This window comes from Elusimicrobiota bacterium (assembly GCA_016218575.1).
GTDB lineage: Bacteria > Elusimicrobiota > Elusimicrobia > UBA1565 > UBA9628 > JACRDN01.
Window position 1 is genome coordinate 1 of record JACRDN010000001.1, and the last position, 57,671, is coordinate 57,671.

Below are 57,671 nucleotides of genomic sequence, written 5' to 3' on the forward strand. Positions count from 1 at the left end.
AGGCCCGAGCTTGAGGCGAGTTCGAGGCGCGACGAGGGAGCATAGCGGTAGCTATGTGACCGAGGAGCAACGAAGAAATCGGCCAAGCTCGGGCTTCCCCGAAGGGGCCGAGCGCTTTTGGGCTGCGACCGCGTCGCTCGTGGCTCAAATACCGCTGCGGGTGTGGTCGCTCCTTGCTCCTTGTCTCGCTCCAAAAGCGCTCGGCCAAATTGATCATATTATTACTTGACAGGGCCTTATCTCTCCCCCCACATGAGCTTGCGGCGCAAAACCTCGTAGTAGGAGCGCTTGGGGTTGAGCAGGAGCTTGAAGGGCTTCTCGTAGCGCGTGATTCGGACCTCATCTCCCACTTTGAGGGCGCAGCCCATCTGGCCGTCCAGAGAGAGCAGGACGCGCGGCGCCTCGTGGGCGCGCCGGGTGGTCAGGCGAATGACCAAGGGATCGGCCGCCGGAATGATGAGGGGCCTCTGGGTCAAGGTGTGGGGGCAAATGGGCGCAATCAGGAGAACCTCGAGGCGCGGGTCCACGATGGGGCCCGACGCGGCCAAGGCGTAGGCCGTGGAGCCCGTGGGGGTCGAAACGATGAGCCCGTCGCCGAAATAATCGGCCACGAAGCGGTCGTTGGAGCGGGTGCGAAGCGAAATGGCCCGAGCCTGGTCGCCGCAACGAATCACGCAGTCGTTCAAGGCGATGTACGGCCCGAATATCTTCTTGCCGTCGCGCAGGGCCTCGACCGCGATCATCCAGCGCTCCTCCAGAACGAAGCGGCCCTTGAGAATGGCATCGCAATGCCGGCGAAACTCCGAGGCGTCCGTGCTCGAGAGAAAACCCAGCCCCCCGGAATTGATGCCCAAAAGAGGTATGGAGTGGGGAGCCAGGATGCGGGCGGCGCGAAGCATGGTCCCGTCGCCTCCCAAGGCCACCGCGATGTCGGCCAAGCGCAGCCTTTCGCGGGGCGCGGCGGACTCCTGGATGACCCAAACCTTGACCTTGCGCTCCTTGAGGAGCTTCTGGACGACCTGCATCATCCGGACCGCCTCGGGCTTGGTCTGATTGTAGAAAAGCACCGCGGTCTTTATCGGCTGTTTATGGAAACGCGCCTGCAATTTGTGCTGTCCTCCCATCCGTGGCGACCTCTAAGGCATGACGCTTCAAATAAGGAGGGATTATACTATATTCGGCAAACCCCCTTCTCACGCGGGGCGGGTCAAACCCGAGGCAAATCCGCTTCTCGCAGGCCTCGAAGGCATCCGGGCGCGACTCATCGACGCGTTCGATCTGGAGATCCCGGAACAAGCGAAAAAATCCCTTGGGAAGCCTCGCTTCTTTCCTCAACACCACCAGGCGCTCGACACGGCGGATGCCGTAGGCGCGGCAGGCCGCCAGGACCGGCCCGGCCGGAGCCTGGGACAGCACCAGCCAATGCCGGCGCCCTTCCCAGGTGAGAAGCGCGGCCTGGGCCCGCGGCAGGCTCAAGTAGACCGCGCGCAAGGCCGGAGCCTTGAGCCGGCGCCAAGCCTGCGTCGCGGCGGCGGCCGCCAGACCCGCGCAGACCAGGGCCAGAGCGACCTTCCTGCGCGGCAGGACAAGAAACCCGCAAACCACGAGATAATAGGCCAGAATCGCGGGCCGGCTCATAGGCGAAAGGTCCACGGCCGCCCAAGGCCAGGAAGAAAACCAGAAGCAAGCGGCGATGAAAGCGCGCAGCATTCCATCTGTCGCCCAAATCAAGCCCTGGATGCCTGGCCCGGCGAAGAGGAAGGAAAACCCCCACAGCGAGAAGCCCGCGGCCATGAGGATCGCGGACGAAGGGATCAAAGCCAGGTTGGCCAAGGCCCCGACCAGAGAGCCCCGGCCGAAAGTGTTGCAAAAAATCGGCCAGAGCATGAGCTGGACGATGATGGTGATCGAGAAGACTCCTCGACGGGACGGCGGGGCCAGGAAAATCCCGGCCATGGCCGCGTAAGTCATCTGGAAGCCCGCTGAGAACAGGGCCCGCGGGTCGGCCAGGAGAATGGCCCAGGCCGAAAGCACCGTCGCCTGGAACGCCCCGGATTCGCGGTCCCAGATCATGCCCGCCCACAGGAACAAAAACCCGAGGTAGGCCCTAACGTAAGGAGGCTCGAGCCCCACCATGAGAAGATAAAAGCCGCCCGCCAAGGCGCAGAGGAGAAACCGAACGGCCAGCGCCAAGGAAAAGGGCGCCAGGAGCGCCGCTACGCCCGCCAGCACCAAGGCCACCTTGGCCCCGGAAGGCACCAGCAAATGCATGACCCCCGCGTCCTGGAAGGCGCGGTTGAGCTCCCGCGGCAGGGGGCCCTTATAGCCGAGGCATATCCCGGCCAGGACCCGGGCCCGCTCCTCTGGGAAACAGGCCTCGAAGCGGTCCTGCATGGAGCGCCGCGCCGCCTCAGCGGCGCGGAAAGGCCGCCAATACCAGGCGACGGGGCGGGGCTCGACCCAAAAATCCCGAGCCTCCATGATCCAGGCCACGCCCCGGTCCGACAGGAAGGATTTCTCATCGAACTCCCCCGGGTTGCGCGGGCTCCGCGGCCAGCGCAGACGGCCGCGGATGAAAACAGGCTGGCCGGGCCTCAGGTTCCGCCAGGCGGAATTTTCAGGCAAGTAAGCCAAAACTCTTTGCGGGAAAGGAACTTCCGTCCCAAGGGCCGGGCTAGCAGCCCGGCCCTTGATCAGCACTTTCACCCCGCGATGATCTTCCCTGACTGCGGAAATGACCGTGCCCGAAAGCGCGACCCCGGGAGTCCGGCGCAGGCTCGAAAGCTCGGCCGCGGGCGAGGTCTCGAAGAAACCGCGGGTTTTGAGCCAAGAAAGAAGGGCCGCGTAGAAAATCAGGGCGAGGAAAAGGGGGCGGCGCAAATAGGACAAGGGCATATCTAATATACGAGCGAGGGCCTGTTTTTGCTCCCTGCCTATTTATCCTATACTCATGTCATGGGGCGGGAAATCTTGGCCGTGGGGCTCATGTCGGGCACCTCGGCCGATGGGGTCACCGCAGCTTTGGTCCGCTTCTCCGGCCGCTCGGTCCAGGTCCTGCGCTGCCGCACCTTCCCCTATGCCCCCGCGCTCAAGGCCCGGGTGCTGACGGCCGCCGGTCTCAAGACCCCGGAGCTCTCCCGCCTCAACATGGAGCTCGGAGAGGCCTTCGCCCGCGCAGCGCTCATCATCAGCCGCGACGCGGGCCCCGTGGCCGTGATCGGCTCGCACGGCCAGACCGTGTGGCACGGGCCCAAGATGTCTCCTCCAAACACCTTGCAATTGGGCGAGCCCTCCGTCATCGCCGAGCGCCTAGGCATTTACGTCGTGGCTGACTTTAGGCCCCGCGACATGGCGGCGGGGGGAGAGGGGGCTCCCCTCATCCCGGCTTTCGACGAGTTCCTCTTCGCCGCCGGCCCCCTGCGCGCCCTGCAGAACATCGGGGGCATCGGCAACGTCTCCTTTGCGGGCGAAGGCCGGCTCTGGTCCGCCTTCGACACGGGCCCGGGCAACGGCCTCATGGATTTGGCCGCCCGCCTCGTTTCCGGCGGGCGGCTGGCCATGGACTCCGATGGAAAGCTCGCGGCCCAGGGAAGGCCGGACCTCAAAAAAGTGGAGGTTTTGCTCACCCACCCTTATTTCCGGGAAGCTCCCCCGAAGTCCCTGGACAAGGATTTCTTCGGCCTGGACTTCCTGCGCCGGCGCCTGGGCCCGCTGTCTTACCGGCGCCTTCCCGACATCATGGCCTCCCTGTCCCTGTTCACCGCCCGCTCCATCGCCCAGTCCTACCGCCTCTTCTCACCGCGGGGCCGGAAGATTGCCGAGGTCGTGGTGAGCGGGGGCGGGGCCAAGAACCCCGGGCTTATGAGGAACCTGCGCCTGGCCCTGAGCCCCCTCCCGGTCGTCGTCTCCGACCGCTACGGCCTGCCGGTGATGGCCAAGGAGGCGGCCGGGTTTGCCTGGATGGCCGTCAGGGCGATCCAAGGGAAGGTCAACCACTGCCCGGCCGCGACCGGGGCAAGGGGAAAACGAATACTAGGAAAGATCACTCCCGCCCTAGCGCTCTTAGCGGCTCTAGGGCTGCAGAGCTGTGTGGGCTACCCCCGCCCCTTCCTCGCGCGCAAGTCCGGCATCGCGGCCGTGGAGCCGGGGAAACCCCTGGCCCTCAAGGCCGCCATCGTCAAGTCCTGCGAGACCTTGCAGGGCGAGACCGAAACGGTCAAGAAATCAAAGGATGTCTCAACGGATGAGAAAGGGCGCTACTCCTTTTGGATCACGGGGCTTTCCTGGAACTGGACGAATTTCATCACCTTGTCGCGCTGCCGCTCTCGAGTTCAGCTCTACGTCTGCCGGCCTTTCTGCAAGGAGGTGGACGAGGTGGACCTCTCCATCCTCGGCAAGTAGCCTAAAAGGTGCCCTTGAGGCCCACGCTGTAGCGATCCACCTTGTAGTTGAACTGGGCCGTGAACAGGGAATGCCTTTGGACGTGGGAATAACTGGAGGTGAGGAAAAGCCGGGTCAACAGCGGGTATTGCGCGCCCACCTCGGCCTGGTAGAGGTCGTCGCGGCGATTTCCGAAAAGCCCCGAGGCCACCGAGGCGGGCTGGGTGAACTGGTCCACCTCTAAGGAGCCAGCTCCGAAGATGGACAGCCGCCGGTAGCGCCTATTCAAGCTCAGGCTCGCCCTGGTGCCGACGCTGCTGGCCCCGAACACCGCCACGTTGAAGCGCCGGTTCAATGAGAAGGAGGCGCTGGTCCTGCGGCTCATCTGGTAGTCCAAAGAGACCCCCGCCACCCACGTGCGCACGAGCTGCGTGCCGCCGGTCGAATTCTGCTCGCGGTAGTTGTAGCCTCCCTGGACCCGGCCGTTGATCTTCGGGGTGAGAACCCCGGAGATCCCGAGACCCAGGGCATGCCCCTTGGCGTCGGCAGGACGGCCGGCCGTGAAATGGGTGAGCTCCCGATGGTAATCCACGTAGACCTTGGTCCGGGGCTGGATCTTGACCCCGACGCTGCCGCCGAGGTTCAAGTCGTAATGGTTGAGAAGCGCGCCGCTGGCGGCTCCCACGAATTTATCGAGGCTGTGGCGCACATCGAGGGTGTACGCCAGCCCACGGCTTCTTTCCACCGCCAGTTCCAGGGACAAGGTGTTCTCCCAGCGCTGCTCCTGGTTGGTGAGCTCATTTGTCGGAGGCAAGGCCGTGTTCACGTATGCGTCCGAAATGTTGAGTGAAATATCGTGGCGCGGCTGGTAGCGGTAGCCGAGGCTCATGTTTTGCGAGGCGAAGCTCTTGCGGGTGATGCGGCCGTTATAATAAGTGCCTCCCAGGCCATAGGAGAAGGACAGGAGGTTCCAGCGCCCTAGGGGATAGCTCAGGGCAAACCCCAGGTCCCCCGTCGTGGTCCAGGAATCCATAGCACCGCCAGGCGTCAGGAAGACGTTGGTATCGTAAACCTGGGTCAAGCCGTAGCTCGTACTCAGCTTGAAGGGCCAGCGGCGGCCCTTCTGCCGCTTGCGGATCTCGACCAAGGTGGGCGGCGGGGCGGGCGGGGGCGGGCCCTCCAGGTCGGGGAAGGCGATCTCCTCGCCCGCCGCGTGATAAGTGACCACGTCGGGCTCCCAGAAGACCTTCGCGGCGCCGGTGATCACGGCGAGGACCGGCTTCTCCCCCACGAACGCGTAGGAGAGGGCGGTCCCGGCCTTGGCCTTTATGATCACAAGCCCGCTGCGCAAGGTCGCCTCTCCCGAGAACACCCGGAGCTGGGTGCCTGGGCTGATCGCGAAGGTCCCGGCGCCGGCGTCCACCGTGAGGTCATGACCGGACCAGCGCACACCGACCTCCCCGGTGACCCGGACAAGCTCCAAGACCGGCTCGCGCGAAGCCCAAGCGGGCGCGGCGCCAAGCAAAATCAGGAGGAACCAAGCCTGGGGCTTCATTTCCCCCGCTCAGCGCGACGAGGGCGTTTCATGGGAGGCGTGGGGCGTGAAGGTAGGGATGAGCTCGCGCAGGCGGCGCACGAGCTTGTCCGAGGCGCCGCCGGCGCATAGCTCCTCCAATTGCCTCATGGAGGACGCGAACTCCGCGAGGCCCAAGTTCTCGGAGCGCAGGATCATGATGTCGGGATGCTCCGACCCCGCGTAGCCGCTCGAATCCTCCAGCAGCTCCTCCTCGATTTTCTCGCCCTGCTTGAGGCCGGTGATCTCGATGTCCATGTCCTTGCCAAGCTCGAATCCGGACAAAGTGACGAGGTTCCTCGCCATGTCCATGATGCGCACGGGAGTCCCCATCTTGAGCACGAATATCTCCCCCCCGCGCGCCATCGCGGCGGCCTGGAGGATGAGCTGCACCGCCTCCTCCACCGTCATGAAAAAGCGCCTGGCCTCGGGGTGGGTGACGGTAAGCGGCCCCCCGCGGGAGATCTGCTCCTGGAATATATTGAGCACCGAGCCCGAGCTTCCCAGGACGTTGCCGAACCTCACGGAGTTAAAGCGCGTCTTTCCCTTCTTGAGGGCGAGGCTGTGGACCACGAGCTCGGCCGCGCGCTTGGTGGCCCCCATGATGCTCGAGGGCCGCACGGCCTTGTCGGTGGAGACCAGGACGAAGGCCTCGGCTTGATGGCGCTGGGCGGCGGCGGCCACGTAATAGGTCCCGAGCACGTTGTTGCCGACACCCTCCCCCACGTTGAACTCGAGCTGGTGCACGTGCTTGTGGGCCGCGGCGTGCAGGACCACCTGGGGCTTGTGCCGGGAAAACACCTGCTCGAGAAGCTTCTGGTCTCGGATGCTGCCCAGGATGGGAACGATCTCGGCGGAGCACTTCTTCTTGAGATCGCTCTCGGCGTAGAAAAGCCCCGTGGCGTTGATCTCCATGAGGAGTATCTTGGCCGGGGAGTATTGCGCCACCTGGCGGCAGAGCTCGGCCCCTATCGTCCCCCCGGAGCCGGTCACGAGGATGGTCTTGCCGTCGAGGAAGCGGGAAATCTTCGCCGAGTCGAGCTTGGCCACGCTGCGGTTGAGAAGATCGGCGGGCCTCACCCGCCTCAAGGCCAAGGAGGGGCCGGCGGGGCTCAGCATCTCCTCGAGGCTTGGGGCGATCTTGAGGTCCGGCCGGCGGCGCAGGCCCTGGAGTACATCGACCACGGAGCGCGCGATGTCTCCCCTCTGGGAGGTGATCGCTATGACGATCTCGTCTATATGGTAACGTTTGAGGAGATTCGGGATCAGCTTGAGCGCGCCCAAGACCGGATAGCCGTGTATGTTGAGCCCCCATTTAGCCGCGTCATCGTCCACGAAGCCCACCACCCGGTAGCGCAGCTCCGGCGTCTTGAGCATCTGCCGGAGCAGGCTCTCGCCCAAATCCCCGGCCCCAACGATCAGGACCTGCCGGTAGGGGCCGGAATAGAAGCGCGGCAGATTGAGGAAGGTCTTGCCCCAGCGGATCGCGAAGCGCAGCCCCCCCACCCCCATATAGGCGAGCAGGGGGTGCAGGATCAGGACCGAGCGCGGAAACTGCCCCTGGAGAACGAAAAGAATCAAGGCGCCGCTGCAAAGGGCCGAGAACGCGACCGCCTTGGTGATGTTGATGAGGTCCGAGAAGCTCGAGAAATAGTATATCCCGCGGTAAAGGGAGAAGAGCTTGAACCCCAGGAGATAGGCTCCCAGGACGAAGGGAGCGGTCCGGACCATGATGGCCCAGTTCTCGGGGTCGATGTTGAAATCGAAGCGCAGGAGGAAGGCGCACCAATACCCGCCCAGCACGATGAGAGCGTCCATGAAGAACACGCTCATGCGCTTGGGATTGGAGGTGATTTTCATCAGCGGGGAGTGCCCGAATTATAGCATAGGGATGATCTTTTTTAAGGAGAAGCGGCTCTCGAGGGCTAGGGCTTGGCCTGGCCTCAAGTAATAGCCTTTGCGGTAGAGCGTGAGTTCCTGCTTGACATCCCGGAAGCGCGAAAAAAGAGGCCTCCAAGCCCCCCCGAGCGCGGCCTGGGGCGCGCGCAGGTAGGAGTCCTCGCTCTTATTCTCAACCAAGACATAGTCGCGGCCGCGGTAGCGCCAACACCTCGCCTGAATGCCCTCGGGCCAAGGGAACGGGCTTACCTCTAGGACACGTCCCTCATGAGGAATGGGCCCCAGGCGGCGCGTGAGCTCCGCGGCTCCGGAGGGCTGGGCCTCGGGGGACTCCCCGGCGCGCGCCAGAATCTTGGCCAGACGAGCCTCCTGGCGCCGGAATACCAAGCTGAGGGGCTCCGCCTCAAGAGCCATGCGGGCCTGGGCGAGCGCTTGCCTCAGGTATTGCCTGCGCCTCGCCTTATCCTGTCGGGACAAATCCATGTAGGCCGCGGACAGGCGCAGGCGGTAATCCGGGCGAGGGTCCCAGCACAATGCCCGTTCCAAGAGAGCCGGGCGCGCGACCAGGGGCGCGGCCTGGGCCTCGAGCGCGTGGAGGGCCGCCAGGCCGGGAAGAGCGGCGAGGGCTCCACCTCCTAGGCCAATACCACAGAGAAAAAACTTCCAGAGCAACGCCCCTCCGCTCGCCGGCGGCCGTACACGGCCGCCGGCTTCCGGGCTCATGCAAGTTTCCGCGGCACCCATGAATCCCAGGAGAATCAGGAAAAGGGCTACGTTGGCGGGAATGGCCAGGCTGAAATCCAACAGCCCGTGAATGAGGCAGGCGGCGACAGCGGCCAGGGCCGCTCCCAACAGACAGCGCATCTCCATCGAGGCGCAGAATATCCAGCGACGCAGCATGAAACGCAAGAACGAGGACAATCCCGCTATGTAAAGCCCGAAGCCGATCGCTCCGGCCTCGATGAGGAGTTCGAGCCAATCGCTGTGGACATGAGCGGCGAGGCCCGCAACCCCGGGACTTTGGTAAAGGGGGAACGTCGCTCGGAAAGCCCCGAGCCCGGTCCCGAAAAAGGGATAGTCCATGAATAGCTCGAGCCCGCCCCGGTAAAGGGAGAACCGGGTCAGGACCGAGAAGTCCCAGGTCCCGGCTCTCACGCCGATCCAGGCCTTGGAAAAATAGGCCAGCCCCAGGAAACCGCAGGCCGCGACGCCAAGCGCCAGCCGTGAAGCCCGGCGCAGGCTTTCCCGCTCGATGAATTCCATGGATAAATAAGAGGCCAGACCCAACGCCGCGAGAAGAGAGATCGGGGCGCCGCGCGATCCCGTGGCGATGATCGCGGCTCCGATCAGGGAGAGAAGGCCCACGATCAGGGCCTTGTCGGCGGCTTCTCTGGCTCGCGCGCCGGGAAAGGGTGTTCGCCCCGGGGCTGCGATCCGCGCGGCCAAGAGCCCGCAGCCCATCAAGGCTGAGATCACGAGCATCCAGCCGGCGTGGTCGCGGTTGTAATACGGCCCGAAGGGCTTGTAGTCCTCGCTTACGGGACGCCAGCCGTAAATGGCGGAATTGCCATGGGACTGCTGCCACAAGCCGAGGCCGGACACCAGGGCCCCGGAGAGAAACAGGGCCCAGGCGAGTCCGCGCAGGCTCCTGCGGCTCTCGAAGGCCCGGGGCACGCTCCAGAGAATCGCCGCCCCCGCGGCCCATAGGACCAGGCTCTCGCGCGTGCCGTGGGCATAGGCCGTGAAGAGGAAGCTCGTCCGCGGGTCCACGGGAGAGCGGGCCTGGATCAGCTGCAGCCAGCCGAGCGCGCCAAACAGCAGGAAGGCGGGCAGGAAGGAGCGGTCAAGAAATCCCCGCCGCCCGCGCGGGCCGGAGAGGGCGCAAAAAAAAAGGCCCAGAAACGCCAGGATTTCGAGGAGGGCCAGGGGCAGGGGCTCGACGCAACCGAAAGCCAGGGGCCCGAGGAAGACGGCCGACAGCAGGCAGGCCCTCGACAGGAGGAGTGCGGTCCCCGGGATCATGCGGCCTTGTTTTCTTGGGGCTGGGTCTTGTAGTGGCGGTAGTAGTGATAGTTCCCGTAATAGCCGGTCTTGCGGGAAACCCCGTTGATCACGACGCCGAGGATCTTGGGAACACTTCCCTTCAGGATGTTGCAGGCCTTTCCGGCCAGACTCAAGTTCACGCTGCCAAAGCACGCCACGAACACCGCGGCGTCGGCCTCGCGGCCCCACAGCAGGGCGTCCGAAACCGGGAAAATCGGAGTGCCGTCTATGATGATGCGGTCGTAATAGGCCTGGGCCCACCCCATCAAGGCCTTGATCCCCGGGGTGCTCAGAAGCTCGAGGGGATTGGGGGGTATCTGGCCGCAGACCAGGACGTCCAAGTCGGGATTGTCCGTCTTCTGGACCAGCTCCGAGAGCTCGGCGGCATCCTTGCCGTGGGCCAGGAAATGCGTCAGCCCCCTCTCCGTGGAAAGACCGAAGGGCTTGTGCAGGTAGGGCCGCCTCATGTCCCCCTCGATGAGGAGGACCTTCTCCCCCACCAAGGTGAAGACGAACGCCAGATTGATCGCCAGGAATGACTTCCCCTCGCTTTGGTGGGTGCTCGTGATGAGGAGTCTCTTCATCTGCTGCCCGGCGGCCGCGAAGCCGATCATGGTCCTGATGTTCTTGATGGAGTCCGAGATGAAGGAATCCCGTGAGATCAGGAGCTGGCGGTAATCGTCGCCGGTGTCGCCCCGGAAGGCCGCGGATTTGGGCACGAAGCCGAGGAACGCCTGGCGCAGGACCTTCTCGACGTCCTCCTGGGAGTAAATGTTCCGGTCCATGTAGTCGAGCCCCAGCACCATGACGCAGCCGATGATGAGGCCCGCGAGGATGGCGCTCGTCATCATCTTCTTCTTGTTGGGCTTATACGGAGACTGCGGAACCTCGGCCAAGTCTATGATGCGGACGTTGTTGCTGATCATAAATCCCGAGAACTCGGCCTTCATGGACTCCACGTTCTTGCCGACTTCCTCCTCGATGCGCGCCTGGGTGGCCCTCATCTGAGACTTCAAGGCCACGATGTCGGGGTGCTGGGATGTGTAGCGCTGGGACAGCTCCTGGAGCCGGAACTTCAAGCCGTCGTAGTTGGAGTAAAGCTGCTGGACCACGGGGCTTTTGACCACCATGGGCAAGGTTTCGAGGCTTTTGGATTCCTCGCCGAAGCGCCCGAAGAAATTCTGGAGCATCTGCTTGGATATGAAGAGCTTGTCCTCCATGTTCTGCTTGACGTAGATCCCGGCGATGGCGTTGCTCACGCGCGCGGCCAGTTGGGGATCGTCGGAATCCACGGTGAGGTTGATCAGGCGCGTGGCCCGGATCGGGGTCACGGTCACAGCGCCTATAAGCTTGTCAAGGCCGTTGGGCTCGGCAAACTGCGGCGTGTTCATGAGGCCCAGGCTGTCGTAGGCCTTCTTGAGGAGGCTGCGGCTCTTGAGGAGCTTGAACTGGGTCTGATAATAGTCTTCGCCCGCGGTCTCGGATTTGACCGCCTCGTTGTAGCTGCGGGGGCTCACTTCCTTATCTATCAGGATGAGAGCCGTGGCCTGGTAGACCGGGATCATCTTCGAGGACTTCATCCCCATCCAGAAGCCCGACAGAAGGGCCGCGCAGAGCATGATCCAGGAGCGGCGCATCAGAAGGCTCGCGTAGTAGCTTATGTCGAAGCCCCCGGACCCGTCGGCCTCCTGGGAAGCGCTCGCCCCATCCTCGGTGATCATCTAGAAAAGCCTCTCGGGGACGTAAACGATGTCGTTGGGCTGGAGAATGATGTCCTTGCTTTGCTCCCCCTTCTTCATCACGGCGGCCATGTCCACGATGAAGGTATGATCGCTCCTGTCGACCTTGCGGATAACCCGGGTCCTGTTCAAGGCGGCGTACGGGGTGAATCCCCCGGCCATGGTGACCAGTTCCAGGATGGAAAGCGAGACTTCCGCCGAGAGAAGGTACGGGCCGGGCCTCTGCACCTCCCCCAAAATGTAAACCTGGCGGTTGGCGTACTCCTTGATGACGATGAACACTTCGGGATTCTTGAGGAATTTTCGGAGCTTGCGGCGCAGCATCCTCTCGGCCACGGAGGTATCCAAGCCCCCGATCTTGAGCCGGCCCAGGAGCGGGAAAACGATGGTGCCCTTGGGCCCCACGCGCACCACACGGTCCATGTCCTTCTCGCGGTAGAGGGTGATTTCGAGGAGATCTCCCGGGCTGATCTTATAGGAGCGCTCGCCCAGCTCCACCTTTTTGAGAAGACGGCTCAAGGCCGCGTCCTCCCGCTGGGAAGCAATGGCGGGGCCCTGGGCTGATTCGGATTCTCCCGTCGGAGGGGCGCTCGCGCAGGCGCCGTGGAATAGAAGCGCCGCGAGGAGAAAAAACCGCCGGAGACGCATATTGAGGAAGTGTAGGGGGAGCCCACTAAAAAATCAAGGCTTGATTTAACAAGCCTGTAACAAGGAACTCTTAACTCGCCCAGTAAAGGACCGTGGCGCCAGCCGCGGCGATGATCCAGCTCACCTGGTCGCGCAGGGCGAAAACGACCGGATCGTAGCTCATGCGCCGGCGGCTGGTGATGAACCAGACGCGCAGTATCCAATATAGGAGCAGGGGGCAGATGAGCCACAGGAGCTCGGGCTGGCGATAGAGGGGGCGCACGCTGGGGCTCTCGATGTAGAGCGCGAACACGAGGGCGGCCAGGCACCCGGAGACCACCCCCAAGTTGGACAGGAAGGAAATGTCCTGGGACTGATAGCCGCGCCCCGAGGCGCTTTCAGGGGATGCCGCGCGGAACATGAGCTCGGAAACTCTCTTGACCGTGGCCAGGCTCAGGAAAAGAAACATGGAGAACGAAAGCAGCCAGTTTGATATGGAAATCCCCGTGGCCGCCCCCCCGGCCAGGACCCTCAAAGTATAGAGGCCGGCCAAGCACAGGATGTCGGCGATGATGAGCCTCTTAAGGTAGAAAGAGTAAAGCGTGGTGAGGGCGCAGTAGAGGAGCAGAAAATCGAGGAAGCCCGCGGGCAGAAGCGCTCCCAGGCCCAAGCCCGCGGCCAGAAGAAGAGGCATGAGGGCGAGCCCCGCCTCAAGCGGCAAGTCCCCGTTCGCCAAGGGCCTGCCGCTTCGTTCAGGATGGCCCCGGTCGGCTCCTAGGTCCAGCAAATCATTCAGGAGATACACGCTCGAGGCCGTGAGGCTGAAGGCGGCAAAGGCCAGGGCCGCCTGGACCAGCTTCTCGATTCGAAATATCTGGTGGGAGCTCAAGAGGCCGGCCACAACCAGGATATTTTTAGGCCACTGGTGGACGCGGATGGCTTTCACGACGGCGGAGGCAAGCCCGCGGGAGCCGTCGGCTATCTTGAGAATGGGAATCCCCCCGAGCCGGCCCTCGAACCTTCGGCCTCCGTTGACCAGAATCGCGCCTTTGGCCAAGCGCCAGACCGGCAAGTCGTCGGCCGCGTTGCCCGCGTAGAGGAAGCCTTTTCCCCCGAAAAGGCCGCGCAAAAACCGCGCCTTCTCCGCCCCGACCAGGTTGACCTTCCCATCGGAGGCGTAAACCCCCGAGAACAGGTCCAAGCCGGCCGCCACGGCCTCGGCGAGGCTCTTGTCGGCCCCGGTGACTAGTACGAGGCGGCGGCCAAGATCGGCCTCTTGCCTCAAATAGGATAGGAGAGCCTGGTTGTATGGCAATTGCGCCACATTCAGCTCCGCATGACGGGCAAGTTCCTGCTTGAAGAAGGCCCTTCCCCGCGCCAGCCAAGCCGGAATCAGAAACAGGCGAGAGGGCCTACGATTCATGAGCCTGAGCAGGGCCTCGAACAGGGTGTCCGTCTTGACCACGGTCCCGTCCATGTCCACGCAGAGAGGCAGGCTTCTGTCTAGAAACCCCGCGGGCGTTCCCGTGGAGAATTCAACGGCCATGGGGTCGCACCGGAGCGTAGACCTTCCCCTTCGCGAATTCTTTCTTCAGAACGAATAGGGAGGATGCCGCAATCATCGATTCAGGAATCAGATTAGACCTCGAATCCCTCATCGCCGCGTAAACGATGATGCCGCCTTTCCCCAAGGATTTATGGAGGGCCGCGAGGATTTTTCCCGGATCGCCAAGGCGCTCCGGGAGATAGTGGCAGGGCCTGCCCGAGTAATAGAGGAGCACGTCCGCCGTGTTGCTGAATACCGGTCCCGCTCCGGCGAATGGCGGGGCGCCTTTCTTGGCGGCGATGATGATATCGGCTTGGCGCCATTTCTTGGCTCCGTACCCCACTCCCTGCGCGCGTAAGCGCAGATAGGCGACGTCCCGAGCGGTGTTGAGGGCGGGGAAAACGAGGAAAACCAGGGCCGCGGCGATCCGCGTCCGGAACCCGAAGCGCAGGCGCGCCCCGGCCAAGGCCGCGAGCGCCAGAACCGCCGGAAATATCGGAGCCAAATACCGGCTGTGCAGCCAGTCCACCTGGGCGGTGAGGAAAATAGCGGTCGTCAGGACGAGATAGGCCGGGATGAAGGCACTGTAGGGGCCGCCATGGAAGTCCCCCTCTTGGAGCCCGCCTTGGCTCCAAGTCCGGCCGAGAATCGCGAGAGCCCCCGCCAGCAGGCCCAGGAACAGGAACGCGGCCGCCCGCGCCGGGAGAAAAGAAGGCAAAAACCAATAGGCCAGGCTTGAAACCGCGTCCCACGCGGCTTTCGTCCAGGTGTAGACGCAGACCCCGCGGTGGCCCGTCATGGTGCCGGTGAGCCGCACGTTGCGCAGCAGCCACAACCCGAGCGGCAAAGAGGCGCTCGCCCCGAACAGGGCCGCGGAAGAAAGTCTGTGCCCGCGCCCTCCCACCCCCCCTGCCGCGATCGCCAAGACCCCGCAGGCGATCGCGGCCACTCCGATATAGCGGGTCATGGAAGCGGCCGCTATGGCCGCCGCCCCCGCCAACAGCCAAGAGAGCTTTCCCGTCAAGATGATCCTCTCCTGGCAGAAAAGCCCCAGCAGGAGGAAAAATAAAAAAGGAGGCTCCGAAAACACGGAGTCATGCACCAGGAACATGGCCGGGGAGACCGCCATGGCAGCCCCGGCCAGCGCGGCCGCGGACAGGCCCCGCCCCTGTCGGTGGACGATCCAAGCGAGAATCCAGGTATTGGAGAGGACGAAGGCCAGGTTGAGCCAGCGCGCCGCCGCCTCCATGCTCGCCCCGGGCCAGAGCGCGAGGAGGATGGGATAAATGGGAGGCCAGGTCGCCAAGGGCAGGGCCTGGGCCCGAGCGTCCCAGGGCAGGATGGACGAGGAGAATCCCAGGCCGGCCTTGAGATTAAGAGCGGCGGAAACGTAATAAGTGGAGTCGGGAGTGGCGCCGATGCCGCATAACGCGAAAGCCGCGGCCAACAGGAGAAGATGGGCCATGCCGGGCGCGGCCAGAGCCAGGGTTTTCTTGCCCATGTCAGCAGTCCATGGAGGCGTGCGCCAAAAGCCTGCGCGTCACCTGCTCCGCGCTCTCATGGAGGGAGAAAATCCTGCCGAACACCTCCACGGAGAGCAGTTTGGCCGCGAAGTAGGCGTTCCGGGCACAGGCCTCCTCGATCTCGGCCGAGGACAGCCTGAGAAGGCCCGCGACATAGCCCTGGGTAAAGCAGCCGGGGCGGACGCGCACGCTGCGGTGGCCGTACATGGGGAAACCGTTCTTGGACTTGAGCGCCAGCGCGCGGGGAATGACCCCGGCGGCCGCGCACCGCACCACGGCCTTGTCCAAGAGAAAAGGATGCCTCCAGTCGTGCAGCCTCCAGGTGCCCGACAGCTTCAGCTTGGCCGGCAGATTGACGGCCAGGCCGATCACCGCCTCATCGAGGAACGGAAATCTCGACTCCACGCTCGCCCACATCCCCATGCGGTCGTTGCGATGCAGGAGGGAGCGCAGGTGGCCGCCCAAAAGATGCAGGGCCTCGTATTGAAGCCTGGCCTGGCGCGGCGCCAGGAAGGGGAAGGCCTCGAGGGCCCGTTGAGGCCTGCGCTCGTGCTCGAAGCGGCGGGCCAGCCCCACCGCGAAATCGTCGGCCGTGCCTCCCGGGCCAGGAAGCACCAGCTCCCTTAAACGGGGGGAAACCCCGTAGATTTTCTCGAGAAGGCGCACGGGCAGCCTCAGCCATTTCATGCGGTGCTCGAGCACCGGCCGGGCATAACCCAGGAAGAGTTCATCAGAGCCCTCCCCCGTGAGAACGGGCTTGACCCCCTTTCCCCGGGCCAGGCGCGCCACCATCCCGAAGGGAATGGCGTTGGTGTGGGTCACTATGGGGCATTCGTAATGATAGGTCGCCTCGGCCCATTGGGACAGCATCATCTCGGGCGAAAAGGGAGCCTCGTGCAAGGGCCTTCCCAGACTCGCGCTCAGGGCCTTGGCGTCCTCGTACTCGGAATGCGCGCCCAGGACATTGGCGGTAAACAGGCTGATCCGGGGATCGTGCCGGGCCGCTAGGCCCGCGATGAGGCCTGAATCCACCCCCCCGCTCACGAAAGCCCCGACCGGGACGTCGCTCATGAGCATGGCCTTGACGCTGGCCTCAAGAGCCCGGGAAAACGTCGCGGCCGCCTCCCTCTCGGGCATGCGCTCCAGCTCCCTGTAGCGGCCCTCGTCCACCTCGGAGGCCGCGCTGTAATAGCGCCGGACCTCGGGAGCCGCCCCGGCGCGACAGACGAGGTAGGTGCCGGGCTCCACGTTATGGACATCCTTGAAAACCGTCTCGCGGCCAGAGGCCTCGGCCATGCCGCCCAGGGCGAGCAAAGCCTGCGTCGGGTCGGGCTCCACCGCCGCCGCCGCGGCCAGGGCCTTGACCTCGGAGGCCCAGTACAGGCCCGACTCGCGCAGGGTCCAGGCCAAGGGCTTGATCCCCACCCGGTCGCGGCAGAGGTACACGGTCTTGTCCCTGAGATCGCAGAAGGCGAAGGCGAACATCCCCTTGATCCGGCGCAACGTGGCCTCGACTCCGAACAGGGCCAGGCTCTCGAAGAGAGCGACCGTGTCGGAACCGCCGCGGCAGGTTATCCCCCTATGCTCCAGGTCCCGGCGCAGCTCCAGGTGATTGTAGATCTCCCCGTTGTAAACCAAGGCGTAGTTCTCGCTCACGAAGGGCTGGCGCCCCGTTTCGGAGAGATCAAGGATGGAGAGGCGGTTATGGGCCAAGCCCAGGTTCCCCCTGGAGAAAAATCCCCGCTGGTCGGGGCCCCGGTGGCGCTGCTTATCGGCCATGGCCCGCAAAAGCGCCTCGGAAACCGCCGCGCCGGGCTTAAGCAGGACTCCCGCGATGCCGCACATTATCTTGCGCCGCTCCTTTTGGTGCCAGGCACGCTTCGCGAGCCAGGCACCGCCCCGCCATATTTCTCCACTCCGCTCGGAGTCAGCGCCACCACCATGAGGCTGACCCCGCCCAAGGTCTTGCTCACGAGCCAAGGGCTTATCTTAGCCAACAAAGTCCGCAGGGGAAGAGCCAGGCGGGAGCGCCAGCGGCCGCGCCGCGCCGAGGGAGCCAGGAAATTGAGGGTATACTCGTAGTCCACCACGCGCAGGCCGGACAAGGTCAGGAGGTTGAGGGCCCAGGCCGCGTCCATGAAGAGGAGATGCCCGGGATTCTCCAGCTTTACCCTGAAGAGATCCCGGATCCCGACGTTGGCCGAGGCGTCGAGGGGTATATGGAACCCCAGGATGTCGCATCGCCCCGACATCCTGCCGATAAATCCCAAGGGATCAGAGACATGCTCGAACACGTCGAAAAGCGTGGCCAAGTCCACGCGCTCCCGGGACTGATCGAGCCCGCCATGGACCAGCTCCACCCCCTCCACATGCATCTCCCGGACATGGGGAGAGACGTCGTAGCCCTTGACGGATTTGAGGACTATCCCCTGACCCGCGAGAAGCCTCGCCACGTTCCGGGCCGCCGCTCCCGAGCCGCAGCCCACGTCCGCGTAGGAGTCCACGCGCAGGCCCCTGCGAGCCGCGACCCTTTTAAAGAGTTCGGCGAAGTTCCTCGCCTTGAACTCGGCGTCCTCCTCGTGGCGGCGCCTGTCTTCGAAGTAGCGGCCCGAGGAATATTCGGAATCTATCAATGGATCCATTTGAGCATATCCCCCGCCATCCGGCCCCATTGCCCCTCCAGAAAATTGCCGAGCAAATAAGGCCGGCTCAGGGCCAGCCTCTTCAAGGCCTTGGGCATGCCGGTGGAGCGATTCCAGGGCCCGCGCTCACCGCGAAGGCCCGCCCAAAGCCCATCGAGAGAGGCCTCCGCCTGGGCCGTCTGCCCGAAGCCCCGCAGGGTCCCGGCGTGCCTGATGTAGCGCCCGCAGTAGCGCAAAGAATACCCGAGTTTGCGCCGCAGGGGCAGGTAGCGCATCCAGAATGCGTAGCGGTTGCGCGTCACGTAATAGGAGTAATAAGGCGGCCGTTTTCGCGGCCACTCCTTGGAATTGCCCCGGTGCCAGACCTTGGCCCGCGGCTCCACCAGGCCGCGTAAGCCCGCCCTCCACACTTTCACGGAATAATCGTTGTCCTCGAAATAGCAGAAAAATCCCTCATCGAGGGCCCCGGCCTTCTCGACGGCGCGGCGGCTCAGGAGCGGCGCGGTTCCCGTGATGAAGGGGCAGCGCCCGGGATCGGCCTCCCAGGCCGCCCTTTGCGCGGCGTCGCGGGGCACCTCGAGCTTCTGCGCCTCGAAATTGATCCAGGCCCCGGAAAACAAGAGGTGCTCCCTCTCCTCGTGACGATAGATGGCCGGGGCGACCATGCCGGGCCTGGCGACGCGGCTGGCGGCCTCGACCAGAAGCGCCAGGCACTCGGGATGGGCCACGGCGTCGTTGTTGAGCAGCCACACGTACTCCGCCCCCGCCTCGAACGCTCGCCGGATGCCGACGTTGTTTCCCCCCGCGTACCCCAGGTTGGCCCCGTTCTCGATGAATTCCGCGCCGGGAAAGTCCCTCCTCAGCGCGGGCAGGGACCCGTCCTCAGAGCCGTTGTCGACGATCAAGACCTTGAAATTGGGGTACTCCAGCTCGCATACCGCGGACAGGCACTCGCGAATTTCCGCGAGCCGGTTCCAGTTGAGGACGACCACGCACACCTTGGGAGAAGTCACCGCGTGGGAGCCGCGGCCAGGCGCCCCGGCTCGGGCCTCCTGCCGAGGAGCAGGAAGTCCAGGCTCCCCTTGAGGAAGCCCAAACCGTACGCCCAATGGAGCAGGGCAAAGACGGCCATGAGGTCGAGAAAGCATACCACGCCCTGGCCCTTGGAAGCCCAGAGCGCGCAGGACAGGACCAGGAAGCCGTAAAGCGAGAGAAGAAGCCCGAGCAGAGCCCGCGCCGCCGGGAAATAAACCCCCAGCCCGGCCAAGAGGACGAGGCTCGCCAGGAAAAGGCCCGGCACGACTTGCCGCAAGGTCATGACGCGGCCGAGCTTGCGCGCGACCAAAGGCTTATAATAGCCATATTGATAATACATGCGCCAAAGCTTAAGGAACCCGTCCCGAGCGTAGTAATCGCATGAAAAATCCGGAATCAGCAGAATCCGGCCGCCGCTCTTGACGAGCCTCTGGTTGAACTCGTCGTCCTGATTCCGGACCAGCTCCTCATCGAACAACCCCAGGCGGTCGAATACTTTTTTAGGATAACAGCCGAAGGGAACCGTGTCAACCCAGCGCGGCTTGGAAATCCCGATGCGGTAATGCGCGTTTCCGACGGCGAAGGGATGGGCCAGACCCAGGGCGATGGCCCGGGCCTTGGGCGAGTCGTTGGCGGGGCGGATGACCCAAGGACATCCCACGTTGTCGGCCCCGCTCTTTACAAGCCAGTCCACCAGGCCTGCCATGTAGCATGGGGGATAAACCGAGTGCGCGTCCATGCGCATGATGACATCCCCGCGCGCGGCCTTGATGCCGACGTTCATGGCCGCCGGAGCCGTCCCGGCGGGATTGTCGAGCAGGCGGAGGCGCGGGTGGCACCGCGCGTATTCTTCGACCATCTCGCGCGTGCCGTCCCGGCTGAGCCCGTCCACCACCAAGATCTCCATGCGATCCGCGGGATAATCGTTGGCAAGGACCGAGTCGAGGCAGGCCTCGATGTAGGCGGCCTCGTCGCGGCAGGGAATCACGACGGAGAGGAAGGGCCGGGAACCGTGGTTTTGGGATTGGCTCATCTGCGAGTATTGCACGCTCCGCGTGCTAACTTATAAACTATATTCTGGCAATATTCAAGGGGACCCTTGAGAAAGACTTTTCTTCCGTTCCACGTTCCACATGTCGCCGATGAAGAGGTCAGAGCCGTGGCTCGGGTGCTCAAATCGGGTTGGATGACCACGGGCCCCGAGGTGCGCCGCTTCGAGAGAGAATTCGCCCGCTACATCGGCGCCAAGCACGCCGTGGCGGTCAATTCAGGAACCGCCGCCCTGCATTTGGCCCTGCTGTCCTTGGGGCTCAAGGAGGGAGACGAGGTCATCGTCCCCACCATGACCTTCACGGCCACGGCCGAGGTCGCCCTCTACTTCAAGGCCAAGCCCGTGCTCGTTGACTGCAGGACGGACACCTTGAACATGGACCCGGAGCTCATCGAACGCGCCGTCACCCGCAGGACGAGAGCGGTCATCCCAGTCCATTTCGGGGGCCACCCCTGCGACATGGACCCCATCTTGGCCGTCGCCGAAAGGCGGGGCTTGGCCGTCATAGAGGACGCCGCCCACGCCCCTCCCTCCCGCTACGGCCGCAAGATGGTCGGGACCTTGGGCGACATGGGGTGCTTCTCATTCCACGCCGTCAAACCGGTGACCACCGGGGAAGGCGGGATGCTCGTCACCAATGATCCCGCGCGCGCGGCTAAGGCCCGCCTCCTGAGCCTGCACGGCATCAGCAAGGACGCCTGGAAGCGCTACAACGCGGCCGGCTCCTGGCGCTACGAGGTGATCACGGCGGGCTACAAATACAACATGACCGACATCGCGGCCGCGATCGGACTCTGCCAGCTCGCCAAATGCGAGGCTTCCTGGCGGATCCGCGAGAGCCACGCCGAGCGCTACACCCGGGCCTTCCGGGAGCTGCCCGAGATCGAGGCCCCCACCGTCCTGCCGGCAATCCAACACGCTTGGCATCTCTACGTCATACGCCTCAATCTCGAGAGACTTTCCATCTCCCGTGACGCCTTCATCGAGAGGCTGCGCGAGCTCAACATCGGGACCAGCGTCCATTTCATCCCCCTGCATCTGCAGCCCTACTACCGGAAATCCTTCCGGCTCCGCCCGGAGGATTTCCCGCGGGCCACGGCCGCCTCCAACAGAAACATATCCCTTCCCATTTATCCGGGCCTCAGGAAATCCGACGTCGAGTACGTGATCGACTCCGTAAGCCGGATCGTCAAGCAGAACCGGCGGTGATCAAGAGAGCCTTCGATCTGGCCGCCGCCCTGGTCGGCCTCGCCCTCCTTCTCCCCGTTTTCGCCCTGGTCGCGGTGCTCGTCAAGCTCGACTCCAAAGGGCCGGTGTTATTCCGCCAGGAGCGCATGGGGAAGGGCTTCAAACCCTTCATCATCTACAAGTTCAGGACCATGGCCGCGAACGCCGGAGCCTCCCTCACCTCCGGCCATGACCCCAGGATCACACGCCTGGGAGCGGCCCTGCGCCGGACCAAAATTGATGAGCTCCCCCAGCTCGTCAACGTGGTCTTGGGGCAGATGAGTCTCGTCGGCCCCCGCCCGGAGGTGCGCAAATACGCGGAGCTCTTCCGAAAGGACTACGAGGAGATACTCAAGGTCAAGCCCGGCGTCACCGACCTGGCCTCCTTCCAGTACCGCGACGAGGCCAAGGTTCTGGGGGGCCTCGACCCGGAGAAGATCTATCTGAGCCGGGTGCTCCCGGACAAGATACGCCTGGCCAAGGAATACATCCAGCGTTCCTCCTTCCTCTTCGACTTCACGCTTTTGGTGAGGACGGTGCTGTCCTTGCTCCTGCGCCGGTAGGCGCCGGCGCGGGGCTCTCGTCCCAGCGCAGCAAGGCCAAGCCCGCCGTCAAGGAGATCGCCGCGATCCTCGTGGCCGCGTGGCCCATCTCGACGATCGCCCAGCCGGCCATCATCGAGGAGAAAACCCGTGCCGGCAGGTTCGGGGCCCTGAGATAGCCCCGCATGAGCATCGCCAATAGACAGACCAGGGCCAAAACCCCGCCTAGGCCGTGCTCGGCCAGAAGCCGGGTGAACTCCGTGTGGGCCGGCAGCTCCTCCATGTAGCCGGGGTGGCGGGTCGAGGCCAGGCCGGGCCCCACCCCCAGCACCGGATTCTCCAAGAAAGTCCGTATCTCCGCCTCGGCCATTTCATAACGCCCGGTGATGGCGGTAGCGCTCAAGCGCTCCGAGAGCATGCCCTCCGTGAAGGCGTCAAGGCGCGGGATCAGGAACTTGGTCATGGCCAGGTACCCGATCCCCAGCAGGGCCAGGAACATCATGCGCTTGCGGCGCTGGGGAATGACGTGGAGGCTGGCCAGGACCACGCAGATCCCGGCGTTGTAGATACCCCCTCTCGAAAACGTGAGCAAGGTCTGCCCGGCCAGCCACAGGGCCAGGCCCAGGGCCACCGCGCGCGTGATTTTACTTCTCTCCTGCCAGGCGATGAAGAGGCAGAACACCAGCCCCAGACTCAGCACCGCCGAGACTTGGTTGGGGCCGAAGCCGCCGCTCGCCGTGAAGCTCGACTTGCCGGTGAAGACGAACTCCTCGGCCGTCATCATCCTATAGGTCCCGATGGCGGCCGTTCCCACGACGGGCCCCAGGAATATCCAGAGGAGCTTGTGCAAATCGTCCCATTGCATGCGCACTTGGGAGAAAAATACGGCGCAGACGGCCAAGGCCACCGGCCCCGAGATGTTGAAGCTGATCATGTTCCGGGTCTCGCGGGACAGGCCCATATCGGAAACCGTAACCATGATCGAGGGCAGGAGGAGCGCGAGGTACAGGATGGGCAAGAACATGTCTTTCGGCTTCTTTATGTGGCGCAGGAAAGCGATGCCCAAGAGAGCCGCCGTCGCGTACTTGCCCGATTCCCAAAAAATGACACTGCTCGCCCGGGTGGTCCGCCACAGCACTTCGCAACCCACCACGTAGGCTGCGGAATAGATAGGCCACTGCAGGCCCCGGCCGAAAAGGGCCGCCCCGAACGCCACGGCCATCGTGGCCGAGGCGTGGACCACCGCGATGCCGGAATTCTGGCGCATGAGGACGGCCAACGGAACATGGGCGGCCACGAAGGAGAGGAGCTTCCAGGGAACGGGAGGTTTCGCCTTGTTCATCGCAAGTCCAAGAGCTCCTCGTAGACGCGCTCGACTCGGCTCATCACGGCCTCGGCGCTGTAATGGCTCCGGACCCGCTCCCGAAGGCGGCAGGACAGGGTCTTTCGGGTTTCTTCCGACTCCAGCAGGGCTAAAAGAGCCCGCCCCAGCTTCTCGGGAGACTGGGGCGGCACCAGAATCCCGGCCTTCCCGCCCTCGAGAACCTCGGGACAATCCCCCACCGCGGTGCAGGCTACGGCCAAGCCCGCCGAGCCGTACTCGAGCAGAGCCAAGGGCAGCCCCTCGGCAGTCGAGCTTAGCACCCCGATGTCGCAGCGCCTAAGGATGGGAAAGACGTCCCGCCGGGGGCCCAGCACGGAAACGCTCCCCTCAAGTCCGAGCTCGCGCACCTTGGCGAGCACCCGGGCGTGATACGCCGGCTCCACCACGGAACCCACCAAGGCCAGGCGAGCCCGGGGCCGCTTCTCAAGCACGGCGGGCAGGGCCTCTATGAGGCAAAGGAGATCCTTCTCGGGCCTGAAATTGGCCACGCAAACGATTCTCTGGCCCTCCTCTCCCGGTAGGGCTTGCCCGGGAGGATCCACGGAAGGGACCGCGGCCGGTTCGCATAGAAAATTGGGAATATGCCAAATCCTCTCGGGGGGCAGGCCCAGAGGCCCCCGCGCCCAATCCGCCAGGTCCCGGCTCACGGCGATGACCCCCGAAACCCGGGAGGCGGCCAGGCGGTAGAGCCAGGGCGAGCGGCCCGCGCGCCGGGCCGGACCGAAATGATCATGCCAGAGGAGGACGGTCCGTGGCGCCAGACGGCAGGCCGAGGCCGCGATGAAGAGGGATGAACCGTGCGCGTGAAGGAGGCGTATCTCGTTGCTTCCAATGAAAGAAGCCAGTCGCCTCACGGCGCGGAGATCCCCCCGCCAGCGCCGATTCAAGGCCAGGCGTCCCACATCGGGAGAAACCAGTTCGGCCAATGGGCCCTCCCGGCGCGTGGTGCAAAGATAGGGGCGGTAGCGCTCGCGCGGCAGGCGATTGACGAGGTTGACGCTCATCCTCTCGAGCCCACCCGCCTCGAGGGTGTCCGTGACGTGCATCACTCCGATGGGAAGCCTCATGCCTTGCCCCAACTCTCCTCCAGGAGCGCCCGAATACTTTCCTTCAAATCCTCCAAGCGGTAGCGCTGGGCCCAGGCCGCGGCGCGGCGGCGCATGGGCTCGAAATCGCGGGGAGCCCGGCCCACGCCCGCGATCGCCTCGGCCAGGCCTTGGGCGTCCCCGGGCTGGACCAATATCCCGCGACCCTCCCCCAGGAGATGGGAGACAAAGCCCCGATCCGAACCGATGCAGACTAGACCGAAGGCCATGGCCTCGGCCACTGCCTTTGGCCAGCCCTCCACCTCGGAGGCTAGGACTAGCACGTCGTTGCGTTCGTAGAAGTCCAGTACGGATTCGAGAGGAACGGCGCCGAAGAAAAACACCGACTCTCCCAGGCCCTCCCTCTCGGCCAGGGCCTCGAGGGAAGGCCTCTGCACCCCATCCCCCACTATCTCGCAGCGCAAAGCGGTCCCCCCGCGCTTGAGCAAGGAGAGAGCCTCCAGGAGAACGTCCACGTTCTTCTCCGGAGCCAAACGGCCCACGTAGAGGACACGCAAAGCCTCCCCCTCGCGCGCGGCCCGGGCCGCGGCCGCGGCCCGGGCGCGCTTGATCTGCGCGGAGTTCAGCATGGAGGTGAAAAAAGGCACCACATGGGCGGGCTGGTTCGGCCACCGCCCATAAACCAAGACCGGGCCGCGCCACCACGAGGAGCCTAGGATCCACCTCTGCATTTTCCCGCTCAAACCCTCGCCGGGATAGCCGTTCCACTGCCCGGCATGCTTGGCCACCAGGCGGCGGCTGTAGAACGGGGCCAGCGCCGCTCCCAAAAGGCCCAAGTTGCTCGGGCAGCGCACATGGATGGCGTCGGCCTGGCTCATGACGCGATGCAAGGACCATAGAATGGAAGGCAAGGCCGCAGCTTTGGCCAAGAGGGAGAGCCCGCCGACTTCCCTCTGCGCGGCAACCTGGATGTTGCCGCGGCGCAATACGCTCGCCTGGGCCGGAGGAGGCTTGCGCCGCAGGGGAGCCGCGACGAGCACCCGGGGAAAAAGGTCGGCCCAGATGTCCAGCTCCCGCGCATAGGGGGCGTAGGCGTAGGTTCTCCCCTCCCATTCATAATGGCATACGTGGCTGACCACCAGCAAGGTCCGCGCTCCGGACTCCGCCGCGGGCAGCGGCGGGCGGCTCCAAAGAACTCGGACCAAGCCCCACGCCCGCCCGGCGGCCTCGGCCAGGGCTTGGCCGCGCCGCGGCCCGCGCACGGCGTCACCCAGCCGGCAGAGCAGGAGAAAAACGCTGATGAGCCACCAGCGCGCCCTGTCGAGCCAGGCAGGCTCGGGCCAGCGCGTGCGCCAGACCCGCCAGCCGTTGCGCGTCACCATCTCGCCATACCTGAAAGCCCGGGGCCGCCCAGAACCTGCGTGATGATGGGCCAGGCGCGCCCTCGTGCATTGGAAAAGCCGCCCGTCGGCGGACGCGCGCAGACATAGGTCCAAGTCCTCGTAAAGGCCATAACCCTCGAGATAGGGAGAGAATCGGTGCTTTTCGAAGATTTCCCGGCGCCAGGCGCTGGCCCCCCCCATCACGAACTCGACCTCGTAGTCCTCGCCGTCGGGAGGCAGGTAGGACACGGGACGCCCGTGCCCGGAAGGAGGGAGCCAACCCGGGTTCTCCCATGGGACCAGCCCCAGCGCGGCCCGAAGGCGCCAGCGGTAATCCTCACGGCGCTCCCAGGAGCCGCGGCGGTAGACCGCCCATGACCGGGAGGAGGCGGGATCCGCCCGCCGCCAGGCTTCCTCGTTGGTGATATAGCCCCCCGCGGCCGCGGCCTCGGGATGGCGGGTAAAACAAGCCAGCAGCTCCCGGCAATAGCCGGGCTCCGGGATGGTGTCGTCATCGAGAAAAGCGATGATGGCGCCTCCGGCCAGTCCGATCCCGAGGTTTCTTTGGCGCGTTAGGCCCCGCTCCTCGGGACCCGCGCGGCGATACTCCAAGCCCGGAAGCCCGCCGGAAATCATGACTTCGCGCGCCACGCGCTCGCTCGCATCATCGAGGGACGCGTCCACGACGAGGGTCTGGTCCGGAGGCCGGTCCTGGAGCGCGAGAGCCTCGAGAAGATTCTTCAGGGGCCCGGGGCGCTGGTAGGTGCAGATGACTAGAGATAGTTCCACGGCCGTTCTCAGGGCGAGCCCCCCTTTCCGCCGGCCAGCGCGGCCTCGTACCAGCGCAAGCTCTTCTCCACCATGCCCTCGATGGAGAAGGCCGCCTCGACCCGAAGGCGGGCGGCTTGGCCAAGGCGCCTAGCCCTGCCGGGCTCCTTCAGGAGCCCGGCCACGGCCCGGGCGTACTCCTCGTGGTCGGCGGGATCGGCCAAAAGCCCGGAGGCGCCGTGCTCGATCACCTCGGAGCCCCAGCCCAGGCTCGAGGCGACCACGGCCTTGCCGCAGGCCATGGCCTCCAGCCAAGCCATGGGCAAGGCCTCGGCCCGGGACGGGAAGAGGCAAAGACTGGCCCGATTCAGCAAGGCCCTCACGTTCTCGTACGGCTGAGGGCCCAGGTAAGAAATTCTCTCCCGAGCCGGCGGCGATAGCGCCGCCTGGCAGAGCGCCCAGGTCGAGCCCGCGCCGGTCCGGCGGTCGGCGGCGTCGCGCCCGGCCAAGACCAGCCGCGCCTCCGGGCGAAGCTCGACGACCCTCGAGAATATCCGGCAGAGGTCCAAGACCCCCTTCTTGCGCACGATAGTCCCCAGGTACAGCAGGAGGCCCGGCTCGCAGCCTGCGGAGTCCGGACGGAATTGCGCCGCGTCCACGCCGTTGTGGATGACCTCGATGGGCCGCGCGAGCCCAAACAAGCGCGCCGTGGCCTCGGCCGTAAAGCGGCTCACCGCCGCGAGAGCATCAGCACCCTTGAGCGCCCAAGACTCGGCCCAGCGCAGGCCGGCCCGGGAGGGCTCGCCCAGAAGATCGGCGAAATAGGCCGAGGTCCCGTGACAGCGCACGAGCAGGGGACACTCGAGGCGGATTCCCGCCGAAATTCCGCACCAGTCATGGGCCTCGGCCAGGTTTAGGCCTTCCTCGCGGACCATCCGGTTGAGTTCAGCCCGCGCGCGCCAACGGTTCATGAACCAGCCGGTCTTGGGAAGAGCCGCCTGCGCCAGGACGCGGACGGCCACGCCCTCGTCAGCGAAAGCTGATTTTTCCCCCCAGCTCAGGACGGTCACTCGGTGCCCCCGGCGCACGAGCCCGCGGGCGAGGCTCCTCACGCTGGTCCCGATGCCGCCGTGGGGAAGCGGCGGGTATTCCGCGGTCAAGAAGGCTACGTGCATCGCCCGGAGCCCTCCGCGATTCGCCGCAAAGCCTCGCAGCAGCGGCGGCTGGCCTGGTCCAGGGGATGCAGGGCTGTTTTGTTTTTCCATGCCTCCCTTGCCGAGGCCTTCTCTTCGGGATGGGAAAGAGCGTGCATCACGATTTCTCCCAAACCGCGGCTCGACCGGGCCCAATGCACGGGATCGAATTCATGGACACAGCGAAAATGAGGCAGGCGGTAGATGTCATGGATGCTGCGCTGGCCCGGAACCCACCCCGGGGGATCATAGGCCAGGTACACGGCGGGCTTTCCCAAAATCGCGAAGTCCAAGGCCATGGTCGAGGCCACGTTGACCACCGCGTCGCAGTGCGCCGCCACGTTGGCCAAGAGGGCCGAGTCCTCCGTCGTGGGCGCGCGCTGGGACCAATCGCCCTCCGAAACCATCGCCCAGCGCGGCTCGCAGACCGCGATCTCGGGGTGGCGGCTCAAAACTCCCTGGTAGCGCCTGCCGTCGTCCGTGGGACAGCGGCGAAAGAGTATCTGCGGGCGCTTCTCCTCCGGAACTGCTTGCAGGGCCTCGGCCAAATCCTCCAAGTAGATAGGATCGTGCGGGGACGTCGCCAAGTCATCTCCGGAAAAGCACACCGTGGGCCGGCCGGGGTCGAGACCCAGGCCGCGCAGGAAGGGCTCACGGGGCGTTATTAAGGAAAGGTCGAAGTAAGGCTCGAATTGGGGGGTGCCCACGACATGGACGCGCTCCGGCGCCACCTCGGGATAATAAATCAACAGCTCCTGCCTCATCCACGGACTCCAAACCAGGAAGTGATCCGCGCGGACCGCCATGCGCCCCTTGGGGAGGTTATCCCACGAGTAGATGAAGGTGGCGGTGGGAATCCCCATTCCTCGCGCGGCCACGAGGGCCGGCACGGCGCGGCTCGACCTCTGGTGCGCGCAAAGGACCACGCTCGGCTTGACTTGGGCGAGAAAGGATTCGAACTCCCCAATGTGGACCGAGGCCGAGACGACGCGGGCATGCCAGAGTTCGAGCAGAGCCATCCGCCGCGGCCCGGCGCACCAGCGGCCCAGGACCTTGGCCAGGCGGGCGATCCAAAGGTCGGCAGGATCCTGGTCCGGGACCGTCATCTGGTTCAAGATGAACCTCGTGCCCTCTTCCCGCTTCCAGTAGAGCTGGGCGCAGCCCTTGGCAAGGCGGAGCAGGCGCTCGGTCAAGCTCTCGCGCCAGAAGGGAAGGGGCTGGTAGGAAATCCCCCGCGGAGCGCTCTTCTCGTAGGGCCGGATCGCCTCCTCCGGAAGGCCGTGCCAGACCGCCACCTCCCCCGAGCGCAGCAAAAGCCCCGGAAATCCCGAGCAGAGGAAATTGCGCATCCCCGGGCCGTCCGGGATGACGAGGAGGAACTTACTCATAGCGCGGCCCCCTCGCTTTCAAGGCCTGCGCGAATCGCATACTCTCCCGTATCCGCAAGAGGACCCACGGCGTGGCCAGGAGGCGCGGGACAAGCATGAGGCATCGGACGGCGAAGGACTCCCCGGGCTTGGCGTAGCTCGGCCACCAGGACCTAGCTAGATAAATATAAAGCCACTCCCGAAGCTGCTCGTGGGTGTAGTGCTTCAGGAACCCGTACATGATGGTGGGGCTCGGGCGGGGAGATATCCAGCCGACCTGGCGCTCGAGCTCCCAAGGCTGGCGCCGGCGGGCCTTGCCCTTGAGCTCCAATTGCCCCTGCCACCAGCGAAACCCGCCGGCGGCGGGCTTTAAGTGCAGATCGGCGCTGCGGGGATTGCGCAGGAGAACGGCGCCTTTCTCCACCAGGCAATGCCCGAAATCCTGGTCCTCTCCGTAGCCCCCGTCGAAATTGACGTCGTTGCCCGCGCAGCGCAGGACCCATTCGCGGCGCACGCAGGAGTTGGCGTTATTGAAGGTCGCCGCCGCCCCGGCCGCGCCCCGGCGCAAGGCGGGATCAGAGAGCTTGCGCGCCAAGTCCTCCAAGCCCTGCTCGGGGTGGTCGGCCCGGATGTCGAGCCCCACCGCGCCGTCGGCCTTGTAGGTTTCGAGGAGCCGCACGTGGTTTTCCACGAAGTCGGGAGGAATCCGGATGTCATCGTCCCCGAAAACGATGACGTCTCCGGTGCAGGCCGCGATGGCCTCGTTGCGGGCCCGGCAGGAGCCCAGGGATTTCTGCCAGAGCACCACCAGGGGAAGCTTGGCCTTGAAAAGCTCGTAGAGCCCGGCCTCGCGCTCGAGCTCAGGAGTCGCGTCCATGACCACGATCTGGCCGGGAAGAAAGGTCTGCCGGGTGTAGTCCGACAGGAGATTGGCCATGCAGCGGGGCCGGCTCAAGGTGGGTATGATGACCGAGACCGACGGGCGGCTCTCGGGCAGTGGGCGCAGCGGCCGCGCGGGAAGGTCCCGGTCGTACAGAGCGGGAACGGCTCGAGCGCGGGCCTCGGCGCGCCTAAGGGCGCGCCACTGCGAGAGCGGCGCCCGGCGCCTGGCCGACTCGCGCGCCAGGACCCACATTCGGTACTGGCGCTTGAAATGCCTGATGAAAAATAGGTACAGATCCTCTCGAGGAATTTCATTTTTTTCTTTCGTTCGCGGATGAGCCCCGAAAAGCCCCGGGACGTGGAGCGGCACCCCCCCGCGCCGCAGAAGGCGAAAACCCAGATCCAAGGCCCGCGCCGCGTCGCTCGCGTAGCCGGGATCGGCTCCTCCCAAAGCTCGCCAAGCCGAGGCCCGTACCACGAAACCCCCCGGATCCAGGCGCCAGGAAACCCCTCTGACGACGGGATCCACATCGTTGAGATAGAACCAATAAACGGGCGACCAATAACGCAGCTCCCCCAAAAGGCCGCCGGCCCCGCGCTGAAGCCCGCTGTGCCACAAGTCTCCCGGACCCTCCGAGAGCCCCCCCAGGAGAGCCGCGTCGGGATTTCCGACGGCAAGCAGCTCCGTGCCCGGCACGGGACGCGGATTCACGAGAATATCTCCCGCGCCCTCCGGGAAAACGCCGGAAAGGCGAAATCCCGGGCGCGGAGCGCGCAGGCCCGCGACAGGGAGTTAAGCCTCGCCGCGTCCGCGGCCAGGCGGGACGTCGCTTCGGCGCATTCCTCGAGGCTTTCCCACAGCACGCCCTGCCCCGGCCCCACGATTTCCGGCTGGCCGCCGCGATTGATCACCACGGGCACGCAGCCCGCGCTCATGGCCTCCACCGTGGAGATGCCGAAATGCTCCATGCCCTCCGGCCTTTCCTCGGGATCCACTCCCGCGCCGACCGCGTGCCAGAACACCGAGGAAACAGAATAGAGCTCCTCGAGCTCCGGCCGGCCGGCATCCCAATGGAATTTGACGGGCAGGCCCTTTGCCTCCTCGGACACGAGGGCCGCGTAGGCCTTGTCCTGCACGAACCCGGCCAGATGAAGCTCCCAATCCTTGAGGCCGGAGGAGCAAAGCTCGCGAAAAATAGAGACAAGCTCCCTCTGTCTCTTGGAGCGCCCGCCCTCGAGAAAGCGCCCCACTCCCAGGATATACGGCCTCTTGGGCCCGGGCTCAACGGGGCTTACGGCCGGATGGAGAACCTCGGCCCGGCGGCCCCAGAGCCTCTCGATCCAGCGCGCGGTGTAGCTGGAATTGGCGATGACGCCACGGTAGCTCGAAAGCCTTGCTCGGTCGTCCCAAGGCACCGATTTTTGGAAGGGAAATTCGCAGAGAAGATAGGCTCTCGCGCAGAGAGACAGCCTGGGCACGCGCGAGGATTGAAGAACCACGAGGTCGTAGGCCCTGTCCGAAAAAGCGGCCTTAAGCTCCCCCCAGACCCAGGCCTCGGAGCGCCGCGGCTCGGGCCGAAAGGCCGGACGGCCGCCTTGCTCCGGCAAGACCCGCGAGAGCTCCGTCGCGCCGAGCCCGTTCGGACTGTAGCAATCCACTTCGTGCCGCTCCACGAGCGCGGCGGCCAAGGCCGAGAGGTAAACGAGGCTCCCCCCTTGGCGGGCCGAGGTCGAGTTCCCGAAGAGCGCGACCCTCATTTCCAGAAATCCGCTATTTTGCGCAGGGGATACTCTCCCAGATGGCGCCTCTTGAAGCTGTAGAGCTCGCGCGCCGTCCTCTCCGCGATCCTCTCCAGCCGGCTCATGGGGGCGGGAAAGCCGAAATCCGCAGGCCGGGCCGGGTGCCGCTCGCAAAAGGGGACGTAATCGGCCATGAAATCGGCGAAGGCCTCGGCGCGTTCGTGGAACGCGTCCTCCCCGTAGTGCTCGAGCAGGAAGTCCGCGCGGCGCCGGCCCCCCTGCGGGGGGTATGCTTGAACCGCCTTGAGTATCCGGCAGGCGTCCCAATCGGCCGAATGGGACTCAAGGCGGAAGGCGTTGACCTCCGGGTCCACGAAATCGGCCATGCCTCCGCGCAGGTTGCTGAACACCGCGCAGCCGCAGACCATGGCCTCCAAGGCCTGGGTTCCGAAGCCCTCCATCATGCGCCAGCCCGTGGAGGAGTAATCGGTGCGCTGGGGGGCGTAGGCGTAAAGATACACTTTCGCGCGGTTGAAAAGCTCGAAAAGGCGCTCCCTGTCGAGGAATTCATCCAAGACCTCCACCCGGCAGCGCGCCTTGAGCCTCGGGACCAGCTCCTTGAAGATGTAGCCCGGCTGCTTGCGGCAGACCACCAGCACGTCAATGTCCCGCGGCCGGCCGGCGTCGCGGCAATGCGGCTCCAAGACCGGGGGCATGTAGAAGGCGGGGTTGGCGGGCCAATTTTCCTGGGCGTGGGTCATGAGGTAGCGGCTGTTGCAGAGGATGGGCATGTCCGGCTCCAAATGCACGTTGAAGTCAATTCCCTTGTGATAGTACACGAGCGGAGCCTTGCCGTGGTAGCAGCGCACGTGAGCGGCCACGTCCTGGCCCCAAAGAAGCACCATGACGTACCGGTCCCGGATGAGCCGCTCCTCGGCCTCGGGCAGGAACCACGTTCCCTCCTCCTTGGCCTTGTACGACACGAAGCGCACCTCCGCGTGCCGGGCCAGAAGCCGGCCGAACCTCACGGTGTTGAGGTAGCCTCCGCCCAGGGCCGGGGGCTTGACCACCGTGGGCAGCAGTATCGCGAAGCGCGCGGACGCCCGAACCGCCGCGCTCGGCGGGGAATTCGGCCTCGCGGACGCGAAGGATTTCTCGGCGTTCTCGCTGGCGAAGAGCAGACTGAAGAATCTCCAGGCAAGCTGCTCGTCTATCTGGCCGCTCTCCCAGAGCTTCGCGTAGCCCGGCACGTCCACGAACGAGGAGGCCCAGGAGGCTCCCTCCATGAGGCGCTTGAACTCGGCCTTGTGCTCCGGCCATTGATTGGCGCAGGGAACGTAAAAGCCCCGCTTTTCCTTGGACCAAGCCACATCCTCCGGGAGCCGCGAGGCGAAGGCGCTGCGCAGCAGGTGCTTGGTCGCCCCGCCCCGGAACATGAAGGAGGGGTCGAGGCTCAGGGCCCACTCCACCAGGCGGTGATCGAGGTACGGGAGCCTGGTCTCGATGCCGCTTCCCATGGAGTTGCGATCCTCGTCCTTGAGCAGTCCGGGAAGGCTCGCCTGGAATATTTGGCTGGCATGGTACGCCGGCCAATCCTGGGACAGGCGCAGCTCCCTTTCATAAGGCTCGAGGCAGTGGCTTGCCCAAGCGTCCCGGGAAAGCCAGCGCAGGACGCGGCGATGCTTGTAGGATTTCCCGCGGGACATGAGGAGGTCGCTTCCCAAATCGCCCAAGAGGCCGGGCCAGGACCCGTATTGCCGGGTTTTGAGCTCCTTGAGCCACGGCCAGGCTTGAAAAACCTTCCCCCGCCTCAAGAGCCAGGCCGCGTAGACCCTGATGTACCAGGGGTAGCCCGCGAAAAGCTCGTCGGCGCCCTGACCGCTCAAAAGCACCTTGAAGCCGGCGGCGGAGGCCTGCCGCATGAAGCGGTATTGGCTGAACACTCCGTCGAATTTGAGAGGCTCGTCCTGGGAGCGCAGAAACTCCAGGAAATCCCCGTAGGAGTTGAGTTGGGACGTCGAAAAGAACTCGTGCGCGACCTCCGGATAGGCGCTCAAGGTCTGGCGAACGCGCTTGCCCTCGCTGAAGCGCTCCTCATGATGGGCCGCCGAAAGCGCGCGCAACTCGCCCACGCCGCCGGCCTTGCGCACGTCCACGCTCGCGGCAAGCAAGCTTGCCGAATCCACCCCGCCGCTCAAGGCGACCCCGACCGGAACGTCGGAGCGGAATCTCAAGCGGACTGAGTCGAAGAGGAGTTCGCGCAGGGACTCCTCGGCCCTCTCGGGCTTGCGGTCGAAGGAAACCTCCGGCGCCCAATAGCGCTCGATGCGCGGCGTTTGCCCCGGACTCCACAGCAAAATGGAGGCCGCGGGAAGCTGCCAAATTCCCTCGAAGAGCGACTCGTCCTCCTTGGGAAGCGCCCCCAGGGCGAGGAAGCGCGCGGCCACGTCCCGACGGACGGCCGGCTCCACGGCCCGGACGGCCCAGAAAGCCTTGATCTCCGAGGCGAAGACGAGGCTCTCAGCCGAAGGACGGCAGTAATAGAAGGGCTTCTTTCCGAGACGATCCCGCGCCGCGAAGAGGGTTTTCTTGCGGCCGTCCCAAACGGCGAAAGCGAAGAACCCGTTGAAGCGCGACACGCAGGCCGGTCCCCAGGCCAGGTAGCTCTTAAGGAGAACCTCCGTGTCGCCCCGGCTGCGGAATTTCCAGCCGGCGCTGACAAGCTCCGAACGAAGCTCGATGTAGTTGTAGATCTCCCCATTGAAGACCAGGGCCACTCCCTCTTCCTCCGCCATGGGCTGGCGGCTGTCGCGCGTCAGGTCCAAAATGCTGAGCCGAGCATGCCCAAGCGCCACGTCCTTGGGCGAGAAGCCACGCCAGAACTCCTCCGACATGTTGCCCGGGGCCCATGGGGGAGCCGACAGGTCGGGGCAGAGCTCGCTTGCGGCCCGGCCGCTCCAATCGGAGGACCAGGCCCCCCAGTCGTCGGGGCCGCGGTGGCGAAGGCTCTGGAGGGCGTCCTTGACGCCCAGCGCCGAGAGCTCGAGGCCTAAAGCTCCGAAAATGCCGCACATTCAGGCGCTCTTCCAGCTTCGGCGGGGAATCCGTTCGAAGAGCTCCTCGGCCGGCCACGAGCAGGATTTGCCGCCGGGCATGTCGTTGCCGTCGAAGCGCGCCAGGAACAGCGGGTCCTCGAGGGATGGGTTGCCGGCCCGCTCCATGGTGAAGGCCAGCTCCACGCCCGCCCGCCGCGCCGAGCCTGGGGCCGGCCCCGCGCAGGCCTCCCGGGAGCCGTAGGGATAGCTCAAGGCGTAGGGCCGAGCGCCGGACAGGGCCTCGAGCCGCTCCAGAGAACTGGAAATCTGCAGGTCGGCCTCCTCTCGGGAAAGAAGCCCCAGGGGCACGTGGTCGTAGGCGTGGCTGCCGAGGCAATCGCCGGCCGCGAGCGTCTCCAGCCGGGCCCGGTCCATGTAAAGCCCGCGGCTCAACGCGGCCTCCTCCCCCTTGAAGCGCTCGGCGAAGAGCTCATCTATGATCCGGGCCACCAAAGGCCTTGGCAGCAAGATGTTAAGAAGATACTTGGTTTGCGCCGAAGTCGGGTCGTCGTATGGATATAACCTGGCCGCGCCAGCGGCCAGGTGCTGCCGCTCCTTTGGCAATGGGTTCGATCCGCCGTCATGGGCGCGAGCGCCTTCTTCTATTTTCTTGATGAATTCATCAGGCTTCATACTGGAGCGCAGGATGTGTATTTTATGGACGAGCATGACGGTCCCGCGCTCCAGGGGAGCCGGGTTGACGAAAAAGGCCGCGGGGATCCCCATGTCTTGGAGGACCGGCCGGGCGTGGTCGAATTGCTCCCTGAGCCCGTCGTCGAAGGTGACCAGGATGGCGCGCTCGGGAAGGCCCGCCCCGCCCGAAACGGCAGCTCTAAGCCGCCCCAAGCCTATGAACTCTCCGGCGCGCGAAAGGAGCTCCAGGCGCGAGCGGAACTCCTCCGGGGTCACGCCGTGTATCCCCGGGTGCGGGGCGTCGAAGCGCGGCCGGATATAGTGGTAATTGACGGCAATGAGCATGATTTTATCGTCGCGAATCGTTGATACCAGGTCCCCCACCCTTTGTCAAGACCAGCCACCGCGCCGCGACGCGGCGGAGCATATGGTGTCATACACTAACTTTTTAACTTTTGGGATGCAAAAGTTAATAGTCTGACACCAGTTGTTGACGAAAAAGGGCAAAGCTGTTAAACTGCGCATGGCATGATATTCATCGTGGTGGGGGCTCGGCCTAATTTCATGAAAATGGCCCCGATCGTGCTGGAGATGAAAAAGCGCGGAATCGCCCACCGCCTCGTCCACACCGGACAGCACTACGACCAGTCCATGTCGGCGGTGTTCCTGAAGGACCTTGGCCTCCCGGCCCCGGACATCTTCCTGGGGGCGGGCTCGGGCACCCATGCCGAGCAAACCGCGCGCATCATGACGGCCTTCGAGAAGGCCTGCCAGGCCCGGAGGCCGCGGCTCGTGGTCGTGGGCGGAGACGTCAACTCGAGCTTGGCCTGCGCCCTGGCGGCGGCCAAGCTCGGCATTCCCGTGGCCCACGTCGAGGCGGGCCTACGGTCCTTCGACCGCTCCATGCCCGAGGAGGTCAACCGCGTGCTCGCCGACCACCTCTCGCGCCTGCTATTTACCACTGAGCCGAGCGGGACAAAGAACCTCCTCAAGGAAGGCCTGCCCCGCTCCTGGATTCATTTCACGGGCAACTCCATGATAGACAGTCTGCGAACCCATCTGAAGAAGGCCCTCAGCCTGAAGCCCTGGGAGCGTTTCGGCCTGGCCCCGAACGGCTACGGCCTCGTCACCTTGCACCGCCCCTCGAACGTGGACGACCGCAAAACCTGCCTCGCCACCGGAGCCGAGCTCAAGAAGATATCCCGGGAGATTCCCCTCATTTTCCCCATCCACCCCAGAACGCGCGAGAGAATGGCCGAGTTCCGCCTCGACATGGGCCCGAAAGTCATCTGCGCCCCCCCGCTCGGCTACCTCGAATTTCTCGGCCTCATGGCCCGAGCCCGCGCGGTGCTCACGGACTCCGGGGGCATCCAGGAGGAAAGCACGGCCTTGGGAGTCCCCTGCGTCACCATCCGCCGCAACACCGAGCGCCCGGTCACCTTGACCCACGGCACCAACCGCTTGGCGCCTCCGGGGCGGATTTCAATCAGCCGGGCGCTGGGCCTGGCCATGAAGTCCAAGCCCCCGCGCCGTGCGCCACCGCTTTGGGACGGACGGGCCGCCCGGCGCATCGTCCAAGTCATCGAAAAATGTGCGGCTTTGTAGGGCTTCTCTACAAAGACGCGGGGCGCTCCGTTTCAAGCCGAGAGCTAGAGCCGCTTTTGGCCGCCATCCGGCACCGCGGCCCCGATGACCAGGGGATTTACGTGGACCGCCATTTCGGGATGACCCACGCCCGCCTTTCCATCCTCGATTTAAGCCCGCTCGGCCGCCAGCCCATGGAGAGCCCCGACGGGCGCCTGGTCCTGGCCTACAACGGGGAGGTCTACAATTTCCAGGAGTTGCGCCGGGAGCTCGAGGCCACAGGGTGCCGCCTTAAATCCCGATCGGACACCGAGGTCGTCCTCAATTGGGCCGGGCTCAAGGAGGATTGGCTCAAGGACTTGCGGGGCATGTTCGCCCTGGCGCTTTGGGACCGCTCCCGCCAAGCCCTGACCTTGGCTCGGGACCCGTTTGGGATCAAGCCTCTCTATCTCTACGAGGACGGGGAGAAATTCATCTTCTCCTCCGAGCTCGCCGGCATACGGGCCCACCCCCGCGCGAAAACGACCTTGGATCCCATCGCCGTCTCCGACTACCTGAGCTTCAGGTACATCCCGGCCCCGCGCACGGGATTTAGAGAGGTGCGGAAAGTCTCGCCCGCGTCCTCTCTCCAGCTCTCGCGGGAGGGAGTTTCACCCGAGAAGCGCTACTATGAGCCGAATTTCACTCCCTTGCCCCGCCGGACCTCCGGAAGGGAGTGGGAAGAGCGGCTTTACGCCGAGCTTAAAAAAACCGTCAAATACCTCCTTATCTCCGACGTTCCGGTCGGGATATTCCTGAGCGGTGGGCTCGACTCGAGCGCCCTCGTGGCAACCGCCTCGGAGCTCGGGCAGAACCCGCTCAAGACCTTTTCCATCTGCGGCTCCGGCGAGGACATGTACGATGAGAGGCCTTACGCCCGCCTGGTGGCGAGAAAGTTCTCGACCGAGCACCATGAGCTCGAGTTTTCCCCCGGCGACCTGCGCCATATTTTGGAGAAAATCGTCCGGCACCTCGGCGAACCCGTCTCCGATATGCCCTCCGTGGCCCTCTTCTACTTGAGCCAACTCGCGAAAAAAGAGGTCTCCGTCGTGCTCTCGGGGGAGGGGAACGACGAGATGCTGGCCGGCTACGGCTTCGAGAAGTATTATTTCTGCCAGAAATACTACTCGTGGCTGGACGGTGGGCCTCCGAAAATCGCCAAGAAGGCCCTAAAAAGCCTCTTCCCAAATTCCTACTGGCATTTGAGCAGCGCGGAATACCTTCAGAAATTCCTCCCCTCCATGGTGAAGTCCTTCTCGGATGGAGGAGTCGCCAAGAAAGACCTCCTGGCGGAGGACTTCTACCCGAAGGGCCACGACAGCCTGGACCTTCTGCGCAGGGCCTACGCCGAAAGCTCGGGCCTGCCGTTCTTGAACCGCATCCTCAAGGCCTACTCGGGGGCGTGGCTCACCGACGACCTCTTGGCCCGCTCGGACCGCATGACCATGGCCCACGGCCTCGAGCTCCGGGTCCCCTACCTCGACCATGTCTTCGCGGACTTGGCGGGAAGCCTTCCCCTGGACCAGAAAATCGGCTTCTGGAAGGGAAAGCTGCGCAACCGCCTGATCTTGAGAAAAATCATGGAAGGAAAGCTCCCAGAGGAGGTCCTGACGCGGCCCAAGGCGGGGTTTACCTTGCCCCTGCGGCGCTGGGCGCGCCAAGACCTCAAGGAATACCTGCGGGAGGCCTTCGCCGAGGCCCCCTACCCGCTCAAGAGGGAGGCCTGCCTGAAGGTCCTGGAGCGGCATTGGGACTCGCCGCGCCTCTTTAACCGCGAGGTCTGGCAAATCCTCGTTCTCATCCTGTGGCTGAGGGGGCTCGAAAGCAAGTGACGCGCCCCCTGAACATCGCGCTCGTCTCCTACCACTTCTACAACCACACCGCGGCCGGGCTGTCCACGAGCCAGCTCGCCAAGGCCTTGGCCGACCGCGGGCATAAGATCACGGCTTTCGCCTCTCCCCATCCCCTCCTGAGCGATCCCGCCATTTTCGCGGCGGAAGGGCCCCTCGCCGGCGTCGCGGCAAGTCCCGTGGCCCCGGCCGGGCCGGGCCCGTGGATGGCGCGCGTAAGAGAACTCTCGAGGCAAGACTCCCTCCTGGGACGGCTTGCCTGCATCCCGAACCTGGTCCGCGGCTGCAACTGGGAGGAGTGGGATTGGGTCTTGAGCGCCTCCCGCGGCGTGCGGCAGGCCCACCGCGAAAGGCCCTTCGATCTCGTCCTGACGAGGCTCAACCACTACATCAGCCATTTGGCCGGACTCGAGATCCGCAGGGCCCTCCCGGGCCTTGCCTGGTGCGCCTACTTCAGCGATCCCTGGCCCCACCATCTCTATCCCACTCCTTACCATTTCAAGGTCGGCCCCTTGTCGCGCTTGCGCTCGGAGCGGCTCCTCGAGGAAATGCTGTCGCAAGCCGGAAGCTATGTCTTTCCCTCGGAAAGGCTCAAGAACTACCTGCTCAAGGGCGACAGGGCCAAATACCTAAGCAAGGCCTTCGTGGCCCCGCATCTGGCCAGCCTCTGGAAGCCCGCGCCCCCTCCGCCCGCGCGCCGGACATTGGTCCTGCGCCACGCGGGATTCCTCATGAAGGAGCGGCGCATCGAGCCGCTATGCGCCGGCCTGCGCCTGTTCCTGGCCAGACGGCCCCGGGCCCGGGAGGAATTGCGCGTGGAGTTCGCCGGACGCTATGAAGGAAACGACCTCCCCGCGCCCCCCGCAGACCTCGCCTCCGTGATCGGCTTCCATCCCCATCTGCCTCCCGATTCGGTGTGGCGCTGGCTGCAGGAGGCCGACGTCTTCCTCCTGGTCGAGGCCAAGATGGAGGAAGGAGTGTTCTTTTCCTCGAAGCTCGCCGATTATTTGAGCGGGGGCCGGCCGATATTTGCCCTGAGCCCGCGCCGGGGCGTGACCGCGGATATATTGGGCTCCGGCGGCGGGGTCCTGGCCGAGCCCGACGACGCCGAGGGCATCAGCCGGGCCTTGGAGCGGGTGCACGGCCTTTGGAAAGAAGGGCGGCTGGGCGAGCTTTCGCCCTCCCGCGAGCAGAGGGAAAGCGTTTCCCCCGCCCGGGTCATGCCCATTTACGAGGACGCCTTCGCGGCCGCCATCCATGCTTGATCCCCTTCAAATCTACCACCGCCTTCCCTACCCCCTGCGGGTCCTGGCCGCCAGCGCTCGAGGCTATTACCTGCGCTCCTGGCGCTATGGCCCGGAAACCGAGGGGCTGGTCGCCCAGGCCCTGGAGCGGGACTTCTGGAGCGCGGGACGCTGGAAAGCCTGGCAGGAAGAGCGCTTGGCCTTCATCCTGCACCGAGCGGCGACTCGAGTGCCTTATTACCGAAGCCTATGGGAGGACCGCCGCCGCAGGGGAGACCGTTCATCTTGGGAGATCCTCGACAATTGGCCTATCCTGGAAAAGGAGCCCTTGAGGCTGGCTCCCCAAGAGTTCGTGGCCGACGACCGCTCTATCGGGGGAATGTTTCCCGAGCACACCAGCGGCAGCTCGGGGAAACCCCTGCGCCTCTGGTGGAGCCTCAAGACCGTGCGGGCCTGGTATGCCCTCTTCGAGGCCCGCTGGAGGCGCTGGCACGGGGTCGGGCGCATGGACCCTTGGGCTCATGTCGGCGGGCAAATGGTGGCGCCCTTCGGCCGGACCAAGCCCCCCTTCTGGGTCTGGAACGCGGGCTTAAATCAACTGTACCTATCTTCCTATCATTTGGCTCCGGCCTTCATCCCCCATTATTTGGAGGCCTTGAAGCGCCACCGCGTCAAATACATCCTAGGCTACACGTCATCCCTCCACGCCCTCGCCCTCGAGATACTGCGCCTAGGCCGCAAGGACCTCTCCCTCAGCGTCGCCATCACCGATGCCGAGCCGATCCTCGAGCACCAGCGGCAAGCCATCGCCGAGGCTTTCCAATGCCCGGTACGGGCGACCTACGGCATGGCGGAGGCCGCGGCGGCCGCGGGGGAGTGCCGGGAGGGCGGCGCGCATCTCTGGCCCGAGGCCGGCTGGCTCGAGGTCATGGAGGACGGCCGGCCCCAGCCCCGCGGACAAGCCGGGGAGCTGCTCGCGACCGGGCTCCTGAATGAGGACATGCCCCTCATACGCTACCGAGTCGGCGACCGCGCCGCCCTGGCCGGGGAGGAACCCTCCTGCCCATGCGGCCGGGGCCTTCCCCTTCTGGCGAGAGTCGAGGGGCGAAGCGACGACGTGCTTTACTTACGCGACGGCCGCAAGGTGGGGAGGCTCGACACGGTTTTTAAGGCGGACCTCTGCATTCGAGAAGCGCAAATCGTCCAGGAATCCTTGAGCCGGGTCCGCATCAAGTTCGTGCGCGGGCCGGACTACGCGGCGAGCACCGGCGAGGCCATGGCCCGGCGCCTGAAGGAGCGCCTCGGGCCCGTCGAGGTCGTCTTGGAGGAAGTCGCGATGATCTCGCGAACCGGGCGCGGAAAATTCCAGGCTGTGCTCTGCCGGATCCCGTCTGAGGAGAGACCGAAATGAAATTCGGCTCGAAAATCTACGCGCTCGCCTTGGGACTGTCCCTGGCCTTGAGCCTCGGCCTGCGCTGCTATTACGTCTTCGGCTACATGGGCTTTAACGAGACCGTTAAAAACATCGGAGGCGACGCCGGCGACTATCTGCAGATCGCCTATACCTTGGCCAAGACCGGGCAATACGCCCGGCCCGCGAATGTGAGCGCCGGGCAAATCAAGGCCGCCTTGGCCGAGGGCAGGCCCCTCGAGGTCCGGGCCGGCTACAAGGACTCCTACCGGCCGCCCTTGTGGCCCCTCCTTCTGGCGCTATTTCTAAAAATCAGCGGATATAAACTCAAAACGCTCTTCCTGCTGCGCTTTTTGCTGGACGCCGGGAGCCTGATCATGCTGACGCGCTTGGCCCTCCTCTTGAACTTGAGCCCGCTCCTGGCCTGCCTGGCCCCGCTCTATTTCGCGGTCCATCCAACGTCGCTTCTTTACTCGGGAACGCTTCTCTCCGAGCCATTATCCATGTTCCTCCAGCTCTCTTTGGCCCTAGGGACGTGCTACTGCCTATTCCGCCAGGCTCCACGGGGGTGGAGCCTGGGACTGGGAGCGCTCGGCGGCTTGAGCGCGCTGGCCCATCCCTTCTCCCTGTTCTTCCCTCTATTTTTGGGCGCGGGCCTTTACGGGACCAAACGCATCTCTCTCAAGGCCCTTTTCGGATTTCTCTTGGGCCTGGCACTTTCGGTGTCGCCTTGGCTCATCCGCAACAGGATCCTGTACGGCAAGACCTTTTTGACCACGTCCTCGGGCAACGTCCTGGCCAGCAGCTGGAACTCGACCTTCCTCCAGCGCTACCGCAACACCACCGCCGAGGTGATGCTCGACCCCGATCCGATCCCGGGCGCGGAGTCCTTGGGGGCCGCCGAAAGATGCTCGGCTTACTCCCATGCCGCTTTCAAGTTCATGCGGGAGAACTGGCACCTTGTCCCGGCCATCGCGGCGCGCAAAATCGTCGGGGCCGCGACGCCCATTCCGGAAACGCCGCGGGAGGGAATATTGGAAAAGGGCAGGGCCCTCTTCCAAGTCATCGCCTTCCTGCCGGTGCTGTGGCTGCTGATCCTGCCCGGAGCCGGACTATTCCGGCTCATCTTGGCTTCGGTCGCGGGAGGGTATCTCGCCATGGCCGTGCTCACGTACCCGAGCATTCGGTTTCGCGCTCCTCTCATTTGGGCCGAGACCCTGGCGGTTTTCGTCTGGCTCGATTTAATGGCAAAGCGCTACTGCCAGAATTCCTTCCAGGAATAGCCCGACTGCACGACGGCGGCGGGATTACCGACGATCCAGCAGTTGGGCTCGGGGAATCTCTTGGTGACCACGGCTCCGAGCCCCACGAAAGCCCCGTCCCCGACCCCCGCTCCCGGCGCGAAAAGGACGGCGGCCGCGATATAGGCTCCCTTGCCGATCACGATGGAGGTATCCGGGGTCATCTTGGTGGCGCCGTGGGTCCAGAATTGGCAGCTTTTGGCGATCCACGTCCCGTCGCCGACGGTGATGGAATTCCAGCCGTCGAAATAGGCGTCCACGTATATCTTAACGTCCCGGCCGAGCTCGATGCGGCCTCGGCCCACGAAGGAGTTCCCGGAATGGATCCTCGCGCCCGCCCCGACCCGGAACTCCCCCACGGAGATGTTGTTGCGGCCGCCGATCATCACATCATCCCCTATGACGCAGGTTTTGGAGGTGATATGGGCCTTGTAGCCGATGCGGACATTGCGGCCGATGCGCAAGCCCAGGAGCCGGTAGCCCAGCACCCTCAGGGAATTAAAGGGGAGGCGGCAGACGAGGTTGGCCAGGTCCATGCGTCTCAAGCCGAGGCCGTGATCACGCATGAGATGGTCAGGGAATTCTTTCGAGCGGCCTGCTCGGAATAGCCGGTGAGCGGGAAGTTCCTCCGCTCCACGATTTTAAGGCCCGAGCTTTCGACCAATCGGGCGGCCTCCTCCGGGGATCTAAGCAAATAAATGTGGTCGGGCGAAGGGGAGTTGACCGGGACATTGATGAACACTCGTCCTTCCCCTGCCAAGCGGTCTTTTATCGAGGCCAGGAGAGCCCGGGGGTTTTCCACGTGTTCAAGGACCTCGCTTATCACCACGCTGTCGAACCGGGGTCCATCCGTTGGAGCCTCCATCACGTTCACGCGCCTCAGGGAAATCCCCTCTCCCACCCCGAGAGCCTCCAAATTCCGGCGGGTGAGATCGAGCGAGGATTGGCTTATGTCCCAGCCCTCCAAGAGCGCCACCCGGCCGCACAGGGCGGCCAGGCAAAGAAACAACCCGTGCCCGGGACCGATCTCCAAATGCCGGGACCCGGGCTTGAGGATCGGCAGGAAGTCCGCGGCGTAGCAATGCATGACCTCCACATGATTCCTCCAGAAAAGCTGGGACAGGAGCAAGCCCTTGATCCAACGGTCCATCACGGCCCGATTCTGGTAGAAGCCCTTGTCCACCTCCTCCAAGGTCGAACGCCGGTAGCGCCCCGTGCGAAAAAAATCGAGCTGCTCTTCGTTGATGCGTTCGCACATCCAGCGGTAGGACGCGGCGTACTCGGAAAGTTCCCCGCCAACGAGCTTCAAAGCCAGCCCGGCCAAATTCTCGCTCGAGGACATGACCTCGGGGGAACGGCCGCTCAGGCTCTTGGCCAAATACGTTTCATGCTCGGGCCAGGCCGAGAGCTCGGCCTCAATGAAGGTCCTCAAGGCCGGGAAGGCGGCGAGACCTTCTATGGCCATGGCAGGCAGCGCAGCCTCGGCGCCGCCCCTTCCACGGCAACGGCCGCGGCGTACCCCGGCAGCAACGACAGCTCCCGCACGGCCCAGCCTGAGGGCGCGGCCGGAACTCGGGCCAGGTCGGCTACGCAGCCCAAGCCCCGGCCCAGGGCCTTGAGATAGGCCTCCTTGCGGGTCCAAGCGGCGTAAAAGGCCTTCGCCTTCAAGCCCGCCCCGAGAGAGACGAACCCCTCCAACTCCGCGGCTTCCATGACGTGCCGCGCCAGGGTGTCGAAGGGAAGCGCCCGCATCAGCTCCACGTCCACCCCGATCCTTCGCCCGAGAGCCATCCCGCAAAGGATTCGCCCATGGGAGTGGGAGAGGCTGAACTCCAGGGGCCCGCCCGCTTCGGCCAGAATCGGCTTGCCCAACGGCGTCTGGCGCAAGAGAAGACGCCGCGGATCCGCGCCCAAGTACCGGCCCAACAAAGACCTCATGATCCCTCTTCCCAGGATGAACTGGGCCCGATCCTTTTCAAAAACAAATCTTCGCGCCCGCGCCTCTTCCTCGGGGCTGAGCAGCCGGCCGAGAGCCTCAAGGCCCTGGAACGATTCGGCGGGCCCCGCGTGCCAGAGGTGGGCCTCTTGCTCGTTAAGAGGAGGCATCATCGAAGGTTTCCGCCATTTTCGAGACGGTGGAAATCTTAAGGAGATAGGACAGGGGCAGCCTCTTGCCGATGGCTTGCTCGATCCGCGCGGAAAGGCGAAGCGCCGTCAGGGAATCTCCGCCCAACTTGAAAAAATCATCGTCCGGGCGGATGGGGGAGACGCCCAAGACTTCTTCCCATATCTTGAGCAGCTTTTCCTGGATGGATCTCTCGGTTCCGGCCGCTGACGCGGCCGGGATGACCCTCATGGCCTTCAGGACGCTCTCCGCGTCGGACAACTCCTGCCATAGCGCTGCGTCCTGACTCAGCACCGCGCCGGCGGTGCCGGGCTGGAATTCTTCCGACCCTGTCGCCGTCATGGGATAGGGTGTTGCCGCGCCTCCCGGCTCATAGCGGAGCTTCTCCAGATACCCCGGATCGAATTCCAGCGAAATGCCCCCCTCGGACTCGGCCTTGGACAAGGCCTCGAGACTCCCCAAAAATTCCCACGCCGGCTGGTTCTTGGAGCTGCGCAGCAACCGCACGAGGACCCGCCCCGCATTCCTGCCGCGCGCGATCTCCCCAAGCCGGGCCAGCATCCGGTGCTCGATCCCCCTGCCCAAAGCCCGGCAGCTGAGCATGAGGGAGTCCAGGTCCAGGCGCCCAGCCTCGGCGCGGAATAGGGCCGCTCCCACCAAGCCGTAGTCGCCAAAGCGGTCGCTCACCCGCACCGCGAAGCACTCGAGTTTGCCGGGCTTCAGAAGGTCTTTGAGCTCAGCTTCGGAGCGCCGGATCGTGGTAAAACTAAACTGATTGGTCCTCAGGGAGAGTTCGGCCAGCCTCGGCAAATGCTCGGGCCCGGGCGCGAACATATCAACCTTCATGGCCAGGTTTTCGAGAAACTCTTCGAGACTGAGGGCTTGGCTCTTAAGGCGCTCCCTCTCCAGGTTCTGCTCGTAGAAGCGCGCCCGGCCCGCGGCCTCCCGGGAGACCGCGAGGCGGTCAAAGGCCCAGACGTGACGCAAGGCCTTCCGGACTCGCTCCGAATCCAAAGGCCACTGAAGGCACAGGACCTCCGGGCATCGGTCCCGCACCTCGGCGCACTCGACGGGGCTGTCATCCATGAAAATGAAGCTCTCCAGGCCGAGGCCCAGCTCCTGGGCCAGGGACTTGAGATTCTCGGACTTCGGCCTCCAGTTGAGCCTGGAGGCCGACAACTGCGCGCGCTTAAGCGCCATCTCCGGGCGCCTTTCGAAGACCTGCCAGACGTCCGCCTCGTTGTTGCGGCTGCACAGCGCCAAGAGCATGCCGGCCTGGCGCTGTTCCAGCATGAATCTTTGGAATTCGAGGCGCGCCGGGTCGAGCTCCACTCCGCCCGGCCCGTCCTCTCCGCACACGCCCTTCCATAAGACTTGATCGCAGTCGAGCGCGATGACCTTGCGCGGCAGGCTTTTCAAAGCGTGGATTTTGCGGCAAATCATGGTCCCCAGGGCCGCTAAAAAAGCGTCTGTGTAAGGGAGTTCCCCCAATTCCTCCGTATAGGAATTGTAGTAGTCGGAAACGGGGTAGAAGCGGGCGAGTTCCTCGCTCGTGACAAGATAAAAACCGGGGAGTTGCAAGATAGTTCTGGCGATCGTGCTCTCTATGCCAAGCGCTATTTCTTTATGCTTGGGCCCGGCCGAGGCTTCGGGCGAGTCCGGACATAAAAATATGAAATGGGGCGCGCCTTGATGGGCGGAAGCGGCCTCCAGGCCTCGGGTGAACTCCGGAAGGACTCCTTTCAAATCTCCGTAGCGCGCGAGGATTACGTTGACGCCGTCCCGGTTGCGCGAGAACAGGCCCGAGGGATCCAGAAGCTGCTGAAGCACCTGGTTGAAGGGGGCGAACTCGACTTTATAGAGAAACCCAAGCTTTCCCAGCCAGAACGAGAGGCTCGCCCCCACGGGCTCGGCGGTGAAGAAGGCGGCTACGGCCAAGGTCTTGGTCACGGGGCCTCGACCAGCTCGATCACGTCGTTTTGGGGAGTATAGAGGAAAGCGATCCGGCGCCCCTCGAAAGCCACGGCCGGGGTCGGCCCGGAGATCAGGCGGCAGCCTTTTTCCTCGAAGCGCTTGATCTCCGGCTCCAAGCCGCGAGCCTCGTAGCACAGATGATAGAAGCCGCCCCGCCTCGCCTTCAAGATCCGGCTGACCGGGCTTGACTCGTCCATGGGTTCGACCAGCTCGACGCGCTCCCCGCTGGCCAAAGTGATGAACGCGACCCGGACCTTCTGCAGAGGATCTTCGTAAACCCGGCTGATTCCGCAGGGTTCGAACAGGGGCTGAAAAAAATCATTCCAGTAGCGCTCAATGTCCTCGACGGCGTAGCCGATATGGTTCAGGCGCAGGCCCATTTAATTTAGTGACAGTATACTTAATTCCTAACATCACGGTCCGATCGGAATTAAGTACCTGTCACCGCATTGCCGTCGACAAGGAAAGCGGGCGCTGCTAACCTTGGGGCGATGCGGGTATTGATCACGGGATCAAGTGGGCTCATCGGGTCGGAGGCCGTGGAGTATTACGCCCGGGGCGGGCACGAGGTATCGGGCGTGGATAACAACATGCGCCGGGTCTTCTTCGGCGAGCCCGGCGACACGCTCTGGCGCCTGGGGGAGCTCAAGGGGAAACACCCTGGTTTCAGCCACCATGCCATAGACATCCGCGACCGCGACGGGCTCACAGCACTCTTCAAAAGCGGGAGCTTCGACCTGATCATCCACTGCGCGGCCCAGCCTTCCCATGACCAGGCCGCGGCCATTCCCCTCCTCGACTTTGACGTCAACGCCGGGGGCACGCTCAACATGCTAGAGGCCGCCCGCCAGCATTGCCCGGAGGCGGTGTTCATCCACATGAGCACCAACAAGGTCTACGGGGACGCTCCCAATGAGCTCCCCTTGGTCGAGCTCCCCACGCGCTTCGATTACGCCGAGCCCGCGCGGCGCGCCGGGATCGGCGAGGACTGCCGGATCGACCGCTGCCTGCACTCCCTGTTCGGGGCCTCCAAGGCCGCCTCGGACCTCATGGCGCAGGAATACGGGCGCTATTTCGGCATGAAGGTGGGAGTGTTCCGCGGGGGGTGCCTGACCGGCCCCTCGCAGTCCGGAGTGGAGCTGCACGGTTTTTTGTCCTATCTCGTCAAGGCCGCGGTGCAGGGAAAGCCCTACACCGTGTTCGGCTACAAGGGCAAGCAGGTGCGCGACCAAATACACAGCATGGACGTGATCCGGGCCTTCGACGCCTTCGCGGCCGATCCCCGCCCCGGAGAGGTTTACAACATCGGCGGGGGCCGGGAAAACAGCCTCTCCGTGCTCGAGGCCCTGGAAATGGTCGGGAATTTGCTGGGAAGAAAGGTGGACTGGGAATACCGCGAGGCGCCCCGCCGGGGAGACCACGTCTGCTACATCTCCGACCTTGCCAAGCTCAAGAGCCATTTCCCCGCTTGGGGCATCACCAGGAGCCTGCCCTCCATCCTGGAAGAAATGGTGGCGGCCGAGCGGCTGCGGTTGGAGCCGAGGCCCGCCTCTTGAGCCGCTCGCGCATCCTCGATTATTACCTCTCGATCGGCCCCGAATGGGAAAAATGGCAGGGCAAGAACGCTTATTACCACTGCCTGGTCCGGGACCTGGTGATGGGCATGACGCGGCCCCGGTCGCGTATCCTGGAGATTGGAGCCGGCGTCGGAGATCTCTCGGAGCTCCTGGTCCGCCAGTCCGAGACCTTGATCGGCCTCAACTACTGCGAGGAGCTGACCCTCTGGGCCCGCGCCCGCGTTCCGCGGGCGCGCTTTCACACCGTGGACATAGACGAGATCAGGATCCCCTCGGGCTTCTCGCCCGACTGCGTGATCATGCGCAACATGCTCGACTACGTCCATGATCTGTCGGAGATGGCCGAAAAGCTCGCTAAAATCCTGCCCCCGGACGGGATACTCATCGTGACGACCAGCAATCCCATGTGGGCTTCTTTGCTGCGCGCGGCCGCGCGCCTGGGCCTGCGCTTCCCCGAATCCCCGCGCAACTACATCACCAACAACGACATCAAGAACATCCTGGAGCTCCAGGGCTTTTGCGTGGTCGAGGCCGGCATGGCCGCGCCGATGCCAAAATACATCCCATTGTTTTCCTGGCTCATGAATCTTCTAATTCCCGAAATTCCCGTCGCGCGCTACATCGGAGCGACGCAATATCTCTGCGCTCGGCCCATCAAGCCCCGCCCTCCCTTGTCCTGCTCCGTGATTATCCCCTGCCACAACGAGGAGGGAAACATCGCCCGCACCGTGCGCCGCGTGCCCCGGATGGGCACGACCACCGAGGTGATCGTGGTGGACGACGGCTCGAGCGACGGCACCCGCAAGGCCGTCGAGGCGCTTATGGCCGAGGATCCCGCGGTCAGGCTCGTGCGCTTCGACAAGAACCGGGGCAAGGCCGAGGCGGTGTTCGCGGGATTTACGGCCGCCAAGGGCGATGTGGTCATGATACTCGACGCCGACGCCACGGTGGAGCCGGAAGTCCTGCCGCGGTTCTTCAAGCCCATTCAGGAGGGCCGCGCGGATTTCGTCAACGGAACCCGCCTCATCTATCCCATGGAAAAGAACGCCATGCGCTTCATGAACTTCCTCGGGAACAAGGCCTTCTGCTTGCTGGCGAGCAAGGTCCTGCGCCAACGAGTCAGCGACACCCTCTGCGGCACCAAGGCCATGCTGCGCCGGGACTTCCTCGACATGCCGCGGGGCGGGGCCGACCGCTGGGGAGACTTCGCCCTCCTCTTTGGCGCGGCCAAGCTCAAGTTGCGCATCCGCGAGATGCCCCTCTATTACCAGGAGCGAACATCGGGCAAGTCCAAGATGAGGGGCTTTGTGGAGGTCTGGCGCTTCCTCTGGGCCTGCTGGCAGGGCTGGAGAATGCTGCGCCTGGGCCCGCCGTGACTTGCCTCGATGACGCGGCGCGAGTGAAGATCCTCCGGGAGACCATCCGGAACAAGAAAGCCTTGCGCGCCTTCTACGAGGATTGCTACCAGAAATTCAAGGCCTGCCTGGCCCACTGCCCCACCGAAGGAGAGGCCCTCGAGATCGGCTCGGGCGGCGGCTTCTGCGAGAAAGTTATCCCCGGCGTCGTCACCTCGGATTTTCTGCCTTACGAGGGAGTCTCCCGCGTGATGGACGCGCGCCGCCTGGAGTTCCCGAACGAGTCCCTGCGGGCCATATTCATGCTCAATGCCTTCCACCATGTCTGCGACCCGGGCCGCTTCCTGGAGGAGGCCGAGCGCTGCTTGAGGCCGGGGGGCAGGCTTTTCATCATCGACCAGCACCCCGGCATCTTGGGCTACCCTCTCCTGCGATTGCTCCACCACGAGGGCTTCGACGCCGCGGCCCGCGAGTGGAGCTTCGCCTCCTCCGGGCCCTTGAGCGGGGCCAATGGGGCCCTGGCTTGGATGGTCTTTCGCCGGGACGCGGCGAAGTTCGGCGAGCGATTTCCCAAGCTGAGAATCATCGCGTACCGCCCGCACACCCCTCTGCTTTACTGGCTAGCCGGAGGCCTCAAGCCCTGGTGCCTGGTCCCGTCGGCGCTCCTTCCCGCGGCCAAGGCCCTGGACCGGGCCCTACTGCGCCTTTCCCGCGATTGCGGGACCTTCGTGGACATCGAGGTAGCCAAGACGGGATAGCCTCTCGCTCAGCCAGCACGAGGCCAGGATCATGAGGAAGGGGTCTATGGTGGTGGCCCTGTAGCGGTTGCCGGCACTCGTGGTGGCGTAGATCGCCATGGTGACGAATACCGCCCAGAGAACCGCGGCGCAAAATTCCCATTCCCCCCGACGCCGCGCCCAAAGGAATCCCGCCAAGCCGAAACAGAGAACAAACAGATAAGAGAGCCAGCCGGCGACCGCGGGGAGAGCCGCGAGCCCGCTGTGCCGCCGCACCTCGCTGAAGTCGAGGCACAGCCACATGGCCGCGCTGTTCTTGAGCACGATCGAAGGAAGGAATTTCCAGTCCCCCCGCATATTCTTAAAAGCGAGCCTTCTGCCCTCCTTCGATATCGCCAACTCCTCCCGGGGCGAGGGAATAGCCCCCTCGGCGATCCGCCGGCTTCCATAGGGCAGATGCCTCCAAGCTTCCCCGGTCCGGTCCAGGGTCACCATCTGGCTGTAGTACAAATACCAGCCCGTGCGCGTGTCCAGGGGGACTATCTCCCCGAACACGGCCCTGTTGCGAGCCATCCACGATCCCCAGGCCAGCGCGAAGAAAAGGTAGCCCAGGCCCAGGCCCCGGAGGCGCCCGGCCCGCCCCTCCCGGACCCAGGGTCGGGCTAGAAGGAGAAGGGCGGGCTCGATGAAAATCCCGATGGCCCGGGTCATGGCGGCCGCCGCGAGGCACACCCCGTGGAGGAATCCGTCCAGCCAGCCTCCGCCCCGCCCCATGCGCAAAGCCGTCCAAAGCATGCCGGCGAAAGCCGGAAGGAAAATGTTTTCCGTCAAAAGCTGTGGGATAAAATAGAGGAAATAAGGATAAACCGCGCCCATGGCCACCATCAAAAGCTCGGCTCCGGGCCCGCCCAGGAGGCGCGCGACGCGACCCAGCATCATCACCATCAAGATTCCTAGGAGCACTTGGACCCAACGCACGGCCCCCGGATAGCGCCCCGAGAGGGAATAGATTCCGGCTACGAAAACGGGGTAGGCCGGCAGAATGAAGGCGCTGGGCCTGCGGCCCACGCCGAGCACGCCCTGAGCGGCGAGGTTCCAGGCGAACCTGTCGTAGACCTCGCCGTCGTCCACGGTGGACCAGCGGTTGTAGAGGCTGCCGCCGTCGGTGCCGGCCACGAGCCAGGCCCGGACTCCGAGCCCTAGGGCGACGGCCAGCGCGTAGAACCGGAGCCTCTTGCCCCCGGCCATCAATCCCCCCCGGGAAGGGCCAAGGCGTTGAGCGAGCCCCCCTCCGGGATCTCGCGGGCGAGATCGGGGCCCCAAGGCAGGCGGCGGCGCCCGGAGAGGCTCCGCAAGGAATACCCCAGGGAGCGCAGGAAATCCGCCAGCTCCTCCAAAGTCGCGCCCTCCCGCCTCAGGATGTAGGGGCAAAGCTCCAGCACCAGGACCGGCCGGAATTTTTCGAGAGTCCGGCGGCCGCTCTTCAAGGCGCCAAGCTCGTATCCGTCCAGGTCCATCTTGACGAGGTCAAGGCGGCTCCAGCCGGATCTGTCGGCCAGGGCGTCCAGGGCCAAGGCCTCAGCCGCGGAGGCGTCGCGCCCCTGGCCGCCGTGGACCTCGTCCCCGCGGTCGAGAGACTCAAGATTCCAACTCGCCGCGAAGCTCTTGGGAGGCGGGCCCGCCTTGAAATCCCCGATGACGGCCTGGACGGTCTCTAAGATGGGCTTAAGCTCCGGGTTCAGGCTCAGGTTTTTGCGCAATTTCTCCAAGGCCCAGCCCGTCGGCTCCACGGCGCAGACCCGGCCGTGGGGCGCCACGGCGCGGGCCATGGGCAGGGCGTGGGCGCCCATGTTGGCTCCGAGGTCGAGAGCAGTCATGCCCGGCGCGAGGCGGCGCCGAAGGCATCTGGCCGTGGCGGGCTCGTAGGAGCCGAAGCAATAGATGGAAAGGTCTATTCCCTCCTGCAAATCAAGCTCCCAAAGGATCCCGCTCCTTCGGCACGAGACATTGGCCTTGTCCCGGCCGAGCGCTGAAATCCAGAACCCGGCCGCTCGGCCAAGGACGCGGGCCAGGAGAAGCTTGTTTCGGGTCGAGAGGTTCAGGGTCTACTCCAGGGCGCGTCGAGCCGCCTCGGAGAGGCCCCCATCCAACCGGGACCTGTCCAGCCCGAAGGAGCGCCCGAAGCGCGTGGCCGGCGTCAGATACATCCAGGTCGCCAAGAGCCTCTCGCCTTTGGTGGCGTAGCCTCCGCGATGGAAGCCGCTGGTGTCGCAGAACACCATGGTCCCGGCCGGGCACTCGCAGGAAACGCGCGCCCCGGGCGGCACCTCCCTCTCGATCCGGGCTTGATCGGGGTAGGAGTAGATGCCGCCCCCGCCGGCCAACGGGAACAAATGGGCGTACGGGCCGCCGGGGCGGCTTCCGGGGATGTATTCGAGAGGACCGGAGGCCGGCCCCACGTCGGAGAGGCAATAGAAGGCCTTGACGAGCCTGCGGTCCTCGGGGTCGCGGTGCCAATTCTGGGAGTTCTGCCGGGGCCGCTCGGAGTCCACCGGGATCGTATACCATACGTTGGCGCCCTTGAGCTTGGAAAACAGCTCCAAATAGCCGTTGGCGACGTTCAAGAGAGGTTCGCTTAAACCCAGGCGCAGAAGAGGGTGGTCCGGGGCCAGCATTTCGAAATCGGAGAGGAGCTTGACGATGTAGTCCTTTCCCGGACTGTCCTTGGGATCGCTTTGGTACCGGGCGATCCTGTCGGCAACCTTGGGACTGGAGGCGAAAGCCTTGGCCAGGGATTCGACATCCCGCAAGAGGGCCGCCCCCTCTTGCCCGAGCACCTCCGCCGCGGGAGCCATGGCGACCCCGCGAGCCTTAAGATCCGCGATCAACCGGGCCTGGACGGGAGCCTCCCTGCGGAGAGCGTCCTTCCACCGCCTGCGGCTCCCGGCATTGGCTCCCCAGCGCCAGTGGTATTCGAAGAGAAAACCTTGCCGAAGCCGCCGGGCGTAATCCCTCAGGACCGAAAATAACCGCCCCGAGAATATCAAGCTTCCAACTTTTGCGAGCATCGGCCTACCTGCGGGCCACCATGGTGTAGAGATGTTTGTCGCCCCGGTAATACTTCTGCGTGTGATAGGTGATCCGGACATGCGGGAATCCGAGGATTTTCGCGAACTCCGCCGCCAGCTCGGGAGGGAGTATCCACCAAGTCTCATAGGGATAGCGGCCCTCGGCGCGGGGCAAAAATTCCATGGCGCTGGGCGAGGCGAAGCGCCGGAGAAGATCCCTCTTCCAGCCCCGGCTGATGCTCGGCACGTCGGTCACGATCAAGGTGTCCCGGCAAAGGCGCGCGGCCCGGCACATGGCCTGAAAGGGATCGCGCACATGCAGCAGAATCGAGCCGAAGGTCACAATGTCCACTGGGCCGATGGCCTCCGGAACCTCGTAGACCGTGCCGTGAACGACCCGGGCCTTGGAGCCCAAGAGGCCGCGGGTCAGCCACCAGGCGTTGTTGGTCTTCTTGATGTGCTCGCGGCGCTTCTCCATGATGGCCTTCGCGTCGAACTTCGGGTGGACGTAGGGCACGATATCCCAGCTTTGGTTCTCGGACAGGTCGTAGCCCACGACCTCGGCTCCCTGCCTTTCCATGTAAAAGCACAGGTAGCCGTTGGCGGTCCCGATCTCGAGGACCCTCTTGCCCTTGAGCTCGCAGCGGCCAAGGTAGTCTGCCTCCCCTCCCCGCAGGTCCCATTCCCCCTTTTGGAGCCCGTGGCGCGGCAGGTCTATGGTATGGTAGAAGTAGCAGTCCTCCGGCGAAGCAACCTCTCGCGGGGGGGCATAGACGCCGTCTTTTTCCGGGCTCATGGGGTCTCTCCGTTAAGGACGCGCTTGGTGGCTTCCAAGTAAGCTCGGCCGTTTCTCAAGTCCGGCTCGAGGCAGGTGCCTTCGGCCCATTCATTCCAAGCGTTTATGAAAACGAAGGCTTCCGACCCGCGGGCCTTGAGGCCGCGGACCACGGCCGCCAGCCACGCCTCGTATATCCGCGGGGAGGCCCCCTTGAGGATGACCGCTCCCTGCCGTCGACGCGGGGAGTTGTCCCAGCCGGGCATCACGCAAGGCATGCGGCAATAGCCGGGATCGGGCCTATCCAGGGCCCGGGCCACGTACCCGGAATAGTCGTAAAGCCTGTGCTCGCGATACGCTTTAGGCGACAATCGGAGCTTTTCCAGGAAGCTCCAGAAAAGGCCGCGCCTTTGCGGAGTCCCCAAAAAGGCTCCGTGGGGATGATGCTCGACGCTGCCGTCAAATCCCATGTCCAAGGGGCTTTTGTACTTGGCGGGATAGTTGCTCTCGACGCTGCAGAGGTATATCTCTCCCACGCCCTGCTTGAGGCACTCCGAGCGCCAAAGCTCGGCCGTGCGGCGCGGATCGGGGAGATACCCCGCCCGGTACACCAGGAAAAGGGGCTTTCCCCCGACGCGGATGTAGCGACTGTCCCGGAAGGCACGGGCGAGCCAGCGGATGTGCTCCAAATCGTCCCGCTCGGAATAGGTCTGCTCCATCAGGCACTCCTGGCTCTGACCGTCCCAGGCACGGGTCCAGTTCTCGTTAGCCCAGCACAGGCAAAAGGGAAAATCCGGCCGGCCCGAGTCCAGGACCTCTTGGAACGGCCTTTCCAACAGGCGCTTGCCGTGGAACCAGTAGTGGTAGTAGCAGAAGCCGTGGATGCCGTGCTCGCGGGCCAAATCCGCCTGGGCTTGCCGGACCTCGGGCAGGCGCGGGTCGCAATAGCCCAGGTCCGCGGGCACGCGCGGGTGGGCGTGGCCGGGAAACAGGGGAACGGCCCGGGCCACGTTGGTCCATTCGGTGAATCCCGGCCCCCACCAACGGTCGTTCTCGGGGGTGGGGTGGAACTGCGGAAGGTAGAAGGCCACGGCCTTGATCGCGGGCTCAGGCATTCAATGGCCCAGCTTTCCGATCACGGCCCGGCGCAGGTCGAGGATGATGGGCGGAATGAATTTCTTGGCCGCGTCCCTCCAGTTCCGGAGAGGCTGCTCCCTGGGGAATTCCTTTAGGACCTCTCCGGGGCGGCTCTGCCACAAAGTCGCCCGGCCGCCGGCGCTCTCTCCCGCGGGCCGCCCGTTGGAGTAATAATACAGGGCCAGGGATTTGCGCGTCCAACCCTCGGGGCAGGACAGAGGATCGGGATGCCCATGGAAGGAGTTGTCCGCAGTCGCAAACACGACCAGGCGGTTGAAAACAGGGAGCACCCTTTTCTCGCAGCGGCTCATATCTCGGCTCCACAGCTCGAGCTGGCCGCCGTATTCCTCCTTCCAGCCCTTATTGAGGTAAACAATGGCGTTGAGCCGTCGGTCCAGGTTGAGCTTGGGATGCTTGCTGTAGTCGGCGTGAATCTTGAGGAAGCCCCCCCGCACGATCTGGTGCATTCCCCCGCCGAAGAGGTGGGGGTCCGGAAGGAGGCCCTCGATGCCGGTCAAGGTCCTCAAGAACATCAGGAAAGTGGAGGAGTTAAGCTGATAGACGAGGTAGCGGGTGTTGGGGCCAAGCTGGCCTTCGCTGTTGGATTGGAGCTTGAGCTGGCCCTTCTCCTTGTAGCGGATCCAGTCTATCTGGCCGGGAGCCTTGAATTCCTCCAAGACCTCTTCCAGGAAAGCCTCGGGAAGGAAATTGTCCACCACCAAGTGCGGGAAAGGCTTGGCCTGACGGAACTCCTCCTGGCGCCGCCGCGCCAGCCCCTGAAGCTCCTCCGCTTCGAAGAAGAAGGGGTAGCTCATGACAGCAGTGTAAAGCAATGCCGGAACTTTGTCAACAACAGCGCGACACCCCGACGGCCAAGGCTAGACGCCGCATGGATTAAGTATGATAGCGAAATGCTGCTTCAATTCGCGGCGGCGCTTTCCGCGGCCGCCTTGATCGGCATCGCCTGGGGTTCGGCGCGACAGCACCTCGGGGACGAGCGCGCCGCCCTCCTCGCCTTGGCCCTGCTTCTCGCCGCCTGCGGCCTGCGCCTGATTCTCCTTGACGGCCTGCTCAAAGAACCAGAACACGACGCCTGGTCCTATGCCCTGGAAGTCAAGCAGATTGCCGGCGGCGGCTTCAAGGGTTATTTGAACGGCTCCATGCGCCGTTCTCCTCTATTTCCTCTCATGGCCGCGGCCGTCTCGCGCTCGGGCTTGGATCCCTTCGCGAGCGCCAAGCTCCTGTGCAATCTCTTTTACCTGGGCCTGGTGCTTTTGACCTTCCTTTGCGGCAGGCTCCTGGCAGGCGCAGGGGCCGGGCTCCTGGCCGCGGGGCTCCTGGCCTTGAGCAATGGGATCCTGGACCTGGGAGTCAAGCCCTACTTGGATATTGCTTACACATTCTTTGCCGTGCTCAGCGTCTATCTCATTCTAGCGGCAAGATCCGAACCCAGGCCGCGGCATGCCGCGGCCCTCGCCTGCTCGGCCCTGGCCGCCGTCTACGCGCGCCCCGAGGGCCTCATCACCATGGGCACGCTCCTCGCCGCCAACGCGGCCTGGCCCGCGCGGAGCCCGCTGAAATACACGTTGGGCCCCGCGGCCCTTTATGCCCTCGGCATCTTGGCCGTGCGGCTTTGCTTCGACACCAGCCGCTGGGGGGTGCACGGAGTCGGGGGCTCGGCCTTCCTCCAGGCCACGGAATGCTACAGGCTTGATCCCAATGGGCTCAAGGCCATCTACTCGGCCCTGGACGCGATCCGGGACCGCTACCCCGCTCGGAACTATCCCGGCGCCCTGGCCCTGACGCTTCAGGAACCTCTTTTTCAGGCGGGAAGGCTCCTCCACAACCTGGGGGCCTATCTCGAGCGACTGCGCTATGAGACCGCCGGGGCGCCCCTCATTTTAGGCCCCCTAGGGCTGGCCTGGGGTTGGCGCCGAGTCCAGATAGCCGAGCGCCGTAGCCTCCTCGAGATGGCTTTCTACGCCGCGCTGTTTTCCGTGGTGAGTCTGCTCACGTTCTCCTGCTGCCTGCGCTTTGAAATGGGGGCCTATCCCTTCCTATATATAGCCCTGGCCCTGGGGCTCATCCAATTGTCCGGGAGCCTAGAGGTCCGTTGGCCGACTTTCCGCCCCGGCGCCCTTCTCCTCATTTTCTGCTTTTCGCTCCCGTTTCTCAGG

At 64.6% G+C, this 57,671-nt stretch carries 45 protein-coding genes (1 of these 45 running past the window's edge); 12 read left to right on the forward strand and 33 right to left on the reverse strand.

Going from position 1 to position 57,671, the window contains the following annotated elements; genetic code table 11:
- Positions 1-236 precede the first annotated feature (236 nt).
- A complete protein-coding gene (locus tag HY921_00005; GenBank protein ID MBI5629253.1) occupies positions 237-1,106 on the reverse strand; it encodes an NAD(+)/NADH kinase in 870 nt (289 codons plus the stop codon).
- On the reverse strand, positions 1,087-2,889 hold the full coding sequence (locus tag HY921_00010) for a ComEC family competence protein (protein ID MBI5629254.1): 1,803 nt from the start codon (positions 2,887-2,889) through the stop codon (positions 1,087-1,089). Before HY921_00010 ends, HY921_00005 begins: the two co-directional genes overlap by 20 nt.
- 66 nt (positions 2,890-2,955) lie before the next feature.
- Between HY921_00010 and HY921_00015 the strand changes: the two genes are divergently transcribed.
- Positions 2,956-4,401, forward strand: coding sequence for an anhydro-N-acetylmuramic acid kinase (locus HY921_00015; protein MBI5629255.1), 1,446 nt, complete (start codon positions 2,956-2,958; stop codon positions 4,399-4,401).
- A 1-nt stretch (position 4,402) separates the two neighbouring features.
- Here the strand turns inward: HY921_00015 and HY921_00020 are convergent, their stop codons facing one another.
- The 11 genes from HY921_00020 to HY921_00070 form a co-directional block, all read right to left on the reverse strand.
- Entirely contained in the window at positions 4,403-5,935 is a 1,533-nt protein-coding gene (locus tag HY921_00020; GenBank protein MBI5629256.1) for an outer membrane beta-barrel protein, read from the reverse strand.
- A 9-nt stretch (positions 5,936-5,944) separates the two neighbouring features.
- Positions 5,945-7,813 (reverse strand): polysaccharide biosynthesis protein, encoded by a 1,869-nt coding sequence (locus HY921_00025; protein MBI5629257.1) that lies wholly within the window; start codon positions 7,811-7,813, stop codon positions 5,945-5,947.
- Positions 7,814-7,831: 18 nt separating this feature from the next.
- The gene (locus tag HY921_00030; protein MBI5629258.1) at positions 7,832-9,874 is read right to left on the reverse strand and encodes an O-antigen ligase family protein; all 2,043 of its coding nucleotides are present in this window, start codon (positions 9,872-9,874) and stop codon (positions 7,832-7,834) included.
- Positions 9,871-11,616 carry a polysaccharide biosynthesis tyrosine autokinase gene (locus HY921_00035; protein ID MBI5629259.1) on the reverse strand — a complete coding sequence of 582 codons (1,746 nt, stop codon included), beginning with the start codon at positions 11,614-11,616 and terminating at the stop codon, positions 9,871-9,873. The genes HY921_00030 and HY921_00035 overlap by 4 nt, the downstream gene beginning before the upstream one ends.
- Entirely contained in the window at positions 11,617-12,282 is a 666-nt protein-coding gene (locus tag HY921_00040; protein MBI5629260.1) for a polysaccharide biosynthesis/export family protein, read from the reverse strand.
- Between the two features lie 70 nt (positions 12,283-12,352).
- A complete protein-coding gene (locus HY921_00045) occupies positions 12,353-13,807 on the reverse strand; it encodes a UbiA family prenyltransferase (protein ID MBI5629261.1) in 1,455 nt (484 codons plus the stop codon).
- Positions 13,797-15,308, reverse strand: a complete 1,512-nt coding sequence (locus HY921_00050; GenBank protein MBI5629262.1) for a phospholipid carrier-dependent glycosyltransferase — start codon at positions 15,306-15,308, stop codon at positions 13,797-13,799. The genes HY921_00045 and HY921_00050 overlap by 11 nt, the downstream gene beginning before the upstream one ends.
- A gap of 1 nt (position 15,309) precedes the next feature.
- On the reverse strand, positions 15,310-17,175 hold the full coding sequence (asnB, locus tag HY921_00055; GenBank protein MBI5629263.1) for an asparagine synthase (glutamine-hydrolyzing): 1,866 nt from the start codon (positions 17,173-17,175) through the stop codon (positions 15,310-15,312).
- Positions 17,175-17,972 carry a methyltransferase domain-containing protein gene (locus HY921_00060; GenBank protein MBI5629264.1) on the reverse strand — a complete coding sequence of 266 codons (798 nt, stop codon included), beginning with the start codon at positions 17,970-17,972 and terminating at the stop codon, positions 17,175-17,177. The genes asnB (HY921_00055) and HY921_00060 overlap by 1 nt, the downstream gene beginning before the upstream one ends.
- Positions 17,960-18,985, reverse strand: coding sequence for a glycosyltransferase family 2 protein (locus tag HY921_00065; protein MBI5629265.1), 1,026 nt, complete (start codon positions 18,983-18,985; stop codon positions 17,960-17,962). The genes HY921_00060 and HY921_00065 overlap by 13 nt, the downstream gene beginning before the upstream one ends.
- On the reverse strand, positions 18,982-20,040 hold the full coding sequence (locus HY921_00070) for a glycosyltransferase family 2 protein (protein MBI5629266.1): 1,059 nt from the start codon (positions 20,038-20,040) through the stop codon (positions 18,982-18,984). The genes HY921_00065 and HY921_00070 overlap by 4 nt, the downstream gene beginning before the upstream one ends.
- 66 nt (positions 20,041-20,106) lie before the next feature.
- On the opposite strand from HY921_00070, the gene HY921_00075 reads away from it, so the two are divergent.
- Entirely contained in the window at positions 20,107-21,267 is a 1,161-nt protein-coding gene (locus tag HY921_00075; protein ID MBI5629267.1) for a DegT/DnrJ/EryC1/StrS aminotransferase family protein, read from the forward strand.
- Entirely contained in the window at positions 21,264-21,848 is a 585-nt protein-coding gene (locus HY921_00080) for a sugar transferase (GenBank protein MBI5629268.1), read from the forward strand. Before HY921_00075 ends, HY921_00080 begins: the two co-directional genes overlap by 4 nt.
- Here HY921_00080 and HY921_00085 read toward each other — a convergent pair.
- Genes HY921_00085 through HY921_00125 form a run of 9 tightly spaced genes read right to left on the reverse strand, consistent with a single transcriptional unit; the run spans position 21,802 to position 35,662 of the window.
- The gene (locus HY921_00085) at positions 21,802-23,169 is read right to left on the reverse strand and encodes an O-antigen ligase family protein (protein MBI5629269.1); all 1,368 of its coding nucleotides are present in this window, start codon (positions 23,167-23,169) and stop codon (positions 21,802-21,804) included. The two genes, HY921_00080 and HY921_00085, sit on opposite strands and share 47 nt — an antisense overlap.
- Positions 23,166-24,278, reverse strand: a complete 1,113-nt coding sequence (locus tag HY921_00090) for a glycosyltransferase (protein ID MBI5629270.1) — start codon at positions 24,276-24,278, stop codon at positions 23,166-23,168. The genes HY921_00085 and HY921_00090 overlap by 4 nt, the downstream gene beginning before the upstream one ends.
- Positions 24,275-26,428, reverse strand: a complete 2,154-nt coding sequence (locus HY921_00095) for a glycosyltransferase (GenBank protein ID MBI5629271.1) — start codon at positions 26,426-26,428, stop codon at positions 24,275-24,277. The genes HY921_00090 and HY921_00095 overlap by 4 nt, the downstream gene beginning before the upstream one ends.
- A gap of 8 nt (positions 26,429-26,436) precedes the next feature.
- Positions 26,437-27,582 carry a glycosyltransferase family 4 protein gene (locus HY921_00100; protein ID MBI5629272.1) on the reverse strand — a complete coding sequence of 382 codons (1,146 nt, stop codon included), beginning with the start codon at positions 27,580-27,582 and terminating at the stop codon, positions 26,437-26,439.
- Positions 27,573-28,988, reverse strand: a complete 1,416-nt coding sequence (locus HY921_00105) for a hypothetical protein (protein ID MBI5629273.1) — start codon at positions 28,986-28,988, stop codon at positions 27,573-27,575. The genes HY921_00100 and HY921_00105 overlap by 10 nt, the downstream gene beginning before the upstream one ends.
- Positions 28,981-30,561: a glycosyltransferase gene (locus HY921_00110; GenBank protein MBI5629274.1), complete on the reverse strand. Its 1,581-nt coding sequence runs from the start codon at positions 30,559-30,561 to the stop codon at positions 28,981-28,983. Before HY921_00110 ends, HY921_00105 begins: the two co-directional genes overlap by 8 nt.
- Positions 30,558-31,607 (reverse strand): glycosyltransferase family 4 protein, encoded by a 1,050-nt coding sequence (locus tag HY921_00115; GenBank protein MBI5629275.1) that lies wholly within the window; start codon positions 31,605-31,607, stop codon positions 30,558-30,560. The genes HY921_00110 and HY921_00115 overlap by 4 nt, the downstream gene beginning before the upstream one ends.
- Complete coding sequence (gene asnB, locus HY921_00120; protein ID MBI5629276.1) at positions 31,604-34,663, reverse strand: asparagine synthase (glutamine-hydrolyzing); 3,060 nt, start codon at positions 34,661-34,663, stop codon at positions 31,604-31,606. The genes HY921_00115 and asnB (HY921_00120) overlap by 4 nt, the downstream gene beginning before the upstream one ends.
- Positions 34,664-35,662 (reverse strand): polysaccharide deacetylase family protein, encoded by a 999-nt coding sequence (locus HY921_00125; GenBank protein MBI5629277.1) that lies wholly within the window; start codon positions 35,660-35,662, stop codon positions 34,664-34,666.
- Between the two features lie 183 nt (positions 35,663-35,845).
- Here HY921_00125 and wecB point away from each other — a divergent pair, with 183 nt between their 5' ends.
- The 5 genes from wecB to HY921_00150 are packed head-to-tail and all read left to right on the forward strand — an operon-like array spanning position 35,846 to position 42,728.
- Entirely contained in the window at positions 35,846-36,922 is a 1,077-nt protein-coding gene (gene wecB / locus HY921_00130) for a UDP-N-acetylglucosamine 2-epimerase (non-hydrolyzing) (protein MBI5629278.1), read from the forward strand.
- Positions 36,907-38,772 (forward strand): asparagine synthase (glutamine-hydrolyzing), encoded by a 1,866-nt coding sequence (gene asnB, locus HY921_00135; GenBank protein MBI5629279.1) that lies wholly within the window; start codon positions 36,907-36,909, stop codon positions 38,770-38,772. The genes wecB and asnB (HY921_00135) overlap by 16 nt, the downstream gene beginning before the upstream one ends.
- Positions 38,769-40,055 carry a hypothetical protein gene (locus HY921_00140; protein ID MBI5629280.1) on the forward strand — a complete coding sequence of 429 codons (1,287 nt, stop codon included), beginning with the start codon at positions 38,769-38,771 and terminating at the stop codon, positions 40,053-40,055. The genes asnB (HY921_00135) and HY921_00140 overlap by 4 nt, the downstream gene beginning before the upstream one ends.
- Entirely contained in the window at positions 40,048-41,445 is a 1,398-nt protein-coding gene (locus HY921_00145) for a phenylacetate--CoA ligase family protein (protein MBI5629281.1), read from the forward strand. The genes HY921_00140 and HY921_00145 overlap by 8 nt, the downstream gene beginning before the upstream one ends.
- Entirely contained in the window at positions 41,442-42,728 is a 1,287-nt protein-coding gene (locus tag HY921_00150) for a hypothetical protein (protein MBI5629282.1), read from the forward strand. The genes HY921_00145 and HY921_00150 overlap by 4 nt, the downstream gene beginning before the upstream one ends.
- Here the strand turns inward: HY921_00150 and HY921_00155 are convergent.
- Genes HY921_00155 through HY921_00175 form a run of 5 tightly spaced genes read right to left on the reverse strand, consistent with a single transcriptional unit; the run spans position 42,701 to position 47,225 of the window.
- The gene (locus HY921_00155) at positions 42,701-43,312 is read right to left on the reverse strand and encodes a hypothetical protein (protein MBI5629283.1); all 612 of its coding nucleotides are present in this window, start codon (positions 43,310-43,312) and stop codon (positions 42,701-42,703) included. The genes HY921_00150 and HY921_00155 overlap by 28 nt on opposite strands.
- A complete protein-coding gene (locus tag HY921_00160; GenBank protein ID MBI5629284.1) occupies positions 43,288-44,211 on the reverse strand; it encodes a class I SAM-dependent methyltransferase in 924 nt (307 codons plus the stop codon). Before HY921_00160 ends, HY921_00155 begins: the two co-directional genes overlap by 25 nt.
- Positions 44,202-44,855: a 4'-phosphopantetheinyl transferase superfamily protein gene (locus HY921_00165; protein MBI5629285.1), complete on the reverse strand. Its 654-nt coding sequence runs from the start codon at positions 44,853-44,855 to the stop codon at positions 44,202-44,204. The genes HY921_00160 and HY921_00165 overlap by 10 nt, the downstream gene beginning before the upstream one ends.
- On the reverse strand, positions 44,839-46,821 hold the full coding sequence (locus HY921_00170) for an HAD-IIIC family phosphatase (GenBank protein MBI5629286.1): 1,983 nt from the start codon (positions 46,819-46,821) through the stop codon (positions 44,839-44,841). The genes HY921_00165 and HY921_00170 overlap by 17 nt, the downstream gene beginning before the upstream one ends.
- On the reverse strand, positions 46,818-47,225 hold the full coding sequence (locus HY921_00175) for a VOC family protein (protein MBI5629287.1): 408 nt from the start codon (positions 47,223-47,225) through the stop codon (positions 46,818-46,820). The genes HY921_00170 and HY921_00175 overlap by 4 nt, the downstream gene beginning before the upstream one ends.
- Positions 47,226-47,336: 111 nt before the next feature.
- On the opposite strand from HY921_00175, the gene HY921_00180 reads away from it, so the two are divergent.
- From HY921_00180 to HY921_00190, 3 genes are read left to right on the forward strand one after another with little or no spacing between them, the layout of a single operon-like run.
- Entirely contained in the window at positions 47,337-48,401 is a 1,065-nt protein-coding gene (locus HY921_00180; protein MBI5629288.1) for an NAD-dependent epimerase/dehydratase family protein, read from the forward strand.
- Positions 48,398-49,798, forward strand: a complete 1,401-nt coding sequence (locus HY921_00185) for a glycosyltransferase (protein ID MBI5629289.1) — start codon at positions 48,398-48,400, stop codon at positions 49,796-49,798. Before HY921_00180 ends, HY921_00185 begins: the two co-directional genes overlap by 4 nt.
- Positions 49,799-49,821: 23 nt before the next feature.
- A complete protein-coding gene (locus HY921_00190) occupies positions 49,822-50,535 on the forward strand; it encodes a class I SAM-dependent methyltransferase (protein MBI5629290.1) in 714 nt (237 codons plus the stop codon).
- Here HY921_00190 and HY921_00195 read toward each other — a convergent pair.
- The 6 genes from HY921_00195 to HY921_00220 form a co-directional block, all read right to left on the reverse strand.
- Positions 50,473-51,762: a glycosyltransferase family 39 protein gene (locus tag HY921_00195; protein MBI5629291.1), complete on the reverse strand. Its 1,290-nt coding sequence runs from the start codon at positions 51,760-51,762 to the stop codon at positions 50,473-50,475. The genes HY921_00190 and HY921_00195 overlap by 63 nt on opposite strands.
- Positions 51,762-52,481: an FkbM family methyltransferase gene (locus tag HY921_00200; GenBank protein ID MBI5629292.1), complete on the reverse strand. Its 720-nt coding sequence runs from the start codon at positions 52,479-52,481 to the stop codon at positions 51,762-51,764. Before HY921_00200 ends, HY921_00195 begins: the two co-directional genes overlap by 1 nt.
- Before the next feature lie 138 nt (positions 52,482-52,619).
- Complete coding sequence (locus HY921_00205) at positions 52,620-53,582, reverse strand: phytanoyl-CoA dioxygenase family protein (protein ID MBI5629293.1); 963 nt, start codon at positions 53,580-53,582, stop codon at positions 52,620-52,622.
- A 4-nt stretch (positions 53,583-53,586) separates the two neighbouring features.
- Positions 53,587-54,378 (reverse strand): methyltransferase domain-containing protein, encoded by a 792-nt coding sequence (locus HY921_00210; protein ID MBI5629294.1) that lies wholly within the window; start codon positions 54,376-54,378, stop codon positions 53,587-53,589.
- Complete coding sequence (locus HY921_00215) at positions 54,375-55,472, reverse strand: glycoside hydrolase family 99-like domain-containing protein (GenBank protein MBI5629295.1); 1,098 nt, start codon at positions 55,470-55,472, stop codon at positions 54,375-54,377. The genes HY921_00210 and HY921_00215 overlap by 4 nt, the downstream gene beginning before the upstream one ends.
- Positions 55,473-56,309 carry a 2OG-Fe(II) oxygenase gene (locus HY921_00220; protein ID MBI5629296.1) on the reverse strand — a complete coding sequence of 279 codons (837 nt, stop codon included), beginning with the start codon at positions 56,307-56,309 and terminating at the stop codon, positions 55,473-55,475.
- Positions 56,310-56,405: 96 nt separating this feature from the next.
- Between HY921_00220 and HY921_00225 the strand changes: the two genes are divergently transcribed.
- Positions 56,406-57,671, forward strand: the 5' portion of a protein-coding gene (locus HY921_00225) for a hypothetical protein (protein ID MBI5629297.1). Its footprint extends 414 nt past the window's final position; only the first 1,266 of its 1,680 coding nucleotides appear in the window; the start codon lies at positions 56,406-56,408; its stop codon lies off the right edge, out of view.

What these genes read in the sequence shown, in the direction of transcription:
- HY921_00015 (MBI5629255.1), top strand. Translation starts at nt 2,956, where the DNA reads ATGGGGCGGGAAATCTTGGCCGTGGGGCTCATGTCGGGCACCTCGGCC.
- HY921_00020 (MBI5629256.1), bottom strand. Translation starts at nt 5,935, where the DNA reads ATGAAGCCCCAGGCTTGGTTCCTCCTGATTTTGCTTGGCGCCGCGCCC.
- HY921_00025 (MBI5629257.1), bottom strand. Translation starts at nt 7,813, where the DNA reads ATGAAAATCACCTCCAATCCCAAGCGCATGAGCGTGTTCTTCATGGAC.
- HY921_00030 (MBI5629258.1), bottom strand. Translation starts at nt 9,874, where the DNA reads ATGATCCCGGGGACCGCACTCCTCCTGTCGAGGGCCTGCCTGCTGTCG.
- HY921_00035 (MBI5629259.1), bottom strand. Translation starts at nt 11,616, where the DNA reads ATGATCACCGAGGATGGGGCGAGCGCTTCCCAGGAGGCCGACGGGTCC.
- HY921_00040 (MBI5629260.1), bottom strand. Translation starts at nt 12,282, where the DNA reads ATGCGTCTCCGGCGGTTTTTTCTCCTCGCGGCGCTTCTATTCCACGGC.
- HY921_00045 (MBI5629261.1), bottom strand. Translation starts at nt 13,807, where the DNA reads ATGGCCGTTGAATTCTCCACGGGAACGCCCGCGGGGTTTCTAGACAGA.
- HY921_00050 (MBI5629262.1), bottom strand. Translation starts at nt 15,308, where the DNA reads ATGGGCAAGAAAACCCTGGCTCTGGCCGCGCCCGGCATGGCCCATCTT.
- asnB (MBI5629263.1), bottom strand. Translation starts at nt 17,175, where the DNA reads ATGTGCGGCATCGCGGGAGTCCTGCTTAAGCCCGGCGCGGCGGTTTCC.
- HY921_00060 (MBI5629264.1), bottom strand. Translation starts at nt 17,972, where the DNA reads ATGGATCCATTGATAGATTCCGAATATTCCTCGGGCCGCTACTTCGAA.
- HY921_00070 (MBI5629266.1), bottom strand. Translation starts at nt 20,040, where the DNA reads ATGAGCCAATCCCAAAACCACGGTTCCCGGCCCTTCCTCTCCGTCGTG.
- HY921_00085 (MBI5629269.1), bottom strand. Translation starts at nt 23,169, where the DNA reads ATGAACAAGGCGAAACCTCCCGTTCCCTGGAAGCTCCTCTCCTTCGTG.
- HY921_00090 (MBI5629270.1), bottom strand. Translation starts at nt 24,278, where the DNA reads ATGAGGCTTCCCATCGGAGTGATGCACGTCACGGACACCCTCGAGGCG.
- HY921_00100 (MBI5629272.1), bottom strand. Translation starts at nt 27,582, where the DNA reads ATGCACGTAGCCTTCTTGACCGCGGAATACCCGCCGCTTCCCCACGGC.
- HY921_00105 (MBI5629273.1), bottom strand. Translation starts at nt 28,988, where the DNA reads ATGAGTAAGTTCCTCCTCGTCATCCCGGACGGCCCGGGGATGCGCAAT.
- HY921_00115 (MBI5629275.1), bottom strand. Translation starts at nt 31,607, where the DNA reads ATGAGGGTCGCGCTCTTCGGGAACTCGACCTCGGCCCGCCAAGGGGGG.
- asnB (MBI5629276.1), bottom strand. Translation starts at nt 34,663, where the DNA reads ATGTGCGGCATTTTCGGAGCTTTAGGCCTCGAGCTCTCGGCGCTGGGC.
- HY921_00125 (MBI5629277.1), bottom strand. Translation starts at nt 35,662, where the DNA reads ATGCTCATTGCCGTCAATTACCACTATATCCGGCCGCGCTTCGACGCC.
- wecB (MBI5629278.1), top strand. Translation starts at nt 35,846, where the DNA reads ATGATATTCATCGTGGTGGGGGCTCGGCCTAATTTCATGAAAATGGCC.
- asnB (MBI5629279.1), top strand. Translation starts at nt 36,907, where the DNA reads ATGTGCGGCTTTGTAGGGCTTCTCTACAAAGACGCGGGGCGCTCCGTT.
- HY921_00145 (MBI5629281.1), top strand. Translation starts at nt 40,048, where the DNA reads ATGCTTGATCCCCTTCAAATCTACCACCGCCTTCCCTACCCCCTGCGG.
- HY921_00150 (MBI5629282.1), top strand. Translation starts at nt 41,442, where the DNA reads ATGAAATTCGGCTCGAAAATCTACGCGCTCGCCTTGGGACTGTCCCTG.
- HY921_00155 (MBI5629283.1), bottom strand. Translation starts at nt 43,312, where the DNA reads ATGCGTGATCACGGCCTCGGCTTGAGACGCATGGACCTGGCCAACCTC.
- HY921_00160 (MBI5629284.1), bottom strand. Translation starts at nt 44,211, where the DNA reads ATGGCCATAGAAGGTCTCGCCGCCTTCCCGGCCTTGAGGACCTTCATT.
- HY921_00165 (MBI5629285.1), bottom strand. Translation starts at nt 44,855, where the DNA reads ATGATGCCTCCTCTTAACGAGCAAGAGGCCCACCTCTGGCACGCGGGG.
- HY921_00175 (MBI5629287.1), bottom strand. Translation starts at nt 47,225, where the DNA reads ATGGGCCTGCGCCTGAACCATATCGGCTACGCCGTCGAGGACATTGAG.
- HY921_00180 (MBI5629288.1), top strand. Translation starts at nt 47,337, where the DNA reads ATGCGGGTATTGATCACGGGATCAAGTGGGCTCATCGGGTCGGAGGCC.
- HY921_00195 (MBI5629291.1), bottom strand. Translation starts at nt 51,762, where the DNA reads ATGGCCGGGGGCAAGAGGCTCCGGTTCTACGCGCTGGCCGTCGCCCTA.
- HY921_00205 (MBI5629293.1), bottom strand. Translation starts at nt 53,582, where the DNA reads ATGCTCGCAAAAGTTGGAAGCTTGATATTCTCGGGGCGGTTATTTTCG.
- HY921_00210 (MBI5629294.1), bottom strand. Translation starts at nt 54,378, where the DNA reads ATGAGCCCGGAAAAAGACGGCGTCTATGCCCCCCCGCGAGAGGTTGCT.
- HY921_00215 (MBI5629295.1), bottom strand. Translation starts at nt 55,472, where the DNA reads ATGCCTGAGCCCGCGATCAAGGCCGTGGCCTTCTACCTTCCGCAGTTC.
- HY921_00220 (MBI5629296.1), bottom strand. Translation starts at nt 56,309, where the DNA reads ATGAGCTACCCCTTCTTCTTCGAAGCGGAGGAGCTTCAGGGGCTGGCG.